This window comes from Spartinivicinus poritis, from assembly GCF_028858535.1.
Classification (GTDB): Bacteria; Pseudomonadota; Gammaproteobacteria; order Pseudomonadales; family Zooshikellaceae; genus Spartinivicinus; species Spartinivicinus poritis.
Map to the genome: position 1 here is coordinate 57672 of NZ_JAPMOU010000015.1, position 57671 is coordinate 115342.

Below are 57671 nucleotides of genomic sequence, written 5' to 3' on the forward strand. Positions count from 1 at the left end.
ACAATAGAATTTAAATCACAACCATCCGCTAAAATTGAGCTGTCCCGGTTGAATAAGTTTGTCTTAACCAATTTGTCACGAAAAATTAGTATTTTTGAGCTGGCTAAAGACCAGTGTATGAGCCCTAGTCATTTTCACGCAATTTTTAAGCAACAAGTAGGCTTAACACCTTTTCAATATGTGATTAAGCAACGAGTTAAAGAAGCTGAGCGGCTGTTGGCAACAACCCAACTCCCTTTAGTGGAGATTGCCAGTTTAACTGGTTTTTGTCATCAGAGTGCTTTAAACAGAGCATTTAAGCAGGTGATGGGGCATACGCCAAAAGCTTTTAGGCTACGCCAGCAAGGCCTATAGCTTTGATAACGTCATGTGTTGGTGACAGATTATACAAACTGCAAATGATTCATAGCTTTTTGCAAATTTAGCCTAGTTTTTTGCAAGATCCTATTTCTACCCCCTGGTTAGACTATCCCGTCAACTCATAATTGCTATAACAATTAATTGCAATAACAAATTCAGGCAATCCTTCAGTCTATACCCCGTCCGTTTTTTATAGCAGGACAGATATGCCTATTGGGTTGGGGCGACTGTTGGTAATAAAAGTTTTTATACTAATTGGGTACCGTACATGTTCAATGCTGCTGATGCATTTAAGCCAGACTTTTATACCTTACCACCCCAGCAGTTAAAGGCTTATATTTCGCCTCATTACCAGGTGGAAGAATCACAATACCTAAGCCAGCTGATAGAAATAGCCCAGCCTTCCACAGAGCAACTTCAACGAACGACAGAACAGGCTCAGCAGTTGATTGAGCAGGTGAGAGCACAAGATGATGCTATTCATATGGTGGATGCTTTGCTGCTGGAATATAGCCTTGATACCAAAGAAGGTATTCTGTTGATGTGTTTAGCAGAGGCCTTAATGCGTATCCCTGATGCCGATACAGCCGATGCATTAATCAAAGACAAATTAAGTGTGGCTGACTGGCAACGGCACCTGAAAAAAAGTGATTCGGTATTAGTCAATGCATCGACCTGGGGGTTGCTGCTTACGGGTAAAGTCACAGCCATGGATAGTAATGAAGATGGAAGCCCCTCTGGAATTATCAATCGTTTAGTCAATCGCCTGGGCGAGCCTGTAATTCGTAAGGTAATGAACCAGGCAATGAAAGTCATGGGTAAGCAGTTTGTACTGGGGCGTTCGATTCAAGAAGCTTTAAAAAATAGCCGAAAAAATCGTGATTTAGGGTATACCTACTCGTACGACATGTTAGGTGAAGCGGCACTCACTAAAAGTGATGCTGATAAATATTTTAATGATTATTTAGCAGCTATAAACGCAGTGGGTGCTGAAACCTATGGTAACGATAAAACACCTCCTCCAACAATTTCAATAAAACTCTCTGCACTACACCCACGTTATGAAAAAAGCCATGAGCAGCGGGTCATGACGGAATTATTTAATACTGTCATTGAGTTGATTAAGGTGGCTCGACAAAAATCCGTAGGCATTACCATTGATGCTGAAGAAGCAGATCGGTTGGAGATTTCGCTACAACTGTTTGAAAAGCTCTATCGGGACCCTGTAACTCAAGGCTGGGGCCAATTTGGCCTGGTAGTGCAGGCTTACTCTAAACGCACATTACCTGTCTTATGCTGGTTAAATGGTTTGGCTGCACAACAAGGCGATGTGATTCCAATACGACTGGTTAAAGGAGCTTATTGGGATAGTGAAATTAAACATTGTCAGCAATTAGGCACAGAAGGTTACCCGGTTTTTACCCGCAAAGAAGCGACGGATGTGTCGTATTTAGCCTGTGCTCAATTTTTATTGAGTGAGGCTACCAAGGGTAAGATCTATCCTCAGTTTGCTAGTCATAATGCCCATACAGTCGCCTCTATTTTAGCCATGGCCAACGGGCGAGAATATGAATTTCAGCGCCTACATGGTATGGGGGATGGCTTATATAAAGCGGTTTTAGACAGTCATCAGGTACCTGTGCGTATTTATGCACCCGTTGGCGCCCATAAAGATTTATTACCTTATTTAGTCCGTCGCTTGCTAGAAAATGGAGCTAACTCTTCCTTTGTTCATCGTTTAGTGGATGCAAAAACACCGGTTGATGAACTGACCAAACATCCGCTTGAGTCATTAAAAGCCTATGCTTGTCTCGCTAATGAACGAATCCCAACTCCTCCCAGAATTTATGGAAATGAGCGGCGAAATTCGAAGGGCATTAACATTTTAATTGAGTCTCAATGGCAGCCTCTAGCTGAACAAATTCGTAGCTATATGAATCGCTCATGGCAAGCAGGACCTATTATCAATGGTGAGATCGTGACAACGACCAACAGTAAGGCGGTTTCTTGCCCTTATCGCACCAGTGAATCAGTGGGAGAGGTATGCTGGGCAACGGAACAGGAAGTCAAGCAGGCACTAGCTATAGCTAAGGAAGCCTTTCCTACCTGGAACAATCAACCGGTTACCAAAAGAGCGCAGTGCTTGCAGCAATTAGCTGACTTACTGGAAGCCAATCTGGCAGAGCTAATTGCCTTGTGTCACCGTGAAGCGGGTAAGACGATTCAAGACTCGATTGACGAAGTGAGAGAGGCAGTTGATTTTTGCCGGTATTATGCTGTGCAAGCAGAGCAGCGCTTTGGTCACCCTCAAGTACTACCTGGTCCAACAGGGGAGTCCAATGAGTTGAGCTTAATGGGGAGAGGGGTATTTGTGTGTATCAGCCCCTGGAATTTCCCACTTGCTATTTTTCTAGGTCAGATTGCTGCTGCATTAGCAGCGGGTAATACAGTAATCGCCAAACCTGCTGAGCAAACCAGCCTGATTGCATTCAAAGCAGTGCAGCTCATGCTGGAAGCAGGTTTTCCTGCTGGTGTGATTCAACTACTGCCTGGTGATGGGGCTCAGGTTGGAGCGCCACTAACTGCAGCAGAAACTATAGCTGGTGTTGCCTTTACAGGTTCAACGGATACAGCGCAGCTGATTAATCGCACCTTGGCTGCTCGTCAAGGCGCTATTGTGCCATTAATTGCAGAAACTGGTGGCCAAAATGCAATGATTGTGGACAGCACAGCATTGCCAGAGCAGGTAGTGAGTGATGTTGTACATTCTGCTTTTGCCAGTGCTGGGCAGCGTTGCTCTGCTTTACGAGTGCTATTTGTTCAAGAGGATGTGTCTGATCGCATCTTGGATTTACTGAAAGGGGCGATGGCTGAACTGGACGTGGGAGACCCTAGTTTACTATCCACTGATCTGGGGCCAGTGATTGATCAGCAAGCTCAGCAACAATTACTACAGCATATCAGCCAGATGAAGCAGCAGGCTAAGCTGATTGCAGAAACCAGCCTGCCTGATATGAATGGTTATTTTGTACCACCCACTGCAATAGAAATTGAAAGTATCAACCAACTCATCAAAGAGAACTTTGGGCCAATACTCCATGTAGTGCGTTATAAAGCGTCACAACTTGATCAAGTAGTCAACAGTATTAATGAAACAGGTTTTGGCTTGACGCTGGGAGTACACTCACGCAACGAGGCATTAACCCATTACATCGCTGATAAAGTGAATGTAGGTAATGTCTATGTTAATCGTAACCAGATAGGGGCAGTGGTAGGTGTTCAGCCGTTTGGCGGGCAAGGGTTATCTGGCACTGGGCCAAAGGCGGGTGGCCCACACTACTTGTACCGATTTGCCACTGAAAAAGTACGTACGATTAACACCACGGCGGTAGGAGGTAATGCAAGCTTGTTGTCGCTAGCAAGTGAAACTGTTTAGGAGTCTCTTTCAATAAAGAGGTTGTTGCAAAAGGGTGCAAAAAGTCAGCTTAGCGCTCGATATGAATTAACAGGCCACTCTTCTTCAATTCTAAAGGGCCATTTCTGGCCTTTAGAATGAAAGCTGTTCCTGACAGCAGCTTCAGAATAGCCTGTTACTCCATATCCATTATTGTGCAGTAGCCTCTAGGGTTTGGTCGTACATTGTGACAGTCTGATATAGCGAAGGTACAATGTGCGACCAGTTAGCTATTAACTTATCTCGTTTAGCAAGGAGCTACTCTGCAATCGAGTCAAGCTGCTTAGGGACGTGCACGAAATAACTTGTTAGCTTTTTGTTCCAAGGCGCCCGTTTGGCAAGGCGCAAAAAAGGAAGGCATAGTGGGCCTATGTCGAGTTTTTGCAACACAGCCAAGCGGGAGGGATTGGAGCCAAAACTGTAAGTTATTTCTTGCACGTTCCTTAATAGCAAGGATGCACCTGGAGAATAACAATAGTGCCGTGAGGCACCACTAGTAATGGGGCATATTTTAATGACAACAGAAAACCTTACGATTTTAGCAACTTTTATCGTGTACCTAGCGGGGATGCTCTGGATAGGCTATTGGGCTTATCAGCGCACATCAAGTTCAACTGATTACTTTCTTGGAGGGCGCTCATTAGGGCCTTGGCCTGCGGCACTAAGTGCAGGCGCCTCGGATATGAGTGGCTGGCTGCTGCTGGGCATGCCTGGTTTTGCCTTGGGGTCAGGTTTAGAGTCAATCTGGTTAGCAGGGGGATTATTACTTGGTACTTGGCTTAACTGGCTAATTGTTGCCAGACGCCTAAGAACTTACAGCATTGTGGCCAATAACTCTCTGACCTTGCCAGAATTTTTCGCTAACCGTTTTCAGGATAAAACTAAGCTGATTCAAACGGTCTCTGCATTCTTTATTTTATTGTTTTTCTTGTTTTACACCAGTTCTGGCTTAGTCGCTGGCGGTAAATTATTTGAAGAGGTATTTGGCTTAAATTACCAGGTTGCGGTGGTGATTGGCACCGTTTGTATTATTTCCTATACCTTATTTGGTGGGTTCTTGGCGGTATCTTGGACTGACTTAGTACAAGGGTTGCTAATGGCAGCTGCTTTAGTTGTTGTGCCATTAGTTGTTATGCAAGATGCAGGTGGTTTTGATGCTTCAATTGAAGCGATTAGAGAGAAAAACCCTGAGTTATTAACCTTATTGAATGACAATAAAGGAGAAGCCCTGAGCTTATTGGCTATTGTTAACCTGGCTGCTTGGGGCTTAGGTTATTTTGGTCAGCCCCATATTTTGGCTCGGTTTAAGGCTGTTCGTTCTAACCAGGACTTGCCAACGGCTCGTCGGATTGCAGTAAGCTGGACTTTCCTTTCTTTAGTGGGAGCAACCTTAGTTGGCCTAGCAGGCATTAACTATTTGGATGCTAGCGGTGCTCAATTAGCTGATAGTGAGAAAATCTTCATGCACTTGGTGGGGGCTGTATTCCACCCTGTGGTCGCAGGTATTCTATTAGCCGCTATTCTTGCTGCCATCATGAGTACAGCCGACTCGCAACTCTTGGTTTCTTCTTCTGCTTTGGCTGAAGACTTCTATAAAGCGCTATTTAATAAAGAGGCTTCTCAGCAACAAGTCGTCACTGTTGGTCGAATTGCTGTGATTGTGATTGCAATTATTGCACTGACGTTAGCCATGGATAAAAACAACAGTGTACTTGATTTGGTTTCTTACGCTTGGGCTGGCTTTGGAGCGGCATTTGGACCAACCTTAATACTGGCACTGTTTTGGAAGCGAATGAACTGGCAAGGCGCTTTAGCTGGTATCGTTGTTGGTGGTGTGACTGTTGTCGTCTGGAAGCAGCTAAGTGGTGAAGTGTTTGAGTTGTTTGGTCTATATGAGATTGTGCCAGGTTTCATTCTAGCAACGATTGCGATTGTGGTGACTTCATTGGCAACAAAAGAGCCTGAAGATGAAGTAACCAAGCAGTTCAATGCAATGGAAAACCAGCTGTATGTTGGTGGACAAGGGGACGTAAAAGGCGGTTTAGCCACAGACTAAATATCGATCTTGCTTGATTGAGTTTTTCGATTGCTAAATAATCATCAGCCCTTGCCGAGACAAGGGCTGAAGTCTACTACAGTAGTAGCAGAATAAGGGACAAACCAATTGCCCCAAAAGTAATTACCCACAGAGCAACATCTCCTATTTGATGCTCAACTCTGTCTAGATACTGATAACGACTTTTTAACACTGCTTCATTCAACTTCTATGCTTCTATTTATTAGCCTAGAACAGCCACTAGCACAGTCAAGCTAATCAGGATGAAGACTCTGTTAATCACTAGTTTGGCATTGGCAGGCTTTCTTACTGGCTAAGCTTTACCATCATCCCATTTAAAAAGGTTTCGGTTGCTGCCTTAATGTAAGAGCCAAGCTCTTCTTGAGAAAGGTTGATGGCTTTGCCTGGGGAGTTAGTTAGTAGCCCATCAATAAGTAGCGAAGCTAGGCCATGCACCATAGACCAGGCAGCAACCGCATGCATTTTGGCGGGTTTAGCTGTAAATTGCTTGGCTGCAATCCCTTGCTCAATAATACTGACAAGTACTTGGTAAGCTTGATTGGCTGCAGTGTCTAACACTTCGGGTGGGTCAGTATTTTCTCCACAAAAGTAGCGACCAAACATCAGCCGGTATTGCTGGGGGTGGGTTAAGGCAAACTCAACATAGGCTTGTCCAGTGGCTAATAGTGACTCTGCGGGGCCATTTGTCTGTTGTTGAGCCACGATGATTGCTTTGGTTAAGCAGTCAAAACCTTCTTTAGCCAAGGTAACCAGTAAGGTATCTTTATCACTAAAATGGCGGTAGAGAGCAGTCGCTGATACTCCAACATCACGGGCTAGCCCACGTAAGCTCAGTTTTTCAGGGCCTTCAGAGGTCAGGCGAGTTAGTGCAGCAGCTAATACTGCTGATCGTAAATTACCGTGATGGTAAGCGTTTTTTTCCATCAAAAGATCAAGTTGTTTGTTGTTGCTGATTCAGGAACTGTGATTGAAGGTGCACCACATCGTGGAATTGACCAGCGATTGTGAAATAAAGGTATTGTGAAATAAAGGTATTGAAAAATAAAGCGCTTATGAAATATCTGGATTTGACAGTCGCCGCTGGTAGCTGAGGGCCCTGCCTGATCTGATAAATCAGAGCAAGGCTTTACATACTGTTAGTTAGAGGCTTTTGCTGTTATCCGGTTGACGAAAGGATTGGAAAAAGGTGAGTCTGCTGCTAGTAAAGTCGCTTCAGGGTGATAACGTTTCATTGCCTGGCGGACTTTTTCTTCCTCAGCTTTCTTCACATCAACCATTACTAAATACTTGCCTTGTGCCAGCTCTGGCTTAAAGCGTTCAATTTTGTAATGATCATGTGCCAGCCCCACCAGGCCTCCAACCCAGGCACCAAACATAGCAAATACGGTTGTCAACAGGAGCATGGTAAAAAGCCCCAGGCTGTCAGCCACCCCAGTTAATAACAGCACCAAATTAGCTACCAGTCCTGCTGTAATACCAATCAGAGCTCCTTGTTCGCCGCGGTGAATAATATCATAGCGATGGAAAGGCGTCGCACCATGCAAGTGGTGATGATATAAGCCTGCTTCGTCCTTTGTCATGATGTGAAAGCGCCAATCACTGACTCCTTCTTTATGTAAATCGGTAGATATGAGATCAGCGCTATCAATATTGCTCGTAAGATAATAGAGACGTTTCATAAGCCCTTCCTTCTGTTGTGTCAGTCAGTCCGTTGAATTCACGAAAAGCCTAATAGTAAGTATAAACACCTATTAAGAAGTTGATGAACATTGTGACTGACAAGAACTTGTTAACAAAGAACCGCTATATTGCAAACTGACCTAGCAGACTTATTCTGACCCTCCTATGTTTAACTTTATATACCCTCTGTGAGTGATTTTTAGGGTTAGTTATGATCACTAATGTATTAACAATTTCACTTTCAGACTCGGTGGGCTGGTTTGGCATTCAGGCTGATGTCAAAACGTTCACTGCACTGGGAGCGTATAGTACCTCTGTAGTCACTGCGATTACCGCTCATGAAACTGAACTTTATACCGCGCTTAGTCACGATATTGTCATTAGCCAGTTAGAAGCTGTGTTGGCAACAACGCCCATCGAGTGCTGTAAGGTAGGCTGGTTAGGAAATGAAGTTCTAGCGCAACAAGTGGCCGAACTGTTATCCAGACAGCCGTTGAAATGGATTTTTGCCCCAGGGTTTGGGCTATTGAATAACAAACATGGGTTGGCGGCTCAGGAAGTAAAAAGTATTGTATTTGATTTAATGAAAAAAGCAGACATTACTTGTTTGAATTGTGAGGAAGCTATTTGGCTGGCTGATCAACAGTATCCTAGTAGCTTCCATGAGATGCAGCAACTAGCAGTGCGGCTAATGAAATATGGTAATGGTCAGTTGCTGATTACTGGTGGCAACTGGTCAGATGAGTTTGTTATTGATTGCTATGCCACTAAAGATAACTGTATAGAGCTAGCTGCCAAGCGAGATGATACTCCTGTCGTTGGGGCTGGTTGTAGTCTGGCAGCAGCACTTGTCGTTTACTTAAGTAAGGCGTCAAACTCGCTGGAAGCAATTCGCTCTGCAAAGTCGTGGGTGACAAAAGCTATACATCACAGTAATGAATTGAAATTTGATACGTCAAAAGGCTCAATTAATCACCTTTTTGGCATTCCTGCATAGTCAATGTAAAGGAGGCCAAGGTAGTATAGGTGGGCTGGTATAGATAAAAGCAGGGTGATTAATGATATCCAAAACGCGTAGCATATTTCGTGGCATTACTGTTACGGTCGGCATTTTATTATTATTGATATGTCTTATTATTCCTTGGGCCTTGAATATCTGGCTACTTCCTTCTGTTGGTGAGCAGCTAGGGGTGAAGTATTCTGCTAATAATATTTGGCTAAACCCAATCACAGGGACTGTTACTATAGAAAAAGGTGTTATTAAGCAGCAACAGTCTCCTTTCCTAAAATGGCATGAATTACACGCTAATCTCGATATGTTGCAGCTGTTCAAAGGACGTATTGTGATAGAGCAGGTCGCTTTGCAGGAGCCAGAGGTATGGCTGCAACAAGATAAACAGAATAAGTGGAATTTTGAATCCCTAAAACTGCCTGAAAATAAAACACCAGAAACCACAGAGCAAAAACCGGTAGAGTTTGCTGTTCAAGAGGCTGTTATAACAACGGGAGCTATTTACTATAGCGCCTATAGAAACAGTAACCCTGTTCATTATCAGCTGAAAGACATTAACTTTTTAATGGAAGAGTTAACCAGTGATTTTTCAGCACCATTTAAAACCAAACTGGATTTCGTAACAGCAAATAAAGGCTTATTTAGCTGGCAAGGTGAAACTATTTTAGCCCCTTTATCTGTCAAAGGAAAAACGCAGATACAACACCTTAATCTTCCAACCATAGTAGAGCTACTTCCACAATCACTCCCCATTAAGCTTAAACAAGGGGAGCTGAGTAAGTTTGAAACTGCCATTCATGTGCAAGATTCGCAACAAAAATTGGCTGTCACCCTGGAAAAAATAGGGGTTGAACTAAGTCAGCTGGATTTAAAGCTTGCTAAAAAAGGTCAAGGTTCACTGACATTTGATCGTTTCACCCTTAATGATGGCCATTTAAAATGGCCTGATAATCAATTGCATTTGGGTGATTGGCAATTGGACAAGCTAACCTGGCAAGGAAAACTTAATCAGCAACGGCAATTGAGCTGGGTAACGGCTTTTCAAACCAAGGATCAAGAAAAAAATACAAGTAAAAATAAAAAGCCTGAAACTAATAGCAGTAATAGTAAGCAAACAGAGGCTAAGCCTTGGCAAATTGGTTGGCAACAAGGGATGGTGAAATCCAGTCGGTTTAATTTAAAAGACTTAAGTATACAACCAGAAGCCGCGCACCAGTTAGATCTTGCTAAATTGTCACTAAAGCCATGGCATAATAACCAAAAACAACCATTGCAAGTTGCGGCAAGTGGTCAACTAGCAGCAGGTGGAAAGTTTACACTAGACAGTAAAGTGGGCTTAACTCCTCTCCAGGTAGAAGGCTCTGTTGAGCTAGAGCAGTTTACACTGGCGCATTACCAGCAGTATTGGCAGCCTTTTATTGCTGCAGAACTGAAAGGAACTATTACGACAAAAATAAAAGCTGAATGGCAGCCTAATAATCAATCAGATCCCTATCAGATTGCTGGAGACTTCCAGTGGGATAACTGGTTATTAAAGCAAACCAATACCAGTAAAGTCATAGGACAAGGTAAGCAACTGCGCTTAACAGGAATATCTTTACTGCCAAACAAATTTAATGTATCTGCGGTGACGCTGGATACCCCAGATTTGTTCCTACAACGAGAACCAGAACAGCGCTGGAACTTTAGTCCTTTGTTTCCTGCACAGCCAAAAACTACACAGACTGTTAACAAACAGCCGGCTACTAAACCATGGGAATGGTTTATTGGTTTGCTGGAGATTAGATCGGGAGAGTTAGATTTTCGTGATGCAACAGTGTCGCCTGTTGCAGAGTTTAACTTGAACCAGATTTCTGGAAATATAAAACAGTTGTCCAGTGAAGAAAAAAAATCTAATTTGCAATTAAGAGCGTTAATAGCAGATTCGGACTTAACTATAGAAGGTGAATTAATACCACTCAACCCTAGAAAACTTGCTTCGGTAAAGTTTGCTGTAAATAATATGTCTTTACCTATGTTTAGTAGTTATGCTTCGAAATATTTAGGTTATCCAGTAAAACGAGGTAAGCTGGGGGCAACGCTTTATTATAATGTTAAAGACTTCAATTTGCAGTCAGATAATAAAGTTACTTTAAATAAACTTAAATTAGGCAAGAAAACAGCAAGTAAGGATGCTGTAGATGCACCAGTTAAACTAGCGTTAGCACTGTTGGAAGATGGTAAAGGAAAAATAGCATTAGATGTGCCTGTTAAAGGAGACTTTAGTAAGCCTGATGTTAAATATGGGAAGCTGTTGAGAGATGCTGTTTTTAAGCTGTTTAAAAGTATTGCTGCATCGCCATTTAACTTGCTGGGTGGTTTAGTCGACTTTTCTGGAGAAGATGTTAATTTAATTAAGTTTCAGCCTGGTAGCCTGGATTTACCTAAAACAGAGCAGGAAAAGCTTATAGCTATCACTAAGTTATTAGAAAAGCGGCCTAATTTAATTTTGGAAGTAGAAGGTCAGTTTGATGTCGAGCAGGATAAGCCAGCTTTAGTACAAAGTGTTATGTTGGATAAGCTTGAAATAAGCTTGGGTAAACTGGAAAGCGTATCAGCTAAGCAGAAAAAACAATGGTTAAGAACACAATTAGAACAAGCAGGCATTATTACGAATGACTCTATGAGTACTGATTTCTTAACACGTTTATATGCTGGGACGATTCAGGTGTCTGACAGAGATTTAACTAATCTAGCTAAGCAACGGGCTAAAACTATTAGTGCATATATAACTCGGCAAGGGAATATTAAAAAAGATAGAATCTACCGGCTTGAAGTCAAAGAAGTTAACGAAAAAGTCAAAGGTGATATTACTTCTATTCTAACAATTAACGCTCCTTAGTCTCGTGTTATAGCCAGTTCTACTGGCTATAATAGTGTTAATACAACTGAGAACTGGCTGGGTTTGTTCTAACACTTTACTGCCATCTTTATCATTCGACAAGTTAAGAATATAGCTCGCATTGAGTTGTAAAAAATAGTAAGAATAATTATCACAAAGAGTATAAGCCAGATGTGCCGCTCTTAATACATCGTACAAAAAAAGATCTACTGTGCTATAAAGATGTATAATACATAGAGTGTAATATGTTGTATCATTTTATTGATAAAAGAGGGCTGCATGGAGGCAAAAGACGGCACCATCACACTGACTGAGTCTGTTGACATAAGACAAGTAGAGCAACTTTATAACGAGCTAAATGAACATATAGAACAAAATGACTCATTAATAGTTGATTGTAGTCAAGTTCAATCGATAGATACGGCTGGTTTGCAGTTGTTAATTGCCTGTCAACAGAAATATGTTAAGCAAAGTAAAACTTTCCAAATTATTAATGCCTCCCCCGTAGTTATTCGTACTATTGAGTCGTTAGGAATTAATTTAAATTTTAAAAAGGAATATATAGCGTCTTGATAAGCCAGCTGATGCTAAATAAGTAATAAGTGCTTTGTTGGCCAATAGCATGTTGGCTTGGATTACTAAATTAGTTTACATAATGACCATTAGGCTTAAGCTACAAAGGCATTACTATGGTAAAAATATTAACCGCAGATGACTCTGTGTCGATGCGACAAATGGTAACACTTACTTTAAAAGAAGCTGGTTATGATGTGAAAGCATGTTGTGATGGACAGGAAGCTTTGATTGCAGCGAAACTAAAAGCTTATGATGTTGTGTTATCAGATGTTAATATGCCTGAAATGAATGGTATACAACTAGTGATGGAGTTGCGTAAATTACCTAACTATAAGTTTACCCCTATTTTAATGTTAACCACAGAGTCGGGGGCAGCTAAGAAAAATGAAGGTAAAAAAGCGGGTGCCACTGGGTGGATAGTAAAACCTTTTGAACCGACGACATTAATAAATACCATCAAGAAAGTATTAAACTAATGCTATGAAACAGTAAAAACTAGATTGTCAATAACTTTAAATATAAATTAAGTGTAAAGTGGGTGATTCATGACAATCGATGTTGAACAATTTCACCAGGTTTTTTTTGAAGAATGTATTGAAAATCTGGATATCCTTGAGCAAGGCTTATTGACATTTGGTAATGCCGCTGTAGATGACGAAATTGTTAATCACATTTTTAGAGCTGCTCATTCAATCAAAGGTGGTGCTGCAACGTTTAATTTTATTGATATTGCTGAAATAACCCATGAGCTGGAGTTTATACTTGATCAGGTTAGGGAGGGAAGTAGGAGGCTTTTATCGAAAGATCTTACACATATGTTAACGGCAGTTGATGCTGTGCATAAAATAGTTGAAATGAGAAAAGGAGGTAATAAAACTCCTTTAGCAAATCAACAGGTTGTTATTACACTCTTGAGATGTATTGCTAACAGTGAAAGTCAAGATATAACTGAAAAGCAAACTGATATCCAGAAAATAAATAATCCAAGCGAGCTACTTGATCCTACTTCTCACCATGATGAAGTGAAACAAACACTTCAAATAAACCGTAATAATGCAGAGCAACCAGTGGTTAACGAATGGGAAGTTATTTTTATTCCCAGTCGACATATATTTTTAACAGGCAATGATCCTATTCGTTTTATTAGAGAGTTAACTGAACTGGCTGAGCTAACAGTACAAACTAACATTAAACAGTTACCTGATTGGGAATTTATTGAGCCAGAAGACTGTTTTTTATCATGGTATATTAAATTAACGGGAGCCATAACAAAGTCAACTATTCTTGAAGTATTTGAGTGGATAGCCGATGAATGTCAATTAACCATTACCCCATTGAAAAAAGAAGAGGCCATTCAACAAGAGGAAGTGATTCAGCAAGAAGAGCCAGACACATCGTCCCAGTCTTTTGTAGAGATATCCCCAGCAGAGCTAAATAAAAAAAGTAGCCAAACTCAAGAGTTAGCCTCTGTTAAGCAAGAACAGGCCCCTGCGATTAACATAGGTAACCAGTCAATCAGGGTGAATGTAGAGAAAATCGATCATTTATTTGACTTGGTGGGTGAGCTGGTTATTACCCAGTCAATGTTGTCTGACTTGGGTAGTAGGCTTTCTCTAGATAATCTTGATAGTATCGAGCGACTACAGTCTGGGCTTGCCCAATTATTGCAGAATACCAAAGAGCTGCAAGAGAGTGTAATGCAGATAAGAATGGTGCCCATTAGTTTCATTTTTAACCGCTTTCCTAGAATTGTTCATGACTTAGCAAACCAGCTTGGTAAAAAAGTTGACTTAAAAATCGAAGGAGAAGGAACTGAGCTGGATAAAAATGTTATGGAGCAATTGGTAGATCCATTAGTTCACTTGGTTCGAAACGCCTTAGATCATGGTATTGAAGAGACTGAGAGTCGATTACAAGCTAAAAAGCCTGTAACGGGTGTTATTAAGCTATCTGCCTATCATCGTGGTGGAATTATTGTAATAGAAATTTTTGATGATGGGGTAGGCTTAAACCGTCAGGCTATTCTTAGTAAAGCACAAACAAAAGGATTGATTAAATCATCTGAGCACTTATCTGATGCTCAAATTTTCGATTTAGTTTTTGAACCAGGCTTTTCTACAGCAAAGACTGTTACCGGTGTTTCTGGTCGAGGCGTGGGTATGGATGTTGTGAGAAAAAATATCTATAGCCTAGGAGGACATATAACTGTTGAGTCGGAGCAGGGCAATTTCAGTCGATTTCAAATCATTCTACCACTGACTTTGGCTATTTTAGATGGGCAGTTGGTGAAAGTAGGTAGTGAGACTTATGTCATTCCTTTAAATACAATTGTTGAGTCGCTTCAAATGGTACCCGATGCTATTCAACAAATATCTGGTGCGCTTGAGGTATACCGGTTACGTCGAGAAAATATTCCGATCATTCGCTTATATGAACTATTAAATATAACTCCTGTTAATACTAGTTTAACAAGTGCTTTGTTGGTTGTAGTTGAAGCAGATGGAAATAAATTTGGTTTACTTGTAGATGATTTATTAGCTCAGCAACAGGTTGTTATTAAAAGCCTTGAAGCTAACTATGACAAAGTGCCTGGTATTTCTGGCGGTACGATTTTAGGTGATGGCACAGTAGCTTTAATTTTAGATATATCAGGGTTGGTCAGATTAATAACAGATGAACTATTTGTTAAGCCATGTGCAGCTTAAAACTACGAACATTAACTGCAGGTATAATTCATGAATGAAGCTGTAATGGAATATGATGAGCCATTAACAACAGATTATCACACACAATACTTAACTTTTACTTTAGCTAATGAACTTTATGCGGTTGATATATTAAGAGTGAAAGAAATCAGGGGTTGGAAACAGCCAACTTTAATACCAAATGCACCTGACTATATTAAAGGACTAATTAATATAAGAGGAATGATCATTCCAGTGATGGATCTTCGCGTACACTTTAATATAGGGAGTAAAGAATATACTCCTACTACAGTTGTTATCGTACTCAGTGTTAAACAAGGAACAACGAGTCGCACTATGGGCATTGTGGTTGATACAGTCGCTGATGTTGTGAAGGTAGCTGAAAGTGCTTTAGCTAGTGCTTTGCCGGTTAAAGGAACTATATCAGCTGAGACAATCAGTGGGATGATTAATATTAAAAAACAAACGGCAACTGTGCTGGCAGTTGAGAAGCTATTTGAATTAAGAAAATCAAATGACCGGAAACTAAAGAGTAATGAGTGATTCAACTCACTATAATTTACCGGAAGACATTCAAGGCTCATCAGATTCAAATGGCTTTGATGGTGAGCAGTTAGAGCAAGAGTTTTTGTCTTTTATTCTTGATGGAAACGAGTTTGGTATTGATATACTAAAAGTGCAGGAAATTAGGGGATGGTCGCCACTACGAGAGTTACCCAGCTTACCAACTTTTATTCAGGGGGTGATTGATTTAAGGGGAAAAGTGATCCCAGTGATTGATATGAGAGCCCGAATGGGGTTAAAGAAAACTGGCTATAGTAATACAACGGTTGTCATTATTATTAAGCAACAAATGACTGGTTTTACCGGTAGTATTTATAGTGGTCTGATTGTTGATGCAGTAGCAGATGTCCATCGTGTGACAAAGGATAACTATCGCTCTGTAGATAACCTTTCTTGTTATCAGCAAAATGACTTTATTTCAGGAATGGTATCGGTTGACAAGAAAATGATAGCACTAATAGATTTTGCAAAAACTTTATCCAATTAGGTGTAATACTATGGTAGTTGAACGATCAACACCAAACCCATTAAAGAACATGGATTGTCAGGAGGCCTCTGAAGTCAAAATTATTAAGTTATTACCTGGTGAAGTGTATGGCAGTAGTGAGCATGAAGAGATTGTAACAATAATTGGCTCATGTGTTGCCACCTGTTTGTGGGATCCCATTGCTAAGGTGGGTGGCATGAACCACTTCATGTTACCAGAGGCAAAAAAACAAATTAAACTGTCATCGGCTAATGTTAATCAATCTTCTGTGCGAGTGCTAATGGGGCGGTATGGTAATTTTGCCATGTTTTATTTGATTGAAACACTACTGAAAAAGGGAGCACATTTGCATAATTTGCAAGCTAAGCTATTTGGTGGTGCAAAAATGATAGAGCATATGTCAGATATTGGTAAAATTAATGCTGAGTTTGCGATTAGTTATTTGAAGGAAGCTGAAATTCCTATAATTGCTTCTCACTTGTTTGGAAGCAATGCTCGAAAAATTGCTTTTGAGTCAAGAACCGGGGTGGTTAAAGTAAGGGAGTTGTCCTCTGTATATCAAATGTAGGGCATCAACTGAATAGCGTTTAGGCATTGTTACTATGGCGCTTCACCTCCATCATTTAGTTTAAAATAGCTGTAGAACCGTCGCTGTAAAACTTATATAGCTAGTTAAAAGTGCTTCTGAGACTTATCGCTCAATAGCTTCGCCTTTGCACTTCTGGGGTATAAATAATCCTTCATTTTGAGTATATACCGTTTTGTTTTTACATCTAAAAATAGTTTGTGAAGGGTATATCAGGGTAATTTTTTAGAAAAAATAACATCACTTTGGAAAAAGTTATGAGCCCTATAAAGGTAATTTGCGTGGATGACTCAGTATCCATGCGTAACTTCTTAAAGGTCGCGTTGGAGCAAGATAAGAAAATTCAGGTAGTAGACTTAGCTGCAGACCCTTATGAGGCACGAGAGAAAATAAGACGTCATAATCCCGATGTGATTACATTAGATGTAAGAATGCCAAAAATGGATGGCCTTACATTTTTAGAAAAATTAATGCAATTACGGCCTATGCCTGTGGTTATGGTGTCATCTCAAACGGTGAAAGGGGCTGAAGATACGTTTAAAGCATTAGAAAAAGGTGCTTGTGATTATTTAGCAAAACCTTTTGATCCTCAAGTATTTGATGCGTTTGTAGACCAGCTTATTTATAAAGTGAAAGCAGCATCTTTAGTTAATTTAAGTGCTCTCAATAAGAAGCAGGATAATAAGAGTATTATTCAAAAAAGGCATGCAGTGAGTCATCTATCTAAGCTGAAGGTGCAAAAGCAAATAAAGCTAATAGCCATTGGTGCCTCAACAGGGGGAACTGAAGCAACTAAAGAGATTGTTATGTCTTCATCATTGCATGGTCCACCTATTGTTGTTACACAGCACATGCCGCCAGTTTTCAGTAGCTCTTATGCAAAGCGTTTAGATAAGCTGTTGCCAGTGCCTGTCCAAGAAGTGACAGGCACAACTAAACTGGAACCAGGCCATATTTATATTGCTCCTGGTGACAAGCACTTGCTTGTCAAAAGAAATCGCTTGTCGCTTCAGGCAGTGCTGGATGATTCCCTGCCAGTTAATCGTCATAAGCCTTCTGTTGATAGTTTATTTTTTTCTGTTGCTGAGAGTGTGGGGGCAAATGCTTTAGGTATTTTATTGACAGGTATGGGAGGGGATGGAGCAAAAGGGTTACTGGCAATCAGGCAGATGGGTGGAATGACTATTGTGCAAGATAAAGCTACCAGTGTTGTATGGGGAATGCCTGGAGCCGCAGTGAGCATGGATGCTGCCATTATGACATTGGGGCTTGATGATATTGCAAAAGAAGTAGCTTCACTATACCAGCCATCATTGGCTATCAATCAGTAGCGCGCGCTTGGTAATAGCTAAACTGGCCAATAATAAGCAACTTATGTTGCTCATATTATAGTGGCGAATATTGTGAGTAAGGATATTTGATCCATTACTTTTGTTGTTTAAGCAGTTGTTTAAACTGTTGCTGCTTTTCTTCCTGGGTTAACTGTGGAATAGCATCAGCAGATGGGTCACCTAAAGGAGAGGTATCCCAGTTGATAGTTGGCTGAGGCGTAACGGGTAAGCTTGCTAGGTAGTCTTCCACTACTGCTAACGCTTCTATCAAACCTTGCTGTTGAGGGTTTTCATCATCCATTTTAGCGAGCTTGCTAAGCATATTCTGAGCTATTTGCTCAATACGTTCGCGAGGTTCGTTGATACCTTGGGTTTCAAGCCATTGTTTGGCAGATGCTGCGCTGGTTGTCATAGGCTAATAGGGTGCTCTTCGTTACTTTTGTGATATGCCTTTCACTATGTGTATATTCTGTAATTAAGGGTACACCACTGAATGAGGGCATATGAAAACTGCTAACCAGCCGAAGCTTACCACAGATGCGCTTGGCACACAGCCTCTACGTGCCTTTATTGGTATTCCAATTGAACGTAGTTTAGCGGAAGCGATTTACCACTATTATCAAGCGGCTTTACCGTCAACAATCTGCCCTAACAATTTTCGTTGGACGAAGCTGGATCACTTTCACATCACATTAAAATTTATTGCAGCATTAGATTCAGCATTGGTTGAGACGCTAGTTGACCAATTAGGCGAGTTAGTTGCAGAACAAGCCTGCTTTAGTTGCCAGGTAAAAGAGCCTCATTGGTTTCCCAATAAACATAAAATACGCCTGTTGGCTTTATCAGTTAGTTCTGGGGGGGTACTGCCAGCGTTGGCATTAAGAATTAATCAGTTATGCTTACAGTGGCAGATACCAAAAGAAGCTAAACTGTTTCGCCCCCATCTAACCTTGGCTCGATTAAAACAGCCCATACATGGGGATAAATCGTTACCTGCTGCTTGCATTCAATCGTTTGATGTTAATGCAATCAAGCTTTATCAAAGCACCCTGGATAAAACTGGCTCTCATTATAAGGTACTGGCTACCATTCCATTATCACAAGCCTAACTATCAGTCCTAGATTAGTATGCTACGGCACCAGCAGTATACTCATCATCCAAGTCTATACGATAGCGTACTTGGTAATGCTCAAACTCAGGAATTAATTCGTCATAGGAGTATTTTACATATTTAGCAATTAGTATGGCGCGGTAGATCATGGCTAGCTGGTCGTCTGATAGTTGAGCAGCTTGCTCAGTATTGTAAATACAACTTTCAATCAGCTGGTGGCGCCATTGAGCCGGGTTATCTTCAGTAGCAAGAATGTGATCAACTAAGGTATAAACAAGTTTGATATGGTTGGTTTTGCTGTCGGCAAATAGTGACTTCATAATACTCAGCCTTTCCATAGTACAGGCTTTACCTGTATTGGTTATACTTTAAGCATAATGTGAGTCTCACTATCTTGCCACAGCTTGCAACCGAACGATAATAGATAGAGGTTATACCTTAAACTGTTTCATTAGGTCTTCCAGCTCAGAGGTTAGGCTGAACATGGCTTCACAAGCGTGGGTCGATTCTTGTGCCATTTTTGTTGTATCTTCAGCCACATGATTGATAGCGACGACATTGCGATTAATTTCTTCTGAGACGGCGCTTTGTTCTTCAGCTGCACTGGCGATTTGTTCGTTCATTTTGGTCAAGGTCTCAATGGATTCTGCAATAGATTCCAGTGATTTATTGGCTTCACAAGCTAAATTAACCGTTTCTTTAGCTTGGTTGCAGCCTTGGCTCATGGCGTTGACAGAATCATGAGAGCCGGTTTGTAAGCGCTCAATCATGGAGTGAATTTCTTCTGTAGATTGCTGAGTACGATTAGCAAGGTTACGTACTTCATCAGCCACTACGGCAAACCCTCGTCCTTGCTCACCAGCTCTGGCTGCTTCAATTGCAGCGTTAAGTGCTAATAGGTTGGTTTGCTCTGCAATACCTCTAATGACATCAAGTACACTGCCTATTGCATCGCTTTCTTGCTCAAGCTTAACAATGACTGATGTTGACTCTTCAATTTCCTGGGCCAGCTGATTGATACTGGTTTGGGTTTTATGAATCAGACTGGTGCCTTCCTCTGTTTCATGTTCGACATCAGTAGTGGCTTTAGCAGCTTGGTTGGCGTTTTGGGCTACATCTTGAATGGTGGCTGACATTTGATTAATTGCAGTGGCTATCTGATTGATATCCCCTTGTTGGAGGTTTACTCCGGTACAAGTGTTTTTAGCAATGTCTAACACGGTATGGCAACTGGAAGCTAATTTTTCCACGGTTGTCGAGACTTGCTGCACTAACTCATGGATGCGACTGATAAACAAATTAAATTGTTGCGATACAGCTGACAGTTCATCGTGACCTTGCTCTGGCATTCGTTTGGTTAAGTCACCTTCACCGCTGGCAAGATCTTCCATGATATCTTTTAGACGGGTTATCCGTCCATTAATGGCTACATAGATAAATGCCAGTGCAGTCATACAAAGTAACAGGGCACAAACAGCACTGATTACCATCACTAGGGTGGCTTTATTTAAATGATCGTCAAGTTGCTGGCTGGTTTCTCCAGAATACTGGCTGATGGTTTGGTTTAACTCTGATATGGCTGATAAGGCAGGTTGATCATTAATTTTTACCGTTTTATCCAGCTCACTAATGGAGTAATTATTAAGAATAAACTCTTTAATTTTTTTAGAATTGTTAAAGTATTGATCAGCTGTGTCAGCAATTGTTCTTAATGCAGTTTGTTCTGCTGGACTTAGATTAGGCAGCTGTTGATATTGTTGTACTGTATTGGAAATATTTTGGTAGTTTTGGTCAATTCTTCCATAATATTTATCAGTTTTGCGTAAAACATAATTTTTAAAATTATGAATGAGGCCCCCATAACCCAGATTTTCCTGAATGGTTTCCAGTAATTCACTTCTTTTTGCTGCTTCATGTTGATACTTAGTCCAACTTAGTTTTATTGGAGTAAGTGCTTGATAAGAGAAAAAGGATGAGCCAATAAATATGATGGAAAGGGCAACAAGTAAACAGATAAACTTTTGTCGAACAGACAAATGCGATAATAAGCTCATAGCTTCATCCTTGAAGATAGGTTAGTTAAAAACCCTTATTATTATAGCTGGCAGAGTAGCAACTTACATTTGGCTTACTTATAGTTAATCATAACGATTAGAAATTAAATTAGGTGATTATTTGTTCATGATCATATGGCTGGAGCATAGACTATAACCAAAAGACATAACTCGTTTATCCTTACGGATACTACGCATTGCTATTAAAGCCCAGTCTGGTTAGTATTCCACGGCTATTCTGTTGATAGTATCTTATTGAGTTTTTCATACATCTGAAGAAACTTGACACATATGTATTGTGGATGGTTGGGTTGAAATTGGTTAGGTTAAAATAAAGTGACCAGAGTTATCATCAAAAGCTGCCAACTGCAATTCTTCTGCTCTCCAGAGAATACCGATCTCTATGGATTTTCCTCTTTTCATTAAGACTTAACGTTTTTTTGCTAGTCAATCCCTGCTGCGAATAGCTCAGCCCTTTAACTGCGGCGCCACTTGTATTGATTTATTGTGAGTGCTTGTTAGTTAGCTTGCTATGGGTTTAAAGAGGCTGTTACTAATGACTTGTGCGCGCTTCGCAATAGGATTGTGTTTCTTTCAGTGAACCTCATGGTTAAAAAATAGTTGTTAGAGGTTAGGATGCGATATTTGCTTTCTAAGCGTTCTTTGGCAGATACTTTTGCTTTCATTTCTTTTGCATTTGTTACAGGGTTGTTTTTTGAGATTGTAGTAACAGGGCTTTCCGTTGAGCAGTCGCTTCAGTCTCGGCTGGTGAATATTCCTGTTAATCTACTTATAGCAACACCTTATGGGTTGTTTCGTGACTGGATTTTCAAGCTGTTTAATGCAGCAGATGCTTCTCAGATAAAACGCTCGATGGTGGACACGTTAGCTTTTATTTTATTTCATCCAACTATTTATGGGTTAACGTTAGTACTGGTTGGTGCAAATCCTGAACAAATTGTTACCGCTTGTAGTGTGTTAATTGTTGCCTCTATTTTTATGGCGAGGCCCTATGGCATTTACTTACAGTTCTGTCGAGGCCTGTTCAAAATTGAAGCAGTACCAAGTGGTGTATCCTGAAATAAGGAGGAGCATTAAGCTTGTGTATATAAGGTAATCAGGGTAGATATGTAACTGATCTCATCCTGCCCCTTGTGAAGCATCGCAAGGGGGAGAGAATACACAGAGTCTTCTTCCCTATTAGCCGCGTTGCAGTGTCTTCAAATTAATCAGTCTGTAAATCATCTCAAAGCTTCTATTCCCCCTTCCTGCGTTGGTCTTTATTGGTCAACCCTTTACAGACTATGACTATTTAGTCTAGTTTTGTGCACCCTTGCTCAGATGTTTGATTTAGGTTGACTATAAGATACCATTAGAAACAAAATGATAATATATGTAACTGAAAGTAAGTTATTGTTATTGTATATATTTCTAATGATTATAAAAAGTGTGATTTTAGGGGTTGATTATTTTAAAAAGTTATAAATAATAGAAAGCTGTTGGTTATTTGATCAAAGATACTTAGTTAATAACTTGCAAATTAAGCTGAGTGCTTGCAAAAGGTTGAACAGTCAAGCAAGGCAAATAAAGTCAGTGTAGTCAGTTGAGCTGGTGGAAAAGCCGGCTGCAAAAAGCTGACTAAAAATGAGTTGAACCGTTAGGAGTCAATAAGCTTTTGAAAACAAAAAACAGACAAAAGCCTAAAACTAGCATACTAACAATAAAAAATGGTTATCTTTTTATCGCTTCTTAAAACACTTTATAACGTTTAAATATTAAACATTAATGAATAGTAGATAATGATTTTTTGAATAACATTGTCGCTATACTTCGTTGCTTTGCCAATTGTGTAGGGGATATAAATGGCATTACTAGAAGTAAAAAACCTAAAAATAGAATTTCCTTCTCGCTTTGGTATTGCTACTGCAGTTCATGATGCCAGCTTTTTAGTAGAGCCTGGTGAAATTGTTGGTTTAGTAGGAGAAAGTGGCGCGGGTAAATCAACAATTGGTAATGCCATTATTGACTTACTGAGCCCGCCAGGTCGAGTGGCTGGAGGAGAAGTATTTTTACAGGGAAAGAAAATATCACAGCTATCAGCAGATAAAATTCGAGAGATTCGAGGCCAACAAATTGGCTTTATTTTTCAAGATCCTATGACATCTCTTAATCCATTGCTGACGATTGAACAGCAGCTGGTTGAGACCGTTTTAGCCAATAGTAAAGTATCCACTCAGCAAGCACGACAAAAAGCTTTAGACATGCTACAGCAGGTGGGTATACCAGAGCCTGAAGTTCGAATTAAGCAGTATCCTCACCAGTTTTCTGGTGGAATGCGTCAGCGGGTTGTTATTGCCATTGCTTTATCCTCAGAACCTAAGTTAATTATTGCTGATGAACCTACTACAGCCCTTGATGTATCAATTCAGGATCAGATTCTGGAATTAATCAAAGCACTCTGTAAAGAGCGACAGGTAGGGTGTATTTTGGTTACCCACGATATGGGGGTGATAGCGAATGTCACAGATCGTGTTGCAGTGATGTACCGAGGCAAAATTGTTGAGATGGGAACCACCGAACAAATTTTGAGTAGTCCTGAACATCCTTATACAAAGAGCTTAATCAGTGCTGTCCCTCGTTCAGATGTGAAGTTAGCGCGATTTCCACTGGTTGATTATATTGAAACAGCCGAAGTTGCATTTGAAAAAATAGATATCAGTAACCATTGGCTTGGCCAAGGTAATCATTTTGCTGCAACAGAAGAAGACTACTTGTTAAAAGTAGACAAAGTTTGTTTAAAGTTTAAAACGCAATCTGCACTATTGAAGAAAAACTGCAAGTATGTGCAAGCAGCTGATAATGTTTCTTTTACTGTAAAAGCGGGGGAAACCTTTGGCTTGGTAGGGGAGAGTGGTAGTGGGAAATCAACCATCGCACGAATTATTGCTGGGCTTTATGCGCCTGATTCTGGTGTAATTCAGTTTGCTGGAAAGGAGTTGACAGGATTAACAGAAGCGCAGCGCAGACCATTTCGTCGAGAGTTACAAATGGTTTTCCAAAACCCCTATTCTTCAATGAACCCAAGGATGTGTATAGCAGACATTATTGCTGAACCTATTCGGTTCCATAAGTTAGCCTCTTCTAATCAAGAGATACAACAGATTGTAGGTGATTTATTGGAGCATGTAGGCTTAGGCCGTAAAGCAGGTGTTAAATATCCTCATGAGTTTTCAGGTGGGCAACGCCAGCGAATTTCCATTGCAAGAGCGCTTGCTACAAGGCCTCGGTTTTTAATTTGTGATGAGCCTACTTCTGCGTTAGATGTCTCTGTACAGGCACAAATTCTAAATTTATTAAAAGACTTACAAGACGAATTGTCACTTACTATGTTGTTTATTAGCCATGATTTGCCGGTTATACGCCAGGTGTGTGACCGTATTGGGGTAATGCGCTATGGCAAATTGATTGAAGTGGCAGAGACAGAGCAGTTATTTACTAGTCCACAACATGAATATACACAACAGCTACTAGATTTAATGCCAAAGCTAACCCAGTTGTCCCGAGAAGGTTTGGAGATTGTGGAATAATAAGCTTAATGGTAAAAGTGGTTGGAGTGGTAATTAAATTACCACGTTACCCAACAAAAGTTTTCAAAGGGCTTTTAGTAAAGGGTAAAATTCGATCATTTTGCTGTTAATCAAAGAGTAGTGAATAACTTGTTGTTTGTTACTCTTTAAATGCCTGAAGTGGCGAAAGCCGGGCTTGAGGGCAGCAATAATAATCAAATAGGAGATATTAGGGGTATAATATGAAACGTGGAGTAACCTTAATGGCGAGTGTTGCCCTAGCTGCAACGATGAGCTTTGGTGCAGTCGCTAAAACACTTAAAATGGCCTATGACGCAGACCCTGTCTCGCTTGACCCTCATGAGCAGCTTTCAGGCGGTACACTTCAGTTGTCGCATATGGTGTTTGATCCATTGGTCCGCTGGGATAGAAACTTAAAAGTTGAAGGGCGCCTGGCTGAACGTTGGGAGCGGATAGACAACAAAACAGTTCGTTTTTTTCTACATAAAGGCGTTAAATTTCACTCAGGAAATGAACTAACAGCACTGGATGTTAAGTGGACCTTTAACCGTTTAAGAACCAGCCCAGATTTTAAAGCCATCTTTGCGCCTTTTGATGAGGTCAAGGTGGTTGATAAATATACCATTGACTTGGTGACAGCAGAGCCTTATCCATTGACACTGAATGCAGCTACGTACATTTTTCCAATGGATAGTAAGTTTTATACCGGCTTCGATAATAATAATAAATCCAAAGATGCTTTGGTAAAACATGGTAATTCTTATGCTTCCACCAATGCATCTGGTACCGGTGCGTTTATGGTTACTAAGCGTGAGCAAGGGGTTCGGGTTGATTTCAAACGCTTTGATCAATACTGGGATAAAAAATCACCTGGCAATGTTAAAGAGATTGTACTAACCCCGATTAAAGAAGCACCAACTCGGGTTGCCGCGTTATTGTCAGGGGACGTAGATTTTATCGCTCCTGTGCCGCCTACTGACTTAGATCGGATCAAGAAAGACCCTAAAGTTGATTTGGTTACCATATCAGGCACTCGCATCATTACTTTTCAATTAAATCAGCAACGAGTGGAAGCGTTTAAAAACCCGAAAGTACGTCAAGCCATTGTTTATGCTATTAATAACGAGGGGATTGCAAAGAAAATTATGCGAGGGTTTGCTACCCCTGCTGCTCAACAAAGCCCAAAAGGCTATTCAGGATTTAATCCAAACCTCAAGCCTCGCTACGACTTAAATAAAGCTAAGCAATTAATGAAAGAAGCGGGTTATGAAAAGGGTTTTAGTGTGACCATGATGGCGCCTAATAACCGCTATGTGAATGATGCTAAAATCGCTCAGGCAACTGCCAGTATGTTGGCCAAAATCAATATTAAAGTTGATTTAAAAACTATGCCAAAAGCACAATATTGGGCAGAGTTTGATAAGCGTGCAGCAGATATCATGATGATTGGCTGGCATTCTGATACAGAAGACTCAGCTAACTTTACTGAATTTTTATTAATGTGTCCTGATAAGGAAACGGGGTTTGGTCAGTATAATAGTGGCAACTATTGCAACCCAGCAGTTGATAAATTAGTCATTCAAAGTGGTAAGGAAACTGATCCTGCTAAACGGGCTGCGATGCTGCAAAAAGTAGAACAAATGCTTTATGATGATGCGGCATTCGTTCCTTTACACTGGCAGGATTTAGCTTGGGCGTCTAAGAAAAATGTTAAAATTGACCCAATCGTGAATGTAATGAACTTCCCTTATCTGGGTGATCTGGTCATTGAATAATGGTGTCTCTCTAGTGCTGTTTCCTTAACAGGAAGCAGTACTCACCAGTAACGTCCTGCTATGAAGGAAGGTTGACGTAGAAGTCATGAGTTGTGTTTTTGCGGCAGCCTTCCTGGCTACTGCACGTAAATAATGGTTTAAAGCATGATTGCATTTTTGGGTAAACGGCTACTGCAAGCAGTAGTGGTAATGCTTATATTAAGTTTAATCGGGTTTGCTATCCAGGATAACTTAGGTGATCCGTTAAGAGAGATGGTGGGCCAGTCAGTTTCAGAGCAAGAGCGGGAAGCGCTAAAAGATAAATTAGGCTTAAATGACCCCTTTTTAGAACAATATTGGCGGTTTCTGAAAAAAGCGGTGAAAGGTGATTTAGGCACTTCTTATTTTTTTAAGGAACCTGCGCTTGATGTGATTTTAAAGAAACTCCCAGCTACATTAGAACTGGTGTTTGGTGCCACGTTAGTCATTATTTTCCTGTCAGTTCCCTTGGGTGTTTATTCAGCTATTAAGCCTAATAGCTGGTTTTCCAAAGCAATCATGGGGTTTAGTACCATTGGTATTTCAATACCTGTGTTTTTAACAGCAATTATGCTGGTTTATGTCTTTGCGATTGAATTAAATTGGATGCCTTCCTTTGGTCGAGGAGAGCTTGTTCATATAGTAGGGTATTGGGAAACAGGTTTTTTAACGGGTGATGGTTTATTACATTTAGTGCTGCCCAGTATTGCTTTAGCCAGCATCATGCTGCCTTTATTTATTCGATTAATTCGTTCAGAAATGCTGGAAGTATTGCATGCAGAATATGTACGATTTGCTTGGGCTAAAGGGTTAGCTAAATACCGTGTTTGGTTTATTCATGCACTAAAAAATACACTACTACCTGTTGTCACCGTTGGTGGAGTTCAGATAGGTACCATGGTGGCATATACTATTTTGACCGAAACTGTATTTCAGTGGCCAGGTATGGGCTTTATGTTTTTGGAAGCGATTAATCGTGCTGATATTCCTTTAATTCAGGCTTATTTGATTGTGGTAGGGTTAATTTTTGTGATTACCAATACCATAGTTGACCTTATCTATGGGCTGATTGATCCTACAGTGAATGTGACAGGGGGTAGTAAATGAGTACATCAACATCAGCCTGGCAGCGTTTTAAAAACTCTGATCTACTCTTTTATTTTAAAAAGGATAAAGTAGCAATTGGTGCAGCTATCATATTTTTAGTGATGGTTATTGCTGCTGTAACCGCTCCATTAACAGCCCCTTTTAACCCTTATGATCTGGCCAGTATCGATGTGATGGATTCCACTTTGCCTCCTGTTTGGCAGGGAGGTGAGGCTGATGAGCGATTTTTACTGGGGACTGATAATCAAGGGCGGGATATGTTGAGTACCATTCTGTATGGCACTCGAACTTCATTAATTATCGGTTTGTTTGCAGTATTATTACAATCAGTATTAGGTATCGCTATAGGTCTAGCAGCCGGTTACTACGGTGGAAGGGTAGAAAGCTTTTTAATGCGTTTAGCTGATGTACAGCTGTCCTTTTCGACTTTGATGGTAGCAATCGTCGTATCTACTTTTTTTCAGGCAAAACTTGGTACAGAAGTTTTTCATGAAGTAGCTATTTATTTACTCGTCATTATCATTGGTTTTTCTGAGTGGCCTCAGTTTGCTCGTACTATTCGTGCATCGGTATTAGCAGAGAAAGAAAAAGAATATGTTCAAGCGGCACAAGTAATGGGCTTTGGTGGGCTACGTATTATGATACGGCATATTCTACCTAATTGTTTACCACCAATCTTTGTTATTGCTACTGTTCAAGTAGCCAATGCCATTATGAGTGAAGCAGCGCTTTCCTTCTTAGGACTAGGCATGCCAGAAACAACTCCTTCTTTAGGTTCACTCATCCGCAGTGGGTTTGAATACTTATTAAGTGGTAGCTGGTGGATTACGGTTATCCCAGGTCTTGTGTTAGTGGTTTTAGTACTGGCTATTAATTTACTGGGTGACTGGCTTAGGGATGTGCTGAACCCTAAGTTGTATAAAGAAATCTAGCGTTAAGGATACTATTAACAATAGTAGTTGCTAGTTGTAGTGTACTACATTAAGCCCTCTAATCATTAGATTAGAGGGCTTTTTTATGTCTGTTTTTTAGCCTTTCGGTTGCTGTTTTTTTAAAAGGTCAACTTTAGTAAATATGCCAAACAGATTGGTTTTGCATGTGCCACTAAATGTTTTACTTGTTTGAGAATAATGGGAGTGAAGAGTATATTTTATATAGGGTGTCTCTAATAATTGTTTATACACTCAGCGGAACCTGAGGGGCGCTTGCACAAGACGGCTTGCGAAGTGTAAGGCTATAGCAATGAATCTCATAGGGAGACTAAATGCAAAACTCAATATGGCTAGTGGCATTGGCTAACTTTGCATTGTTGATGATGGTGTTGGTAATAGTACTTAGTTGGCAGTTAGCTAAATTAAAAAAAATAGCGAAAATCCGGACTAGGTCTTCTGAAAATAGTCAATTAAGTTTTATTGAAACCTGTATTAACGATGCTCAACGTAGCTTAGATAGAGTGGGCGAAGTTAGCCTTAGTGACATTTTGCTGCAACAAATTACGAAACGACATATTCTTGCCTTTCGTAAACAAGTTTTATTGGCAGAAAAAAAGAGTTTTACTGATACTGACGATGACCAGTCTAACCCAAGCAAAACGGAAGACTTAGTGTTTCATGCCTATAATGAGCTTTTATGTCAGTTGCAACAAAGTTTTAAAACGATAGTCGACAAGCAGCAATACAGCTTTTGTGATCACTTAACTAAGCAGGTTGAGATTACGACTCAGCAAGAGCGTTTTTATGGGCAGGTTAATCTTGATGAGGTTGCTATTGCTCACTTATCTCGTCAAGCGGTGCTAGCGTTGAGAAAAGCACTGTTTTCATTAGAAGCTGAACTGCTAAGAAAAGATTTTACAACAAGCCAGTTTTATGAAGCGCTTTTTAATCAATATTGCGCTTTATTCCAGAAAGTAGCATCGCCCGAAAAGCTATTAGTAGTTGGTGAAAATGAGTATGGAAATAACTATACAAAGCTGGTGGTAGAGCAATATAAAAAAGAATTGCAGTGTTGTAATAAAAGGTTAAAACAGCAGGAACAACTGCTTGCGCTTAACAAAGCTGAAATTAATAACTGTTTGCACAATAAAGGTCTTGCTAGTGATAGTGCTAAACGTATGGAAAGAGTTGCTGAATATAATGAACTATTAGAAGTTGCTCGATTCCAGGTAACGCAGCTAAAAAAAGAAATAAAAGAGAAAGATACAACAATTGTTCATTTGAAAATGAAAAGCAATCGGCTACAACAAAATACTGATAGTATATTAAAGGATGTACTACAGGATGATGTATCCATGAGAAAAATGCGACAAGACTTTTGTGATGAAATAACAAAACTAAAACAGGAAATAGGTGCTCTTAAAACAGAAAAACAAAGTATAGAAGTCAAATTGAAGGATAAAAAACCACTAGCTGCTCGTTCTACTCCATAAATTAGACAATTAAACGCTAATTTATGGAGCAATAATTAATATTAAGCACAATGCTAACAGTTAATTTTTCATTATTTTATAGCAGGGCTCGTAGTGACTACCTGGGAGCTTCATTCGGTGTTGATCGACAAAGGATTGTAGTAATTGATCGATATCTGCCATTAGTTCTGGATCACCTGTTAACTTAAATGGGCCATGTTGCTCGATTGCTTGAATACCGACTTCTTTGACATTGCCTGCAACAATACCGGACATTGCTCGCCTTAGATTGGCGGCTAAAAGGTAGGTAGGTTGATCTTTAGTCAGCTTTAATGCTGCCATCTCTTCATGGGTAGGCTCAAATGGCAGTTGAAATTCGTGGTCAATGGTGAGCAACCAATTAAAATGATAAGCATCGCCTGTTTTTTTACGGAATTTAGAAACCTCTTCAAGTCCTTGTTTCATCTCTTTAGCAACGGCAGGTGGATTTTCGATAATTATTTTATAACGTCGTTGTGCTTCTGTTCCTAAGGTTTTGCCAATAAATTTATCTATTTGCTGAAAGTACTCTTTAGCTTTAACTGGGCCAGTAAAGATGAGAGGAAAAGGAATGTGTTGATTTTTAGGGTGAAGTAAAATACCTAATATATAAAGAATTTCTTCACAGGTACCGGGTCCACCAGGAAACACAACAATTCCATGGCCAAGACGTACAAACGCTTCCAAGCGCTTTTCAATGTCAGGCATGATAATAAGTTCATTGACTATTGGGTTAGGTGATTCTGCAGCAATGATACCTGGCTCAGTTAAACCAATAAAACGGCTTCCACTTGTGCGCTGTTTAGCATGTCCAATAGTAGCCCCTTTCATAGGCCCTTTCATTGCACCTGGGCCGCACCCAGTACAGATATGATAGCCTCGTAAGCCAAGCTGATAGCCAACACGTTTAGTATATTTATATTCATAGTCAGAAATTGAGTGGCCTCCCCAGCAAACCACTAGGTTTGGCAGAATTTTGGGCACAAAGGCTTTGGCATGACGCAGCATATGAAAAACCATATTGCTGATATCATCTGATTTATTGGTGTCAAACTGCTTGTCGGTGGACACTTCATTGGCAACGTAAAGAATATCCCTAACAACAGAGAATAGGTTTTGACGTATACCTTTGATCAGCTTTCCATCAACAAAAGCATCACTTGGTGCATTAATTAGTTCTAGTTTGAGGCCACGATGTTCTTGAATGATACGTATATCAAAATCTTTATGCTGTTCTAAAATTTTATAAGGGTTATCAGAGTGTTCATCACAGTTAAGCGCAGCTAAGGCACACTGGCGAAACAGTTTATATAGCCCTCCTTGAGAGGTGTCTTGTAACTTGCTGACTTCGCTGCTGGATAGCACATTCATGGCACCTATTGGGCTAACAACAGTAGAAATTGACTCTTCCTGCTTCATGTTAAAACGTTACCTTTTGTTTACTTTGCTTCTCTTGGTATAGCATAACAAGGACAAGTTAAGATGTTTTATAAATTCGTAGCGTTAGTGTACTTCCTTGAAAGAGGTCTATTAATTCTTTCATTGCATAGGTGTGTTGCCATCAACGTAACAGTTTGCTAAATACGACATTATTTTCAGAGGAGTTGTCTTATGTTCACAGGAATAGTCGCTTGTACACTACCTGTTGCAGATATTGATAAAAAACAACACTTATATCGCTTTTCGTTTCACTTGCCTGGTGAGCTATTAACTGGTCTCACTTTAGGAGCAAGTGTTGCTATCAATGGTGCTTGCCTAACAGTCGCTGCAATAGAGGGTGATCAGGTTAGCTTTGATGTCATGATGGAAACTTTGCGGATTACCAATTTAGCTGACGTAAGTGTAGGTGATCAGGTAAATATTGAGCGAGCGGCTCGGTTTGGTGATGAGATAGGTGGGCATTTATTATCAGGGCATATCCATGCAGTGGCTGAAGTTATCGCTATCGAAACCCCTGCAAATAATAAAAAAGTAACCTTCAAGGTTTCAGCTGAAGTGCAAGACTACTTGTTTGAAAAAGGTTATGTCGCATTAAATGGCGTAAGTCTGACATTATCTGAGTTAAAGCAGGATTGTTTTAGTGTTTACTTTATTCCTGAAACCTTGCGAGTGACCACGTTTGGTCAGGTTATAGTTGGTGAAAAAATCAATCTGGAAGTAGACAGCCAAACTCAGGCAGTAGTGGATACGGTCAAGCGGATGAAAGATAAAGCTGCCCTGTAGCCTTGAAGTGAACTATCAGCCCGCATGAATGATGCGGGAGCTGAAGGTGAGTGTGGACAGGCTATTTGCTCATCAGAGTGAGCAAGCGATTGGGATAATCAGTGATAATCCCATCAGCACCGTTAGCAATTAATGACATCATCGTATCGGTGTCATTAATTGTCCAAACCTGCACTTGTAGTTGGCGGTCGTGGGCAGCTTTGATAAATGTAGAGGTAGCTACTTCGATTTTGCCATTTTGTTTAGGGATTTGCAGGGCGCTGGCTGCAGGACTAAGCAGTTCTGATAGTCCTAGTCGCTCAGCTGCGAATAACAGTTTTACCTCATTCGGGCTGGCAGAGGTGGCAATATCAGGGCAGATTTGCCTAAAACGTTTTAACACTTCTGGATAGAAAGAGCCGATGATGACATGGTTTTCTTTTTTGGTAGTGCGGATAGCCTGACATACAGATTGCTCAATAGCTGGATGAGCCTGTTTTATTTCTACAATCATTTTTTGTTCTGGAAAGTGTTTAAGCACTTCCTGAAAGGTGGGTATGGAAATTCCTTTGCCCCGGTAAGGAAAGTTTTGATTATCTTCTGTCCAGTTAAAGCCTGCATCTAATTTTTTTACCTCGGCTAGCGTTAACTGACTAATGGAGCCTTTGCCATTAGTCGTGCGATCAACATACTCATCATGAAGTACGACTAGCTGACCATCTTTCGTTTGGCGAACATCCAGTTCTAGCATATCGACACCTAGACTCACTGCTTCTTGGAATGCATGTAAGGTGTTTTCAGGCCATAATCCTTTACCACCACGATGGGCAATAACTGCTGGGGTTGGTAAGTTATCATAAACAGGGTAATGAGGTGCCGTCTTTGCTGTTGCTTTTAATACAAAATAACTACCAATAGCAAGAACGGAAGTGCTAACTACACCCAGTAAAATTGCTTTTTTGATCATTTAAAACATTCTCATTTTATTATTAGGCTATTTATGCTGTTATCCTATTGAATTTAAATCTTTGATATCAGTTTCATAGTACATAACCCTCACCTGGTTACTTTCCTGAATAACCATAAAAAAACCTTTGGACTTGCTTGTATCCAAGGTTGAAGTGAGAGGCTACGGTTTATAGCTCGCTGATACTTTTTACTTGATCCTTATTGATAGTGCGGTCTTTGCCGTTCACTCCTTCATATTCATAAAAACCTGTTGTTTTATTATATTCTGGTTGGTCAAGAGTTTCGATCTCAGCCCCATCTATTAACACAATCCGGTGAGGAGTGCTACAGCCTGTTAGTAAAACACAGGCAATGACTAGGAACCATTTGCTCATAGGGAAGCCCTCTCTATCATTCCACTTAGCTTTATTGAATTAGACAACAAGAGTTTGCCAGAGTATGCAAATGGTTGAGTGGTAATGCTAACTGTGGCGGTTGAGGCATATGAGAGTGCGTCTGTTGAAGCTATTTTGTTGGTGAATAATGATAATTCTCTAACTAAATAGGTCCATGCTTTCTTTATTTCTCAAGTCGACTTTATCCCTTATATCATAGCCTTTTTTAGATAAAAGGGGCAGACTAGGCAAAACTTGTCGGTCTTAATTAAGTGGTAATAAATTAAGCCTGTTAATGTAATGAAGTAGAAAAAACTCAAATTAGCCGGGTACTGCTGTCAGTATTGCCATAGTAGGGTTTGCCTCTCTCTAGGAATCAAGGTACATTATCGGCATTTGCCTGGATTTAAACGATATAGCGATCGGTATATTTAGCCACGGCTATGTTTAGCCACGGCTATGTTTAGTCACGGCTATGGCTATACCCAAGATAAGGGGTGTATCGAGTAAATTATACGGCGATACTGGTATAGAGCATATTCTACAGTATAGTGTGCTGAAAAAGTCCGTGAAAAAAGAAGACTTGCCGACAAGAAAAGTGCTCAAAGAAAAAATAGCAGTGCTCAAAGTACTAGCTTGCCAATAAAAAATTGATAACCAATAAGGAAACGCATAATGTCCGAGTTGCTTAACGAAGGTCTGAATTTAATGCTGTTTGGCATGGGCTTTGTGTTTTTATTTTTGACATTACTGGTTTTTGCTACAGGGATGATGTCGCGTCTGATAACAAAATACAGTCATGACGAAATCCCCCCTGTTTCTCAACCAACTGCTAGTGCGACAGTGGTCGCTAAACAACAAGATGAACAGCTTGTAGCGGTGATTAGTGCGGCCATAAAACAATATCGTAGTCGTCATCGTTAGTATTTAAGGATTTTTAATTAGCAAGCGAGAAGGCCAAATAGCCATGACCAAGAACAAAAAACCATTAGGTATCACCGATGTTGTATTACGAGATGCGCATCAGTCTTTATTTGCCACCCGGTTGCGGTTGGAAGATATGTTGCCCATTGCTGGAAAGCTAGACAAAGTGGGCTTTTGGTCTGTTGAATCATGGGGAGGGGCCACCTTTGATGCCTGTATCCGGTATTTAGGCGAAGATCCTTGGGAGCGAATTAGACAGCTAAAAAAAGCGATGCCAAATACGCAACAACAAATGCTGTTGCGAGGGCAAAATCTACTGGGATATCGTCATTATGCCGATGACGTTGTAGAACGTTTTGTTGAGCGAGCTGCATATAATGGAGTTGATGTATTTCGGGTCTTTGATGCTATGAATGACCCCCGTAACTTATCAACCGCCCTTAAAGCAGTTAAAAAGCAGGGGAAACATGCACAAGGGACGATTTCTTATACGACAAGTCCAGTGCATACCATAGACATGTGGGTAGATCTGGCAAAACAGATAGAAGATATGGGAGCTGAGTCCGTTGCTATTAAAGATATGGCCGGTATTTTAACTCCCTACGATGCCTATGATTTGGTAAGCCGGTTAAAGAAAAGCCTGAAGATTCCTATACATTTGCACTGTCATGCAACAGCTGGCTTGTCACCCATGACTGCATTGAAAGCGATAGAAGCAGGCGTTGATAATGTTGATACGGCTATTTCTTCAATGAGTATGACCTATGGTCATTCACCAACTGAGTCGATTGTTGCAGCCTTGCAAGGGACTGAACGGGATACTGGATTAGATCTAAGCCTGCTTGAAGAAATTGCTGCTTACTTCCGGGTTGTCAGAAAAAAATATGCCAAATTTGAAGGGGCGCTTCGTGGTGTTGATTCTCGCATTTTAATTGCACAGGTACCTGGCGGCATGTTGACCAATATGGAAAGTCAATTAAAGGAGCAAGGGGCTCAGGATAAATTTGATGAAGTATTAAAAGAAATTCCTGCAGTGAGAAAAGACTTAGGTCATATCCCCTTAGTGACGCCTACTTCGCAAATCGTGGGGACACAAGCAGTACTCAATGTCTTAACGGGTGAGCGTTATAAATCGATTTCTAAAGAAACCGCTGCCATTTTAAAAGGAGAGTATGGAGCTGCTCCTGCTGAATTTAACAAAGAGCTGCAACAAAAAGTATTGGAAGGTGCTGATCCCATCACTTGTCGTCCAGCTGATTTACTCAAGCCTGAAGTGGATAAATTAACCGAAGCACTAGATCAGCAAGCTAAAGAAAAAGGCTTTTCATTAGCAAAAGAGAGCATTGATGATGTATTAACTTATGCCTTGTTTCCACAAGTGGGGCTGAAGTTTTTACAAAATCGCGGTAACCCAGATGCTTTTGAACCAGTACCAACAGGGGAGGCGGCTCCAGCACCAACGGCCAAAGCAGCAGCTGCACCAGCCGGCCCAGAAGTGTATACCGTTAAAGTGAATGGCCAGGCTTATGTGGTTGAAGTGGCTGAAGGAGGTGAGGTGGCTGGTATTGCTCCCACACCAGCAGCTCCTGCTGCACCAGCAAGCCCTGTGGCGACAACCAGTGCAGGTGATGGTGAGCCACTACTAGCGCCATTAGCAGGCAATATTTGGAAAGTGCATGTAACGCCTGGTCAATCCGTACAAGAAGGCGATGTGCTGATTATTTTAGAAGCCATGAAAATGGAAACTGAAATTCGGGCGCCAAAAACAGGAAAGATCACTGCTGTCATGGTTAAAGATGGTGACTCTGTGGCTGTGGGTGATGCACTGCTCAAGCTGATGTAAGGTGTAGCTGAATGGATAAACTTCTTCTCTTATGGCAGGGCTCGGGGTTAGCAAACCTTGGGCTTGGTCAGTTTGCCATGATCGTCATTGGGTTCTTATTGCTGTTTTTAGCAATACGGAAAAACTTTGAACCGCTTTTGCTTGTGCCAATCGGGTTTGGTGGCATTCTGGCTAATATTCCAGAAGCAGGCTTGGCTTACTCTGCTGTGGAGCAGGCATTGCACCAGGCCAGTAATATGATGGCAAATGGGGCAAAACAAGTTGAAGCACTTATTATTGTCAATAAAATTGCGGCGGCATTGGAGCAGTCTGGCCTAACCGACCCCGAAGCGGTTTTAAAAGCGTACTATAGTGCGGCACCTACCTTGCAGTCTGCTGCAGCGGGGATAGCCAGTAATTTAGGGTATAATAATGGGGTTTTATACCAGTTTTATAATGTAGGTATAGCCAGTGGCGTCTTTCCCTTAGTTATCTTTATGGGGGTAGGAGCCATGACCGATTTTGGACCATTGCTTGCCAACCCTAAAACCTTATTTTTAGGGGCAGCGGCGCAGTTTGGTATTTTTGCCACGATAATGGGTGCTTTAGGTTTAACCTATTTAGGCTGGATGGACTTCTCTCTGGCTGATGCTGCAGCGATAGGTATTATTGGGGGGGCCGATGGACCAACAGCTATTTATGTATCCAGTGTTTTAGCACCACACTTGCTAGGGGCCATTGCTGTGGCTGCATACTCCTACATGGCATTAGTGCCGCTGATTCAGCCTCCAATCATGCGTGCTTTAACCACCCCGCAAGAGCGTAAAATAAAAATGGTGCAATTGCGCCATGTCTCTAAGCGTGAAAAAATTGTTTTCCCATTAGTATTACTAGTGTTAGTTGCACTGCTATTGCCAGATGCAGCACCATTACTGGGGATGTTTTGTTTTGGTAACTTAATGCGTGAGTGTGGTGTTGTCGATCGCTTAAGTGATACGGCACAAAATGCATTGATTAATATAGTTACTATCTTTTTAGGGCTATCAGTTGGTTCTAAGTTGGTTGCTGATAAGTTTTTGCAAGCAGAGACATTGGGTATTTTAGGGTTAGGTATTGTTGCTTTTTGTATTGGTACGGCTACTGGTGTGTTGATGGCTAAGTTAATGAATAAGTTATCCAAAACACCAATCAACCCATTAATTGGTTCTGCAGGGGTGTCGGCAGTGCCAATGGCGGCACGGGTTTCGAATAAACTTGGCTTGGAAGCAAACCCGCAAAACTTTTTGTTAATGCATGCAATGGGGCCTAATGTTGCTGGTGTTATTGGCTCAGCAGTGGCTGCAGGGGTGATGATTAAATACGTATCAGGCTAATACGACTAATTATACCCATCACGCTGATGAAAGGTTGCTTAAGTGGTTCATTTAGGCAGCCTTTTTTATTTGGGATCTAGAAGTCAATGGTTCTACTAAAGGTATTATGTACCTGAAAATAAATATTTTAATTTTATATTGTTAGAAGAATGATAATGAAAGTGAACACTATTAAGAATTAGTCTTGAATTAAGAAGCCGTCTTTTACAAAAGAGCTATTCTTTTTAGTTTTATTGGTTCGCTGCAGATTAAAGGAGGTACTCAGTATATTTGAATACCTCTAATCTGTGTAATGGCTTGGCAGTAGCTTTTATTTAGGCATCATACTGTTGCTGAGAGTCTTGAGGGCTTCGAAACTGTCTGCGTTTTTTATAGACAACCTTGGGTGCAGCCTGGTTTTGCCTAGAGCGAGGCTCTCCAGCCTCATAAGTAGATTGCTGTGGCTGCTGGTTATTATAATAGCCAGCTTGCTGTCTAGCTCGGTTTTGTCTGAAAGGGTGGCCAGTTCCTTTATTGTTGTGGCCAGCATTGTTGTGGCTAGATCTAGTATTGTTATAGCCATTGCCAGAGTGTTGTTGGCTTTCTTGTTGGTAAGAAGGTGGCTGAAGATCCCCTTCCTGTTGATCCCGTTGGTTTTGCATATTATGGCGCATACGGTAAGGGTGGCCATGGGTCTTGCGTTGACGGTGCTCAGGCTTTGGTTCTGGCTCAGGTGGCTTTTGCCCAGTGAACTGCTCGTAAACGGTAGTATAGAGATACTTGGCCATTACATACTCCTCAATGACTAAATTCTGTATTTATTTTTAATTGCTAAATGATAAAAACTGAGTTGACAGGGTAAATAGGTATGATTACGTAGTAGGTGCTTTTTCCACTTAAAAACAACTTTAACATTCTGAATAAACTGCAATAAGGCTGAACTTAGTTGATTACTACAGAATAAAGCTTGCTCAATAAACTAAATCTACTTAGGAACTTATCCCTATTAGGCTTCATTGTTGCCAGATAAAAAAATAGTCTGATAAATAGGCAACTGCCCAAAGATGGGCGATTCTAATGCAAAAGTGAAACCGTAGCAAGAAGAATGTGAACCAGTTTGTTATTTGTAGCAGTGATGTTATAAAAACTAATAGTGATGCATAGATCGCTAAGGTAGAAAACTATTGGAGCCATCATCTAGCTGACTCCCTTAATAATTATTCATATTAACTGTAACTGTTGTTTTTATTGGTTGATTTCTGAGCTATCCAATGAAGAGTGGTCTGCACTATTATTGAACTTTAAATTGCCAGATACTGATTGAATCCCAGTGATTAGCCATTGGCTGTCCTGCTGTAAGTTTTCCAAATGCCAAATTTCGCAATAGGCTTCTACCTCTTTATTCACCTTTGCTTTTGACCAGCCATGAAATTTTACGCTAATCATTGCAAGTTCACCTAAGTTACTGGCGCTGGTAATGTCAGCAAAGACAGTAAGTAGCTCTATAGCAGCTTGCTCTCTAGTCGGAAGTGACAAACTTAAGCGCTCAAACAGCTCGGGTGTCGTATAGTGCTTTAACGTTTGTTGATCCTTAGCTAACCATGCTTGATGAATGCGTTTAAATAGAACTTTTGCCTGCTCTAAAAACAACTCTGGCTGTAAATCTTTTGGTAGGTCAAATTGTGCATAGTGAGCGGCCAAGCCTGATTCTTTTTGGTTTTTTTGGGTGTCGACTATTTTTGTTAAATCATCTGTGGCGAGAGTTTCATCACTTGGGGGATGATCAGTTGGCTTCGTTTTGAGGCCGATGTGAAAAGGAATAGTTTTATCTTGATTAGCATGAGGGGCTGGTGACTCTGCTGTAACCAGGTCTTGTTGAATAGTCGTTGATAGTGAAACTAGGCTTTCATCATCAATAGTCGGTTCTGGCCTGGGGCTTAGGTAGCGCTTGAGTCGGTCTGCTCGGTACTTTAGTAAAAAGACTAAACCTGCAGTAAGTAAAAGCAATAGCAAAACATCAGCAACGCGCAGCCCATGGAATGGCTCTTTAAATAGCAGGCTGGCTAAAAAACCACCATCCAGTGGCTGAAAATCTGAAGATTGATCAGGGCTAGCAATACTAGCTTCTGGAGAAGGGGTTGCATAGCTATAATATGCTGGGGTGCATAACAGGGTGAAAAGTATCAGAAGCTTAGTAATACAGTGTTTCAATTTGAACTTCCTGGTAGTGGCTGTTTTATTAACGACTTACTTTATCAATTACTGGTTGCCTTAATTTGGAAGCAATGCAGTTAGAAGTACCATGCAACTTGTGTTGTTTTGATGTTTTTGCAGGGGTATTTTAAAAGGAGTGTGTAGTTTAAACAGTGAATTATGCCTAATTACTTGTGTTGACTGAATCAGATATTTCGTCATACAGAAAAAATTAGTGATCATTTAAAAATAGAGTGATTCATTTCTGGTTGCTATTGGGGCGATTAGCTTTCTTGTCAGTTCGTTAACCGGTTGGCAGATATGCTCAGATAAGCCCTTTATATTTTTGTTAAACCAAGATCATAATATAGTTGGTTGGTTTTTTATTAACTTTGAAAACCTCTATTAAAAAATTGATACTGAAGCATTCATTAAATAGTTTATGATTACCATCAGCTGGTAATGGTGATTTTTTATAGTTGTTATCATTATAAATTAAGCCGACTTAATTTGAATTTTTTTGAGGCTTTTGAAGTATACTTTTTGAGAGATAGTTTTTGAAATATAGTTTTTGAAATATAGTTAAAGCTGTTTTACTCAAACCGCTTTACATAAATTAGTTGTTTGGCAAGTTCAACTGATTGTAATGACTGAAGCTGTAGTAACGAAGAAGTATGCAATAGCCAAATAGTTTTTATAACGGAAAAACAAGACAAACAACTGATCGATCCCAGTAGCTGGTCTAAAAAATGATAGCCCGCATCTTTTAGCTAACCGCTAGCTGGTGAATAACTAAAAACCAACAAAGCCATAGTCTCAATTCCTACGCCCTTACTTTTATAGTAAGGGTTTTTTGTTTTAAGGCTCTTGAAAGCATATTGTCCTCCATATATACATGTTGAATGGCAAAAAATTGTTTACATTTTGCTATGCCATTTGAGTTAACTATTTATTTTCTGAAAAATGATTATGTTTAGATTAAATGTGGGTTGATGGGCAGTCTGTTTTTTGTTCAGCCTAGACTAGTTACTTTCAAGAAAATGGTATGCGGTAGGTTATCTGTTAGGGAGAGCTTTTTAATCATAAAAATCAGTGATATTGCCCCTTTTAAACTATGCTTGATCAGTATAAGGTTGCCTTGGGAATTTAACGGCTTTTTCTAAGTTGAAGGCTATACTTAAATGATTAACTATTGTCAGACAAGACTGGGGCGAGGGTAGTAATGAAGTCTGTAGATCAAATCACTGCCTTTTATGTAGAAGCATTAGTGGAAGGCAAAGGCGACTTTTCAGCAAGGGCAAAATCGCTTGGTCAGGAGTTTTATCATAGTATTCAAAAAGGGCTGCTCTATTGGCTAGCAGCTATTATTGCCTCTGCATTATTACTGGATAGTAGTAATGCTATTCTAGTTACCATTTTGTTATCAGCTATCGTGATTGGCTGGTATCTACGTAAAGATTATTTACAGCTGAAACAAGCTTTTAATACAGAGTGCTATTCAGCCATTTTACCCAAGGTGGTGCAGTTTGCTGATGACTCTTTGCAATATGAAGCTAATCAAGGGATCACTCGCCATGTCTTTCAGGATAGTAAGCTAGTACCAGGTGCTTTTGTTCGCTACCAAGGCCAGGATTACATCACTGGTCAGTGGGAAGGTGTCCACTTTGAAATGTCAGATGTTTATGCTGCAGTAGAGAGGAAAGGAATATTCCACTTCTTACAAACCGCTTTTCATGGTGTCTGTGTCATTATTGATAATGACAAAAGCTTTCCAGGACACTTGGTGATACGGCCCAAGCCTACCTTTATGGATGAAGAAGATCGCCAGGAGTATGAAGCCTTTTATAAACCGTTTAATAACATTAATGTGGGGTATGCCGCCTTTGATCGGTATTTTGAAGTCTACTCTGATTGCACTGAAGATGTTCATCAGTTATTGAGCTCTCGTATGATAATGCAGATGATGTCTTTACGGGCAAAATATGGTGATAATGTTTATTTAGTATTTAATAGCAATAAGATAGTTATTGGTATTAATGGTTTACATGTATTTGACCGATCTAAGAATGTTTATTTTGACAGTTTTTATTCAGATGATGTGGTGGTTTGGTACACTGAACTGATGCGAGCTTGTTCATTAATCTATGATGTCCGGTTAGCAATTAAAAGCTAGCCATAGAGAGCAAAAGGCCCATTTTAGGGCCTTTTTATTAATATGAATATCTACTAGTTGTTGTACCAAAGTAGTCTTTTCCTTAATAAGTCTCTATCTTCTCTTTCAATGTAACGTCTACCTTTTCTGCCATCCTGGCTAGTCACATAAGCAGTTAGCCTGACCTTATTTGAGGGAAACCGAAACCGGTGAAAGCCTTCATCATTTAAAGACTTGTTGATTATAAGGCGATTGAAGTCATCAAAAACTTCAAGTTGGGCGCCACCGGCGGGTTCTCCTTCGGGTAAGTATGCCCGTAAATTAACAAAGTCACCTTGTGTGTAATAGTAAACACTTAAAGGGTATTGGGCTTGCTGCTTGGCGATATGAGAACAGCCACTAATGAGTAGTGCGCTGATCAGAAAGCAGGAATAAGCAACTCGTTTAAGCATTTAACAACCTCCATGCTTTAATGGTTGATGTGCTGGTTTGACAGTAAGCAAGCAACAAGTGTACCTGTCTTAACCCGGAGAAATACGCTAATTGTAATGTTTGACCCTGATTTGATTAGTTTGTCACCAGTGATGTGAGTAAATATTTGGGAGGGAGCAAATTATCTCCAGCACCCAGACTGATAGTTCAAAGGTGCTGCAGATAGCTAGAAACTGCTTAGATGTTTAGAGCTTTTGGTGGAGCTTTGGATTAGTGTTTTTCAATCAGTGAGCGAATTTTGGTTTTAATTAAATCAATCGCAATCCGGTTTCGTCCGCCATGGGGAATGATCAAGTCAGCATTCTGGCGTGAAGGCTCAATAAACTGCATAAACATGGGACGAACCGTTTCTTGATACTGCTTTATGACAGAGTCCATGTCTCGGCCGCGACTAACGATGTCTCTTTGCAAACGGCGAAGCAAACAAATGTCTAATGGAGTATCCATATAAAACTTTAAGTCAAATTCGTTTCTGACTGCTGGGCTTGCAAGGAGTAGAATACCTTCGATAAGTACCACACGTGTTGGCTTTACAGCGCGGGTTTCTGAGCGACGATTATGAATAGAGTAATCGTACACTGGCACCTGAACGGTTGTACCTAACTTAAGCGCCTGCATATGTTTGATCATTAACTCGTGGTCAAGTGAATCGGGATGGTCATAGTTGGTTTTAGTGCGTTCTTCCATGGTCAGATGGCTTTGATCCTTGTAGTATGAGTCCTCTGAAATCACGCAAACCTGCTCAGACTGAAGCTCCTTGATTAAGGTTTGAGCAAGTAAACTTTTGCCAGAGGCTGACGCGCCTGCAATGCCAACAAGAATGGTATTCTGTGCCATGTGTTTGCTACTTTCTCTATGCTCTAAAAGAGACTACTAATACAAAAATGTAAAGTTTCAAAATACGATTCTGGCCGAAAAACAGCCAAAAAATTTCCCTATTGTAACATATATACATTAAGGTTCTAGATCGTGTGAGAGCTTCTGTTTCAGTCAGTAATATTTAGTGTACTTATATAACCAAACGTTATTTTTATGTTATTTTTTAGTATTTTGTAGCTAACCTATTCTTCAGTATGGTGTCCTCCTGGCTAAGTCTATAAATGTTGGTAAGGCTGTTAATGTAACTGATGATTATTTGCTGTATTTAGCTAACTGATCTGGCTGTTCAAACCAGTTAACTCAAAGTTTGTTCGGCATAGATTAATAAAAACACCATTGATCTCACCATGATAACGTTGTTAGGAATTGCTTCTCTTCTAACATCATTGGCCAAACCATTCTATAACAATGCATGGGTACCAATTACGTGCAATTCGAGTAATTCAGTCTTAAGTACGGCACAAGCTGTGTTACTTTTGAGCTTTCTAGTTAATTTTTGAGGAAAGATTAGTGAAACAATTTATAGGTTGGTTGCTATCAATAACTGTTACCTTAACAGGGTTGGTTGGCTGCTCATCATCAGAAAACGAACAAGCTGAGATTAATAAAACACAAGCAATTAAGGTGGGTAGTTCAGGTAGTTACTATCCCTTTACTTTTGTTGAAAAAGGTGAGTTACAGGGCTTTGAAATTGACCTGTGGAATGAAATTGGTAAGCGAGTTAACCAACCCATCAAGTTTGTGACTGCTAATTTTTCTGGCTTATTTGGCATGTTAGAGGCTGGTAAAATTGACACAATTTCAAATCAAATTACGATTACTGAAGAGCGTAATAAAAAGTACCAGTTTTCTGCTCCTTATGTTTACGATGGTGCCCAAGTAGTAGTCCATGAAAATAATACAACCATTAAGTCACTTGCTGACTTGGCTGGGAAAAAAGTAGCAGTTAATTTAGGGTCTAATTTTGAAGCAATTTTGCGCAATCATGATAAGCAACAACAGATTGAAATTATCTCATTTGATACTGGTGTAGAGCAGAATGTAGTTAAAGGCAGCTCAGATGCTTTTGTTATGGATAGAGTATCGGTACTGGCTTTAATTCAGAAATCTAAACTACCTTTAAAACTGGTAGGAAACCCTATTGAAATTATTCGTAATGCATTGCCATTTCCACGCAATGAACGGGGTAATGCTTTGCGTCAGCAAGTAGATGAAGCCTTGGTTGCCATGCAGCAAGATGGTACGTTGGCAAAAATTTCTAATAAATGGTTTGGCATGGATATTACCAAGCAGTCATGAATTTCGACTTTCATTATCTCTACGACCGACTTCCAGTTATCCTAAATGCATTGGACATCACTTTAGGGATGTCCATTATTGCGGTTTTGTTATCACTGGGGGTTGGTATCGTTCTCGCTTTGATAAAAGTATTTCAGCTTAAAGGGTTAACCCAGCTGGCTGACTTTTATATTTCTTTTTTTCGGGGTACACCATTATTAGTTCAGCTGTTTTTGTTGTATTACGGATTGCCACAGCTAGTACCAGCAGCCGATATGTCAGGCTTTGCTGCAGCTGTAATTGGGCTGGGGTTACACTTTGCGGCTTATATGGCAGAGAGTATTCGTGCCGCTATTTTAAGTGTTGAGAATGCACAACGTGAGGCGGCATTAAGTATCGGTATGACAGAGTTGCAAGCAATGTGTCGAATAATACTGCCACAAGCTACTCGAATAGCGACGCCACCACTGATGAATAACTTTATCGACTTACTCAAAAGTACCTCGCTGGCATTTACTTTAGGGGTGGCAGATATAATGGCAAAAGCCAAGCTAGAGGCAGCTAGCAGCTTTAAATATTTTGAAAGCTTTGTTCTGGTGGCGTTGGTTTATTGGTTGATTGTGGTGTTGTTAACTCGTTGCCAGCAGGCGTTGGAAAATCATTTAAATAAAGCCTATTGAGTTTAGTATTTATGCTTGAAGTAAAAGGTTTAACTAAGGCATTTGCAGATAAAGCCGTGTTGTCTGACATTGATCTCTCAGTCAGGGCTGGTGAGACGGTGGCTATTATTGGTCCTTCAGGCACGGGTAAATCCACCTTGTTACGCTGCTTGAACTGGCTGGAAAAGCCATCAGCAGGAACAGTGACAATTGATGGTGTAACAGTCAGCAGTCTTAGTTATACCACTAATGATGTGTTGGCTTTACGGCGTAAGACTGCTTTTGTATTTCAACAATATGCTTTGTTTAAAAATAAAACAGCACTGGCCAACATTATGGAGCCACTGGTAGCTGTGCAAAAAAGACCCAAACCAGAGGCAAAAAAAACGGCTATAAAAATATTAGCGAAGGTGGGGCTGGAAGATAAGGCAAATGCCTATCCAGCGCAGCTATCTGGTGGTCAACAACAACGGATAGGTATTGGTCGAGCCCTGGCGACCCAAAGCCCAGTGATATTATTTGATGAACCTACCTCAGCACTAGACCCTGAAAAAGTAGGTGAGGTGCTGGATTTAATGAAAGCCTTAGCTGAGCAACAGCAAACCATGCTGGTTGTTACCCATGAAATGCAGTTTGCTCGTCAGGTGGCCGATCGGGTGTTATTTATGGCTGATGGGGGCATTGTTGAGCAGGGAGCACCTGAGCATTTATTTACTAACCCTCAGGATCCCCGTACTAAAGATTTTTTAGCCAGAGTAAGTTGATTACTCACTTACTCTGGTCTTGTGATTAAAACGATATTCCCTGCTGCGCCTTTTTCTAATACCTGCTGATGAGCTTTACCTGCTTGTTCTAGCGAGAAGCTATGATGAACGACAGGGTTAATTTTGCCATCTTTGGCCAACTCAACAATATTGTTGTACATTGCTTGTCGTTCATCCAGACTGGCATTGGCTAATGCTAAACCTCTGATATCTGCATTGCGTGCCATTAGATCCCTTGGATTAATACAGACTTCACCACGACTGCCAATAATAATCACTCGCCCTTTTTTGCTGAGCAAGGGGAGGTCTTGGCCTAAGTTAACATTAGCCAACATTTCTAAAATAATATCCACACCCTGATTATCAGTGTATTCCTTAATAGCCTGCCAGTGGCTTTGAGCATAATGATTGAATACTTGGTCAGCCCCTTGTTGATAAGCGGCTTGTGTACCAGGCTCAGTGCTGGCTGTACCTATTACCGTTAAACTGTGGGCGTTGCCTAATTCAATTGCGGCTAAGCCAACACCACCACTTGCACCATGGACTAGCATGGTTTCACCAGCTATTGCTCCTGCTCGCTGGTGGATGGCTAGCCAGGCAGTGCCATAAGGAATACCCAGACAAGCCCCTTGAGCAAAGCTAAGGTTGTCGGGTAAAGGGTAAACATGATCTTGTGAGCAAATTGTTGTGTCGGCATAACAGCCCATACCTGCATTGGTACAAAATACTCGGTCCCCTGGTTTAAACCAGGAAACGGCTTCGCCCACTGAGGCTACTATGCCTGCACCATCTTTGCCGGGTGTATAAGGAAAACTAGCAGTGTAGTTATTAATACCTGCCCTGATATAAGTATCGACAGGATTGACGCCAGCTGCATACAATTTAATGACTAACTCTTCTGGGCCTGGTGTCGGTAATTCTTTTGCTACCAGTTGCAATACATCAATATCACCGTGCTGTGAAACTTGGATCGCTTTCATTATTAACAGGCTCCATATAATTGACATAAAAGTCGTCAGGTGTTGCATGCCATCTTATATTAACATCCCATAGTTGAATACCGTATTCACGCTCATAACTATTTTGTAAATAGGCTGGCCTGGGGTCTTGGCTAAGTACCTGGCTGGTTAATAACGACAGATTACGCCTTGTGGCTTGTTGGTATTGATCGCAAAATGATTGCGCCTGCTGGCTGAAGGTCACTGGTTTATTAATCAAAGGCGGTGGGGCAAAGCCATCACTGGCATCAGTAATATAGTCACTATACGGCAGATAGGGCTTTATATCGATAACGGGTGTGCCATCCAGTAAGTCTATTTCGCTTAACTGTAGACTTAACTTGTCGTTTTCTTGAGAAATACTTTCTAGCTTTACAACAGATAAGCCAATAGGGTTGGGGCGATGCGTTGAGCGTGAAGCAAAAACCCCCACTCTTTTTTTACCCCCCAAGCGTGGTGGACGGATGGTAGGACGCCAGCCTTCACTTAAGGTTTCATGAAATATAAATGAAACCCATAGGTGAGAGAATACTTCCAAGCCGGTGAAGCATTCTCGGCGGTTAAAGGGGGGGAATAACGCCAGCTCGGCAGTGGCAGCAGTAACTAAACCGGGTTGGCGTGGGATACCAAATTTTTGGGTAAAACAAGAATGAATAATCCCGATTGGTTTAAACGTAAACTCGGTTAAATTGTCCACACTTTCTCCTCAAAATACATAAAACCCTACATTCAAATAATAAAAGTAAAAAATAATAAAAATAAGAGGCTTTCCTTATGTCTTTGTTTAAACACTGGCTCTTGCTAGGGCTATGTCTTTCTTTATTTACTCAAGTTTGTCAGTCCAAACAGACTCAGCTACAAGTGATGGCTTATAACATCATGCAGCTCGGCAAAATTGCAGGGGATTGGGATCAGTCAAATCGATTAAATCAGCTCAATAAGGCCATTCGGCAACTCAAATCATTGCCAGATGTTATTGTGTTTAATGAGGTGTTTACTGATAGTGCGGCAGCTGTTTTACATCAGTTAGCAGACTTATACCCTTATCAAACGCCTAACGTAGGGCAAGATTGTTCCGGTAGCGGATGGCACAGTTTAAGCGGAGACTGCTCTAATAGTTTGCTTGTGATTCGAGGAGGCGTGATGATGATAAGCCGCTATCCTATCCTAGAACAGCATGCATTGGTATTTACTGCGAGTCAGTTTGGCTCCTGGGATTATCAATCCAATAAAGGCGCTGCTTATATAAAAATTGAGCGAAATGGCCAATATTTTCATGTGCTGGGAACTCATTTACAAGCAGCTCATGATGACAGTGAAAATTCTCATCCAGTGCGAATGCAACAGTTAACAGAATTACGCCAATGGACTGATGGGTTTAATATTAGTCGTTCTGAGCCAGTGATCGTGGCGGGGGATATGAATGTTGAGTTTGGGCGTAATGGCCATGTAGAGGATATGCTAAACAGCTGCCAGTGTAACTTAGCCTATCAGCCTGGGCTGGTAAAGTCTTATTCAGCAACAACTAACTGGCATACCCGAGCTAATGCATATCATTTTAAGTTTTCACTTGAATATAACGATACTCTGGATTATGTCATGACCCGAGCTGACTATCGGCAACCTCGTCAAGCAGCCATGATGGAAGTGGTGCCATTAAAATCCAGCCAACCCTGGTATTGGTCCTATTTACGTGGCTGGTGGCCTTTAGCTGCAGGCAAACAGTGGCATGATGGCTACTATCAAGATATTTCAGATCATTATCCTGTAGTTGCCACCTTTTATTATTAACTGACCCTAGGTAATACTGTGTAGATGAGGGTGATGAGCCTGGTCAAAATAGGCGTCAATTGAAGCCTGAAGAACTTGGGTAAATAATGGAATTTCTTCAAACGGCATATTACTGGCCAGGCAGTCAGCGAGAATAGCAAACTCATGCCACTCAGGCCCACGCTTTTGCTGCTTGTGCTTACTCACAATAGCTAAGAGTACGAAGCGGTGTAGCCATTTTTCTCGATAACTTTCCAACATAAATGTGGGTAGTTGATCCTGTTGCTCTTTAGTCAGCTGCTCATTTTCCCACTGTACGATTTTTTTATGGAGCTGATTATCACTCTCAAACCAACTAAATTGAGTCATCTCACTATTAGGCCAGTTGTTGCTTTTTGAGAGTACTTCAGCGACTTGGTTAAACTCAAATTGTGTGGGATTTGCTTGCTTCCATTCTGCCAGAATTGTTTTACTGTCTATAAAAGCTGGTTGCCACTGGGTAATATTAAGCATTTCAAACAGCATCATTACTTCAGCTGTCACCGCTTGCTGGTTGGCCCGGTTGTAAGCCAGGAAGTGAGGTAACACATAATTCAGGCACTGCTTGTCAACGGCAAAGTTAAAGACCTGTTGGCGAAATTGTTTAAAAGCTTCATCGCAGTCCTTACGAAATGACAGTGGCGTAAACCAGCTGTCGATAATGCCAAACTGCTCTTTTAACACCATGCCAATTAAGCGAAATTTTTTATGCTCTTTAACCAGGGCCAATAATGAGCAAGCTCCGGAACCATCTACCATGGAAACCCGAAGGTCTTTTAACTCAAAATGAGGTTGATCCAGGTACTCTTCGCAATCAATGCCAAGCCGACGAATTTGTCGAATAATAGTATCCAGCTGTTGCTGTTCTTCGGTTGCCAGCCAGTTTCTCATCATAATAAGCCGGCGTAGAATTTTACTGGAAACCTGTTCTAGGCAGTGTGGATGCTGTAAGAGAGAAAGTAAGGTTTGTCGTACTTCAGGGCGTTTATGTAATAAAAATAAAAAGCAGCCCTCATTAATGATTGCGCTGGAGGAGCGTAACATATCAGCCAATAAAGGGATGAGCGTATCTTCTGGTACGAAGGTTAGATTGTCAGCAAAGTGAAGGTAGAAGTCATATTCATTGCTAATGTTACAGTCACTAATTAATGTTTCCAGCTCTGCCATTAGGGTTTCTGGGGTAGCTTCTGCTTTATGCTCCTGCTGGTGGTAGGCTTGTTGTTGATGCCAGTTTTGACAGGCTGTTACCAGCTGCTGGTTAAGTGGCAAGTCAAACTCAGTTAAGTGACCTAAAAATAGTAAAATACTTGATCTGGGTAGCTGTTCTGAATTGAGCTTGTCAACAAATGTTGATTGAAACTGCTCCCATTTTTTGCGGATGCCAGGGATTTGATTACGTAACTGGATCATCAGCTCTAATAAGCCTACATAAGCCGTACGGTCAATGGCATCCAGAATATGTTCATCAATATCGGTAGAAAGTGTTTCAATATAGCTCAATAAATCCATTAAAAAGTGAGCAGGGCTGCGCCAACCACAATCCTCAATATCTTGCCAACTAAGGACTAGCTCAGTATTGTCACTGAGTACTTGGGCGTACTGGTTGATAACGTTAGTAATAGTGTCAGAGTTAGCGTTCATTAAAAACCTGGTTGTGTAATTTCTAAAGTAAAGCTCAAATTTGCGCTGTTATTCTGAATGTAGGTGCTGGATGAATGTAACGGAATGTATATAGGCTCGCTTTTTTATAAAACTCTGGTTCCTTAAATTAAGAAAGGAGATGTATTCATCATTTTATTGCTACAGCATGTAGTATAAATGCAGCTTAAGACAGTGGTGTGCAAAAGGTTAGTTTGGTTGCTAAGTAGGCAACACTTGTTTACTTACCTGCTGCTCACTGGACTAACAGCAAAAAACTCGACTCAAGGACTTTGTTAGTGCCAGGAAGGCTGTCACAAAATGCTTGTACATGCAACTTAAGCACTACCACTTGGTTTTAAAAAGCTTTGTTGAGCAAGGTTTTTCAGCACGGTTGGCTAGTTGACTGTAGCAGGGTTTTGTCATGCTTACAGGTGTTAGCCTTTACCTAGTGCTGCATCCTTATTTATAGGGTACAAGCACTAGTCTTGACTTTATCGCAAAAAACAGCGGCTTTAAAGCAAAGTGAGATTGAGTACCGAGTCAATATATGACAAGCAGGAGAATTGGCTGATGATTATGGCATTCTTATTAGGCCTGTTAACTTTTGGGCTAATAGCAGGTGTTATTGTTTTAACCCTGGTAACAGTGCCTCAGATATATCAACGGTTATCGATTGAGCATGAGCAGTTATTAATTAAAGAAGTAATGCCAATGGCCTATCCCGTAATTGGTGTTGTTGCTTTATTGTCTGTATTCTTAAGTTTTCTACAAACTCAGCCAATGTTTTGGGGTGCAGTGTTGCTAGTAGCAGTAGTTGGTACTAGTTTGTTTGCCTGGGGCTATATGGCACCACAAATTAACCAAAGCTATGAGCTTTTACAGCAACAAAAATTTGGCGCAGATAAGGATTTTAGCCAATGGCGTAACTTATGTCTGGGGCTAAATGCAGCGTTACTGGTTGTATTGTTAATTGTGTTTGTAATGATTTGACTAATAGTTTTATCTAAAATCCAGATTAGCCGTTACATTGGCTAATCTGCGGTATTTAATACCCTTCTTTTGATTCCATTAACGCAATAAAGTCACTAAGTCGTTTGCCTGGTTCATCTAAAAAGTAGTTATTTTGCAACGTAAGTTGCTGAACTCGGTCAAGTCGAAAGTGTCTAAAATCATTACGTAGTTCACACCAAGCGGTGAGTGTCCAGACCTTTCCCCAAAAATAAAGCTGTAGTGGTCTAATAGTTCGAGTGCTGGCTTGTTGCTTCTCATCAAGGTAATCAAGGGTTACCTTTTGCTTCTCAACGGTTGCTTTCCTCAGTGGCTCAATCCGCTCACTGACTTGCTTGTCGTGTAATGGAAAAGGGACTCCTAATGGACTGTGCTGAATTTGGGCTAACAGTTTAGCTGGGATATTTTCTTTTACTTTGTGTAACACTGACTCAGCAGCATGTTGTAGTTGCTGATCTGTACATTGGATAGTGAGTTGTAAGCCAAGGACTAGTGCGGTTAATTCTTCTTCAGTAAATTGTAGGGGGGGGAAGTTGAAACTCTGGTCCAGTTGGTAACCATATCCAGCTTCACTAATGACAGGTACACCACTTAATTGTAAATCCTGCATATCCCGATAGATAGTACGCTCAGATACCTCTAGCCGTTCAGCTAGGTAGGCAGCAGTAGTCCATTGGCGGTGGCGAATAATTTGAACAATTTGGAACAGTCTATCAGAGCGGCGCATGGATACGACCTATACAATCAGAAAGTGGTAATAACCATTATTATACTGACCTTCTCCTGCCACCTGTATGTCAGGGGGAGTTGTATTCAGTCTGGAACTTGAACTTTGTTGGGACAAGGGCGGGTTTTTATGCATAATATGTCGTATTTAATTATCTGAAAACGTTTTAGAGCAACAACTCAAAATATCTTCTATGGCTTCAATACGCGCTTGTTTAATTTTACCCTGGTGGGCTTTTTTACTGCTGGCCCCAATCTTTTACAGTTTGATGGCTTATTATTTACCCGATCAAAACTTCTCGATTGGAGTTATCGAAAGATTGGTTACTTCTATAGAACCCTATGCAAAAAATACCGCTTTAGTCATGTTGGCATTGGCGGTGTTTGAATTAATTATTTACCTATTTCGAGGACGTGCTAACCGAACTAGAGTGAGGGTGAAAGGTAAGGATATTTGCAAAATCAGCTGGCGTGAGTTTGAGCTGCTGGTAGCAGAAGCCTATCGACGTAAAGGGTATCGGGTGCAAGTCACAGAAGGATCAGCCGATGATGGTATTGATGTTGTACTAAAGAAAGGAGCGCAAATTACTTTGGTGCAATGTAAGCACTGGAAGAATAGTAAAGTTGGTGTTAAACCCGTGAGGGAATTATTAGGGGTAATAACCGCTAAAAGAGCCCATAAAGGTATTTTTGTGACATCAGGTACTTATACCCGACCTGCAACTGAGTTTGCTCAAGCGAATAACTTAACCCTTCTTGATGGTGAGGAATTACAATTACTGCTTGCAGAGGTAAGCTAAATAGAGTTGGTCAGCAAAAGTGGCCTGCTTTTAGCCACTTTTTGGTCTTTGTATTGAGTTGTGTTTTATACTCAGGCTATTCCTTTAAAGCATTAATTTTCTTTAAAGCACTATATAGTTGTTGCCAACGTTGTTCAGCAGAACCCGTATAACCAATGGCTAGCCGAATTAAACCTGGACTAATGCCTGCTTGTTGTTTGTCATTATCACTTAGTTCGCTGGAAGTAGAGCTGCCAGAACAAGACATTAAGGTATCAAAGTAGCCTAAGCTAACAGCCATATACCCGAATTGATGTTCGTTTTGTAGGCAGTTCATTAGCTCGTTGGCTTTGTTTTCAGTACCCAAGTCCAGGGTTAATATACCCCCAAAGCCGTATTCAGGGTTAGCGATTTCTTTGAAAAGCTGGTGGTCAGGATGGGTAGGTAAGCCTGGATAATTCACCTTAATACCATTTTCCGTTAGTTTGTTAGCGATGAAGCGCGCTCGTTGGCTGTGCTCTTTAATACGTAGTGGCAAATGGGGCAGGCGCATACTGATTCGAAAGGCAACTTCGGGGTCCATGGTTGGGCCTAGTAGCATCAAGGTGCCTTGGTGTAAATCCATCATATCCAGAATAAAGTTTTGGCTAGCACAGATAGCGCCTGCAATGATGTCTGAAGCCCCATTAATAAATTTGGTTAAACTATGCAGAACAATATCGGCACCCAAGCTAACAGGGTTGATAATCAATGGGCTAAAAGTGTTGTCTATGACTAAGGTGAGCTTATGTTGTTGGGCAAGCTTGGCGAGTAAGGGGATAGGTGCCACTCGTAATGTGGGGTTAGAGAGGGTTTCTGCGTAAATGACTTTAGTTTTAGGGGTGATAGCAGCTTTGACTGATTTAATATCAGTGATATCAACAAAGTGAGTTTTAATATGATTTTTGACCGGTAACAAGTCATTTAGCAGAGCAAAAGTGCCTCCATAAATGGAGTGCGCTGCAATGATTTCATCGCCAGGCTGGCATAGCTGTATGAGGGTGGAGCTGATTGCACTCATGCCACTTGCAGTACAATAGCCTGCGTCAGTACCTTCTAAAGCAGCTAATTGCTGGCCTAAATTATAAACAGTGGGGTTAAAGTGTCGTCCATATAAATAGCAGCCACCTTGGTTTGGGCCTTTTTCCCCTTGGAAAAGAGCTGGTAGTGTATCTGCTTCCATTACAGTGAAGGTGGTACTTGCTTCGATGGACATGTTAACGCCACCGTGCTCGCCGAACTCATGGCGAGCAGTTGCCATCCGCTCAACGGGGTCTTGATTATCGGTCATTGGTTAATTCCGTTTATTGTGCTTATTTTATTTTGTACATACAGCTCAGTGTAACGTCAGTTGTTGTCTAAAGAAATACTTTCCTAAGTGCTAACGCTACCTTGGGCTTGCTCACCCAGAAATAGCAGTGGTGATGCATAATTTTGCTACCCTATTTACCACTGGGCAGCATTTTGTACAGGGTGTCATCCCGTTTAATCCAGTGGTGGTAAAAAGCCGCTAATATATGTACAACAATTAACATCCAGACTAAGTATTGGCCGCCAATTTGTTTGTGAAAAAAATCGATAGGTTTTTCAAATTCTTTAAATGTCATGCCAAGCTGCTCAACTACCCACCAATCAAATAGTGGAGTATGGGCAAATTGAGGGATATTAAATAAAAAGAAAAACTGAGTATCATCATGGGTGCCCAAATATCCCGTTAATGGCATAGCAATCATAAAGAAGTACAGTGCGAAGTGGCCAGCCTTAGCCGCTAAGTGTTCCCACCAGCTGCCTGGAGCAGGTTGGGGCGAAGGATTAGTAAAGCGCCAGATCAGCCGGACTATTACAAAAACACCTATTGAAACACCAAAGGAAAGATGTAGGTGAAGTGCAGTTAAGTTAGCTTCAGTTTTAGGTGTGGTAAACCAGTGACGATAATAAACACTGGCATAAACGGCCAAAAAACCAAGCGCTGTTAACCAGTGTAACCATTTGGCAAAACTGCCATAGTGTTGAGTTGTGTTTTTTAACATGATTACCCCTCCATTGGGAATTGAGTGAATAATGCTCCCTCAACCAATATGTATTATTTTGATATTGGCTATAAATAAGCTTCATTGAGTTATAAAGTGGAAGTAATTTAACTGAAATTAAGCCATATCCCAAGCAAGACAAACATAACAATAAATTGTTAGTGGTTACTATGTGGTCTGAGCAAGTGGATGAGCTAAAAAAAGTTGTTTTAGGCTTGGCTTTATCGGTATGATGGCGCGCCTGGTAGGCTTGGCTTGTTGTTAAGAAGCTGAAGTAGCGCTAAGTGTTTATGAGGTAAAAACGTATATGCCCATCATGCAAAGTACGCTCGATGACATTATCGCCGAAGTAAAACCGTTAATTGGTCAGGGTAAAGTGGCCGATTATATTCCAGCATTAGCGGAAGTACCGGCTAATCGGCTGGGTATTGCAGTTTGTACAGTTGACGGCAAAGTGTTTAAAGCAGGCGATGCAGATGAGTTATTTTCGATTCAAAGTATTTCCAAAGTACTTAGCCTGACATTAGCAATTAACCGGGTAGGAGATGAGCTTTGGGAGCGAGTAGGTAAAGAGCCTTCAGGCTTGTCATTTAACTCACTAGTTCAGCTGGAATATGAAAAAGGCATACCTCGAAATCCTTTTATCAATGCTGGGGCCTTGGTTGTTAGTGATGTTTTGCAAAGCCGTCTCTCAGCACCTAAACATCGCATGTTGGAGTTAGTAAGAGGCTTGGCAGATGACCCAGCTGTTATTTCTGATAAGCGAGTAGCCCGTTCAGAATATCAGCACAGTGATCGCAATGCGGCAATTGCTTATTTAATGAAGTCATTCGGTAATTTTTCTAACCGGGTAGAAGATGTGTTGCGCTCCTATTTTAGCTATTGTGCGCTAAAAATGAGCTGTGTCGATTTAGCGAAAACATTTATATATCTCGCTAACCAAGGCCGCCCATTAGGTTGGAATAAACCTTTGATCACTCCTAAGCAAACCAAGCAAATCAATGCTTTGCTAGTTACCTGTGGGTTATATGATGAAGCAGGTGACTTTGCCTATCGGGTTGGTATTCCCGGTAAAAGTGGTGTCGGTGGTGGTATTATTGGAGTTGTGCCTGGAGAACTGACGGTTTGTGTCTGGTCGCCAGAGTTGAATAAGTCTGGAAACTCGCTGGCAGGTACTGCTGCATTAGAACTGTTTACTTCGAGACTGGGGCGTTCAATTTTTTAACTAACAATCAATATAGTCACTGCTAAGCTAGTGTGTAAGAGCAGTGGCTTTTCCATAGAATCATCAGTCGGTGGTGGTTTTCTCACAAGCATTTATACTTCTCTTAGCTGCTTATCCTTCAATTGAATTCAATATTGGCGATGGCATGAGGTTTAGGCTTGCTATTCAGCGGCAAAGTTTAAGAAATATACTTGTTGTAGTCATGCTGATGGTGCTGGCATGGTCTCCTGTTGTTACTCAGGGGGCTGAGCGAAGCTTAGCCAATGTTACTGCTGCGTTTATCTATAAGATCAGTAAATTTGTTATCTGGCCTGCCGCTTCCTTTAAGTCAAAGCAGTCAACGGTGAATTTATGTCTATATGGCCCTGATAAACTGGGTTTGGCTGGTGTGCTGGGGCAATTGAAGGGTAAAAAGACTCAGCAGCGATACATGAAAATTTTCTCGTTGCCAACAGAGCAGGCACTTAGCCAATTGATTAGCCGTGGTCATCAATGCCATATACTTTATTTTACCAATGGCAACCTTAATCATATTTTAGCGCGCAACCCAAATATACTCGCGAGTACACTTTTAATCGGTGCCAGTAAGGGGTTTTTGAGTGATGGTGGAATGGTTGCCCTGATTTTGATTGATAATAAACTGAATATTTATATTAACCGCAAGGCATTAGATAAAAGTGAGGTGAAGTTGCAAGCACGTTTGTTGATGATAACCAAGACTTATTGAAAACAGGCATTAGATGTATAAAGGCAGGGGTAGTTGAGCGTCGATGTTGAGTGGATTTCGCACGATAAAAGAAAAGATTATTTTGCTGGCGATGGGAGCGTCATGTGTTGCCTTGTTATTGTCTACGGCAATATTGACCTATTTAGAGGTTAAGCGGATTAAGTCTGATACGATTAAAACCGTAGAAACACAGGCTAAGCTCATTTCAGTTAATATTATTCCTGCACTGACCTTTGGTGAAGTCACAACAGCAAACTTGATTTTGCAAACGTTAGAGTCTGAGTCGGGTATTCTAGCAGTAATTATCTATCGCACTGATCCACTAACCAGTCAAACCGATATATTTTCCCACTATGTTAGGCCAGGTGATAGTTTGCCAGTTATCAATAATCATATGAACTACCTGACACTTAAAGAAGAAACGCAAGGTATTCGTTTTACCAGACCCATTGAGTTTGAAGGGGAAACGCTAGGCTATTTATTTATTCAGGCAGAAATTCGCCAGCTCTCTGATATTTTAATCGCCAGTAGCCAAGCAAGCTTTGTGATAGCACTGATAGCGTTGATAATTGCTTTTTTAATTGCAATACGCTTTCAACGTTTAATTACCGAACCAATCCAATCATTGATGGAAGTAACGCGTAATGTAACCCAGCGAAAGGACTATACATTGAGAGTGCCGGTAGTTTCTGAGGATGAATTAGCTCAGCTTGCAGAGACATTTAACTCCATGATGGCAGATATACAAGTATATTTGGCTGAAAAAAAACAAGCTGAACAAGAAATGAAACAGCTGAATGAAGAGTTGGAGCAAAAAGTG

At 40.7% G+C, this 57671-nt stretch carries 51 protein-coding genes (2 of these 51 cut by a window edge); 33 read left to right on the plus strand and 18 right to left on the minus strand.

Annotated features, from left to right (window positions below; translation table 11 throughout):
- The 3 genes from ORQ98_RS13120 to putP all read left to right on the plus strand — a co-directional run.
- Positions 1-354: the end of an AraC family transcriptional regulator gene (locus tag ORQ98_RS13120; RefSeq protein WP_274689267.1), read on the plus strand. Its footprint begins 414 nt before the window's first position; the window shows 354 of its 768 coding nt (coding positions 415-768); its start codon lies off the left edge, out of view; its stop codon occupies positions 352-354.
- A 274-nt stretch (positions 355-628) separates the two neighbouring features.
- Positions 629-3796, plus strand: a complete 3168-nt coding sequence (gene putA / locus ORQ98_RS13125) for a bifunctional proline dehydrogenase/L-glutamate gamma-semialdehyde dehydrogenase PutA (RefSeq protein WP_274689268.1) — start codon at positions 629-631, stop codon at positions 3794-3796.
- A gap of 532 nt (positions 3797-4328) precedes the next feature.
- Positions 4329-5870, plus strand: coding sequence for a sodium/proline symporter PutP (gene putP, locus ORQ98_RS13130; protein WP_274689269.1), 1542 nt, complete (start codon positions 4329-4331; stop codon positions 5868-5870).
- A 306-nt stretch (positions 5871-6176) separates the two neighbouring features.
- Here putP and ORQ98_RS13135 read toward each other — a convergent pair whose 3' ends face one another.
- On the minus strand, positions 6177-6815 hold the full coding sequence (locus tag ORQ98_RS13135; RefSeq protein WP_274689270.1) for a TetR/AcrR family transcriptional regulator: 639 nt from the start codon (positions 6813-6815) through the stop codon (positions 6177-6179).
- Between the two features lie 212 nt (positions 6816-7027).
- Positions 7028-7570, minus strand: a complete 543-nt coding sequence (locus ORQ98_RS13140; protein ID WP_274689271.1) for a hypothetical protein — start codon at positions 7568-7570, stop codon at positions 7028-7030.
- Between the two features lie 212 nt (positions 7571-7782).
- On the opposite strand from ORQ98_RS13140, the gene thiD reads away from it, so the two are divergent.
- The 9 genes from thiD (at position 7783) to ORQ98_RS13185 (ending at position 17713) form a co-directional block, all read left to right on the plus strand.
- Positions 7783-8568, plus strand: a complete 786-nt coding sequence (gene thiD, locus ORQ98_RS13145) for a bifunctional hydroxymethylpyrimidine kinase/phosphomethylpyrimidine kinase (RefSeq protein ID WP_274689272.1) — start codon at positions 7783-7785, stop codon at positions 8566-8568.
- 61 nt (positions 8569-8629) lie between these two features.
- Positions 8630-11464 (plus strand): DUF748 domain-containing protein, encoded by a 2835-nt coding sequence (locus ORQ98_RS13150; RefSeq protein WP_274689273.1) that lies wholly within the window; start codon positions 8630-8632, stop codon positions 11462-11464.
- A gap of 279 nt (positions 11465-11743) precedes the next feature.
- Positions 11744-12037, plus strand: a complete 294-nt coding sequence (locus ORQ98_RS13155; RefSeq protein WP_274689274.1) for an STAS domain-containing protein — start codon at positions 11744-11746, stop codon at positions 12035-12037.
- A 116-nt stretch (positions 12038-12153) separates the two neighbouring features.
- Complete coding sequence (locus ORQ98_RS13160) at positions 12154-12516, plus strand: response regulator (RefSeq protein ID WP_274689275.1); 363 nt, start codon at positions 12154-12156, stop codon at positions 12514-12516.
- A 69-nt stretch (positions 12517-12585) separates the two neighbouring features.
- Positions 12586-14745 (plus strand): chemotaxis protein CheA, encoded by a 2160-nt coding sequence (locus ORQ98_RS13165; protein ID WP_274689276.1) that lies wholly within the window; start codon positions 12586-12588, stop codon positions 14743-14745.
- A 30-nt stretch (positions 14746-14775) separates the two neighbouring features.
- A complete protein-coding gene (locus tag ORQ98_RS13170; protein WP_274689277.1) occupies positions 14776-15288 on the plus strand; it encodes a chemotaxis protein CheW in 513 nt (170 codons plus the stop codon).
- Complete coding sequence (locus ORQ98_RS13175; RefSeq protein WP_274689278.1) at positions 15281-15796, plus strand: chemotaxis protein CheW; 516 nt, start codon at positions 15281-15283, stop codon at positions 15794-15796. Before ORQ98_RS13170 ends, ORQ98_RS13175 begins: the two co-directional genes overlap by 8 nt.
- A gap of 10 nt (positions 15797-15806) precedes the next feature.
- Positions 15807-16364 (plus strand): chemotaxis protein CheD, encoded by a 558-nt coding sequence (locus ORQ98_RS13180; protein WP_274689279.1) that lies wholly within the window; start codon positions 15807-15809, stop codon positions 16362-16364.
- A gap of 275 nt (positions 16365-16639) precedes the next feature.
- Entirely contained in the window at positions 16640-17713 is a 1074-nt protein-coding gene (locus ORQ98_RS13185; protein WP_274689280.1) for a protein-glutamate methylesterase/protein-glutamine glutaminase, read from the plus strand.
- A gap of 94 nt (positions 17714-17807) precedes the next feature.
- On the opposite strand, the gene ORQ98_RS13190 is transcribed toward ORQ98_RS13185, so the two are convergent.
- The gene (locus ORQ98_RS13190; RefSeq protein WP_274689281.1) at positions 17808-18125 is read right to left on the minus strand and encodes a hypothetical protein; all 318 of its coding nucleotides are present in this window, start codon (positions 18123-18125) and stop codon (positions 17808-17810) included.
- 91 nt (positions 18126-18216) lie between these two features.
- On the opposite strand from ORQ98_RS13190, the gene thpR reads away from it, so the two are divergent.
- A complete protein-coding gene (gene thpR / locus ORQ98_RS13195) occupies positions 18217-18822 on the plus strand; it encodes an RNA 2',3'-cyclic phosphodiesterase (protein WP_274689282.1) in 606 nt (201 codons plus the stop codon).
- Positions 18823-18836: 14 nt separating this feature from the next.
- Here thpR and ORQ98_RS13200 read toward each other — a convergent pair whose 3' ends face one another.
- Both ORQ98_RS13200 and ORQ98_RS13205 read right to left on the minus strand, forming a co-directional pair.
- Complete coding sequence (locus ORQ98_RS13200; RefSeq protein ID WP_274689283.1) at positions 18837-19145, minus strand: hypothetical protein; 309 nt, start codon at positions 19143-19145, stop codon at positions 18837-18839.
- Positions 19146-19256: 111 nt separating this feature from the next.
- A complete protein-coding gene (locus ORQ98_RS13205; protein ID WP_274689284.1) occupies positions 19257-20879 on the minus strand; it encodes a methyl-accepting chemotaxis protein in 1623 nt (540 codons plus the stop codon).
- A gap of 636 nt (positions 20880-21515) precedes the next feature.
- Here ORQ98_RS13205 and alaE point away from each other — a divergent pair.
- From alaE to ORQ98_RS13235, 6 genes are all read left to right on the plus strand, one after another.
- Positions 21516-21959 (plus strand): L-alanine exporter AlaE, encoded by a 444-nt coding sequence (gene alaE, locus ORQ98_RS13210; RefSeq protein ID WP_274689285.1) that lies wholly within the window; start codon positions 21516-21518, stop codon positions 21957-21959.
- 782 nt (positions 21960-22741) lie between these two features.
- Positions 22742-24466, plus strand: coding sequence for an ABC transporter ATP-binding protein (locus ORQ98_RS13215; protein WP_274689286.1), 1725 nt, complete (start codon positions 22742-22744; stop codon positions 24464-24466).
- A 221-nt stretch (positions 24467-24687) separates the two neighbouring features.
- Complete coding sequence (locus ORQ98_RS13220; protein WP_274689287.1) at positions 24688-26241, plus strand: ABC transporter substrate-binding protein; 1554 nt, start codon at positions 24688-24690, stop codon at positions 26239-26241.
- Positions 26242-26385: 144 nt separating this feature from the next.
- Entirely contained in the window at positions 26386-27366 is a 981-nt protein-coding gene (locus tag ORQ98_RS13225) for an ABC transporter permease (RefSeq protein ID WP_274689288.1), read from the plus strand.
- On the plus strand, positions 27363-28298 hold the full coding sequence (locus ORQ98_RS13230; RefSeq protein ID WP_274689289.1) for an ABC transporter permease: 936 nt from the start codon (positions 27363-27365) through the stop codon (positions 28296-28298). Before ORQ98_RS13225 ends, ORQ98_RS13230 begins: the two co-directional genes overlap by 4 nt.
- A 332-nt stretch (positions 28299-28630) precedes the next feature.
- Positions 28631-29791: a hypothetical protein gene (locus ORQ98_RS13235; protein WP_274689290.1), complete on the plus strand. Its 1161-nt coding sequence runs from the start codon at positions 28631-28633 to the stop codon at positions 29789-29791.
- Positions 29792-29851: 60 nt separating this feature from the next.
- Here the strand turns inward: ORQ98_RS13235 and ppnN are convergent, their stop codons facing one another.
- Positions 29852-31228 carry a nucleotide 5'-monophosphate nucleosidase PpnN gene (gene ppnN / locus ORQ98_RS13240; RefSeq protein ID WP_274689291.1) on the minus strand — a complete coding sequence of 459 codons (1377 nt, stop codon included), beginning with the start codon at positions 31226-31228 and terminating at the stop codon, positions 29852-29854.
- Positions 31229-31420: 192 nt separating this feature from the next.
- On the opposite strand from ppnN, the gene ORQ98_RS13245 reads away from it, so the two are divergent.
- Positions 31421-32032, plus strand: coding sequence for a riboflavin synthase subunit alpha (locus tag ORQ98_RS13245; RefSeq protein ID WP_274689292.1), 612 nt, complete (start codon positions 31421-31423; stop codon positions 32030-32032).
- A 61-nt stretch (positions 32033-32093) separates the two neighbouring features.
- Here ORQ98_RS13245 and ORQ98_RS13250 read toward each other — a convergent pair whose 3' ends face one another.
- Positions 32094-32978, minus strand: coding sequence for a glycerophosphodiester phosphodiesterase family protein (locus tag ORQ98_RS13250; protein WP_274689293.1), 885 nt, complete (start codon positions 32976-32978; stop codon positions 32094-32096).
- A gap of 169 nt (positions 32979-33147) precedes the next feature.
- Positions 33148-33354 carry a YgdI/YgdR family lipoprotein gene (locus ORQ98_RS13255; protein ID WP_274689294.1) on the minus strand — a complete coding sequence of 69 codons (207 nt, stop codon included), beginning with the start codon at positions 33352-33354 and terminating at the stop codon, positions 33148-33150.
- Between the two features lie 675 nt (positions 33355-34029).
- On the opposite strand from ORQ98_RS13255, the gene ORQ98_RS13260 reads away from it, so the two are divergent.
- The 3 genes from ORQ98_RS13260 to ORQ98_RS13270 are packed head-to-tail and all read left to right on the plus strand — an operon-like array spanning position 34030 to position 37473.
- The gene (locus ORQ98_RS13260; protein ID WP_274689295.1) at positions 34030-34278 is read left to right on the plus strand and encodes an OadG family protein; all 249 of its coding nucleotides are present in this window, start codon (positions 34030-34032) and stop codon (positions 34276-34278) included.
- A 43-nt stretch (positions 34279-34321) separates the two neighbouring features.
- Positions 34322-36121 (plus strand): sodium-extruding oxaloacetate decarboxylase subunit alpha, encoded by a 1800-nt coding sequence (gene oadA, locus ORQ98_RS13265; protein ID WP_274689296.1) that lies wholly within the window; start codon positions 34322-34324, stop codon positions 36119-36121.
- 11 nt (positions 36122-36132) lie between these two features.
- Positions 36133-37473, plus strand: a complete 1341-nt coding sequence (locus ORQ98_RS13270) for a sodium ion-translocating decarboxylase subunit beta (RefSeq protein ID WP_274689297.1) — start codon at positions 36133-36135, stop codon at positions 37471-37473.
- Positions 37474-37787: 314 nt separating this feature from the next.
- Here ORQ98_RS13270 and ORQ98_RS13275 read toward each other — a convergent pair whose 3' ends face one another.
- Positions 37788-38240, minus strand: coding sequence for a hypothetical protein (locus ORQ98_RS13275; protein ID WP_274689298.1), 453 nt, complete (start codon positions 38238-38240; stop codon positions 37788-37790).
- 457 nt (positions 38241-38697) lie between these two features.
- Positions 38698-39663, minus strand: coding sequence for a Tim44 domain-containing protein (locus ORQ98_RS13280; RefSeq protein WP_274689299.1), 966 nt, complete (start codon positions 39661-39663; stop codon positions 38698-38700).
- Positions 39664-40867: 1204 nt separating this feature from the next.
- Between ORQ98_RS13280 and ORQ98_RS13285 the strand changes: the two genes are divergently transcribed.
- On the plus strand, positions 40868-41818 hold the full coding sequence (locus ORQ98_RS13285; protein ID WP_274689300.1) for a DUF3137 domain-containing protein: 951 nt from the start codon (positions 40868-40870) through the stop codon (positions 41816-41818).
- 53 nt (positions 41819-41871) lie between these two features.
- Here ORQ98_RS13285 and ORQ98_RS13290 read toward each other — a convergent pair whose 3' ends face one another.
- Together ORQ98_RS13290 and udk are read right to left on the minus strand one after the other, a co-directional pair.
- A complete protein-coding gene (locus ORQ98_RS13290; RefSeq protein WP_274689301.1) occupies positions 41872-42249 on the minus strand; it encodes a hypothetical protein in 378 nt (125 codons plus the stop codon).
- 250 nt (positions 42250-42499) lie between these two features.
- Positions 42500-43126: a uridine kinase gene (gene udk / locus ORQ98_RS13295; RefSeq protein ID WP_274689302.1), complete on the minus strand. Its 627-nt coding sequence runs from the start codon at positions 43124-43126 to the stop codon at positions 42500-42502.
- A gap of 552 nt (positions 43127-43678) precedes the next feature.
- Here udk and ORQ98_RS13300 point away from each other — a divergent pair.
- Genes ORQ98_RS13300 through ORQ98_RS13310 form a run of 3 tightly spaced genes read left to right on the plus strand, consistent with a single transcriptional unit; the run spans position 43679 to position 45869 of the window.
- Positions 43679-44467, plus strand: coding sequence for an amino acid ABC transporter substrate-binding protein (locus tag ORQ98_RS13300; protein ID WP_274689303.1), 789 nt, complete (start codon positions 43679-43681; stop codon positions 44465-44467).
- Complete coding sequence (locus ORQ98_RS13305; protein ID WP_274689304.1) at positions 44464-45126, plus strand: amino acid ABC transporter permease; 663 nt, start codon at positions 44464-44466, stop codon at positions 45124-45126. The genes ORQ98_RS13300 and ORQ98_RS13305 overlap by 4 nt, the downstream gene beginning before the upstream one ends.
- Before the next feature lie 11 nt (positions 45127-45137).
- The gene (locus ORQ98_RS13310) at positions 45138-45869 is read left to right on the plus strand and encodes an amino acid ABC transporter ATP-binding protein (protein WP_274689305.1); all 732 of its coding nucleotides are present in this window, start codon (positions 45138-45140) and stop codon (positions 45867-45869) included.
- Positions 45870-45877: 8 nt separating this feature from the next.
- On the opposite strand, the gene ORQ98_RS13315 is transcribed toward ORQ98_RS13310, so the two are convergent.
- Positions 45878-46849 (minus strand): NADPH:quinone reductase, encoded by a 972-nt coding sequence (locus ORQ98_RS13315; RefSeq protein ID WP_274689306.1) that lies wholly within the window; start codon positions 46847-46849, stop codon positions 45878-45880.
- Positions 46818-47564 (minus strand): tRNA (N6-threonylcarbamoyladenosine(37)-N6)-methyltransferase TrmO, encoded by a 747-nt coding sequence (gene tsaA / locus ORQ98_RS13320; RefSeq protein ID WP_274689307.1) that lies wholly within the window; start codon positions 47562-47564, stop codon positions 46818-46820. The genes ORQ98_RS13315 and tsaA overlap by 32 nt, the downstream gene beginning before the upstream one ends.
- 77 nt (positions 47565-47641) lie before the next feature.
- Here tsaA and ORQ98_RS13325 point away from each other — a divergent pair, with 77 nt between their 5' ends.
- Positions 47642-48658, plus strand: a complete 1017-nt coding sequence (locus ORQ98_RS13325) for a sphingomyelin phosphodiesterase (protein WP_274689308.1) — start codon at positions 47642-47644, stop codon at positions 48656-48658.
- A gap of 6 nt (positions 48659-48664) precedes the next feature.
- Here ORQ98_RS13325 and ORQ98_RS13330 read toward each other — a convergent pair whose 3' ends face one another.
- The gene (locus ORQ98_RS13330) at positions 48665-50317 is read right to left on the minus strand and encodes a hypothetical protein (protein WP_274689309.1); all 1653 of its coding nucleotides are present in this window, start codon (positions 50315-50317) and stop codon (positions 48665-48667) included.
- 570 nt (positions 50318-50887) lie between these two features.
- Here ORQ98_RS13330 and ORQ98_RS13335 point away from each other — a divergent pair.
- Positions 50888-51307, plus strand: a complete 420-nt coding sequence (locus ORQ98_RS13335; protein ID WP_274689310.1) for a hypothetical protein — start codon at positions 50888-50890, stop codon at positions 51305-51307.
- Positions 51308-51362: 55 nt separating this feature from the next.
- Here ORQ98_RS13335 and ORQ98_RS13340 read toward each other — a convergent pair whose 3' ends face one another.
- Entirely contained in the window at positions 51363-52052 is a 690-nt protein-coding gene (locus ORQ98_RS13340; protein ID WP_274689311.1) for a helix-turn-helix transcriptional regulator, read from the minus strand.
- 193 nt (positions 52053-52245) lie between these two features.
- On the opposite strand from ORQ98_RS13340, the gene ORQ98_RS13345 reads away from it, so the two are divergent.
- Complete coding sequence (locus ORQ98_RS13345) at positions 52246-52851, plus strand: restriction endonuclease (protein WP_274689312.1); 606 nt, start codon at positions 52246-52248, stop codon at positions 52849-52851.
- Between the two features lie 76 nt (positions 52852-52927).
- On the opposite strand, the gene ORQ98_RS13350 is transcribed toward ORQ98_RS13345, so the two are convergent.
- Both ORQ98_RS13350 and ORQ98_RS13355 read right to left on the minus strand, forming a co-directional pair.
- Positions 52928-54160 carry an aminotransferase class I/II-fold pyridoxal phosphate-dependent enzyme gene (locus ORQ98_RS13350; RefSeq protein ID WP_274689313.1) on the minus strand — a complete coding sequence of 411 codons (1233 nt, stop codon included), beginning with the start codon at positions 54158-54160 and terminating at the stop codon, positions 52928-52930.
- A 151-nt stretch (positions 54161-54311) separates the two neighbouring features.
- Entirely contained in the window at positions 54312-54899 is a 588-nt protein-coding gene (locus tag ORQ98_RS13355; RefSeq protein WP_274689314.1) for a cytochrome b, read from the minus strand.
- Positions 54900-55206: 307 nt separating this feature from the next.
- Here ORQ98_RS13355 and glsB point away from each other — a divergent pair, with 307 nt between their 5' ends.
- The 3 genes from glsB to ORQ98_RS13370 all read left to right on the plus strand — a co-directional run.
- Positions 55207-56124, plus strand: a complete 918-nt coding sequence (gene glsB, locus ORQ98_RS13360) for a glutaminase B (RefSeq protein ID WP_342455201.1) — start codon at positions 55207-55209, stop codon at positions 56122-56124.
- Positions 56125-56269: 145 nt separating this feature from the next.
- Positions 56270-56851, plus strand: coding sequence for a YfiR family protein (locus ORQ98_RS13365; protein WP_274689315.1), 582 nt, complete (start codon positions 56270-56272; stop codon positions 56849-56851).
- Between the two features lie 43 nt (positions 56852-56894).
- Positions 56895-57671, plus strand: partial view of an ATP-binding protein gene (locus ORQ98_RS13370; protein ID WP_274689316.1) — the 5' portion only. It continues 822 nt past the right edge of the window; 777 of the gene's 1599 nt are visible here — the first part of the coding sequence; the start codon lies at positions 56895-56897; its stop codon lies beyond the right edge, outside the window.

What these genes read in the sequence shown, in the direction of transcription:
- putA (WP_274689268.1), top strand. Translation starts at nt 629, where the DNA reads ATGTTCAATGCTGCTGATGCATTTAAGCCAGACTTTTATACCTTACCA.
- putP (WP_274689269.1), top strand. Translation starts at nt 4,329, where the DNA reads ATGACAACAGAAAACCTTACGATTTTAGCAACTTTTATCGTGTACCTA.
- ORQ98_RS13135 (WP_274689270.1), bottom strand. Translation starts at nt 6,815, where the DNA reads ATGGAAAAAAACGCTTACCATCACGGTAATTTACGATCAGCAGTATTA.
- ORQ98_RS13140 (WP_274689271.1), bottom strand. Translation starts at nt 7,570, where the DNA reads ATGAAACGTCTCTATTATCTTACGAGCAATATTGATAGCGCTGATCTC.
- thiD (WP_274689272.1), top strand. Translation starts at nt 7,783, where the DNA reads ATGATCACTAATGTATTAACAATTTCACTTTCAGACTCGGTGGGCTGG.
- ORQ98_RS13150 (WP_274689273.1), top strand. Translation starts at nt 8,630, where the DNA reads ATGATATCCAAAACGCGTAGCATATTTCGTGGCATTACTGTTACGGTC.
- ORQ98_RS13155 (WP_274689274.1), top strand. Translation starts at nt 11,744, where the DNA reads ATGGAGGCAAAAGACGGCACCATCACACTGACTGAGTCTGTTGACATA.
- ORQ98_RS13160 (WP_274689275.1), top strand. Translation starts at nt 12,154, where the DNA reads ATGGTAAAAATATTAACCGCAGATGACTCTGTGTCGATGCGACAAATG.
- ORQ98_RS13165 (WP_274689276.1), top strand. Translation starts at nt 12,586, where the DNA reads ATGACAATCGATGTTGAACAATTTCACCAGGTTTTTTTTGAAGAATGT.
- ORQ98_RS13170 (WP_274689277.1), top strand. Translation starts at nt 14,776, where the DNA reads ATGAATGAAGCTGTAATGGAATATGATGAGCCATTAACAACAGATTAT.
- ORQ98_RS13175 (WP_274689278.1), top strand. Translation starts at nt 15,281, where the DNA reads ATGAGTGATTCAACTCACTATAATTTACCGGAAGACATTCAAGGCTCA.
- ORQ98_RS13180 (WP_274689279.1), top strand. Translation starts at nt 15,807, where the DNA reads ATGGTAGTTGAACGATCAACACCAAACCCATTAAAGAACATGGATTGT.
- ORQ98_RS13185 (WP_274689280.1), top strand. Translation starts at nt 16,640, where the DNA reads ATGAGCCCTATAAAGGTAATTTGCGTGGATGACTCAGTATCCATGCGT.
- ORQ98_RS13190 (WP_274689281.1), bottom strand. Translation starts at nt 18,125, where the DNA reads ATGACAACCAGCGCAGCATCTGCCAAACAATGGCTTGAAACCCAAGGT.
- thpR (WP_274689282.1), top strand. Translation starts at nt 18,217, where the DNA reads ATGAAAACTGCTAACCAGCCGAAGCTTACCACAGATGCGCTTGGCACA.
- ORQ98_RS13200 (WP_274689283.1), bottom strand. Translation starts at nt 19,145, where the DNA reads ATGAAGTCACTATTTGCCGACAGCAAAACCAACCATATCAAACTTGTT.
- ORQ98_RS13205 (WP_274689284.1), bottom strand. Translation starts at nt 20,879, where the DNA reads ATGAGCTTATTATCGCATTTGTCTGTTCGACAAAAGTTTATCTGTTTA.
- alaE (WP_274689285.1), top strand. Translation starts at nt 21,516, where the DNA reads ATGCGATATTTGCTTTCTAAGCGTTCTTTGGCAGATACTTTTGCTTTC.
- ORQ98_RS13215 (WP_274689286.1), top strand. Translation starts at nt 22,742, where the DNA reads ATGGCATTACTAGAAGTAAAAAACCTAAAAATAGAATTTCCTTCTCGC.
- ORQ98_RS13220 (WP_274689287.1), top strand. Translation starts at nt 24,688, where the DNA reads ATGAAACGTGGAGTAACCTTAATGGCGAGTGTTGCCCTAGCTGCAACG.
- ORQ98_RS13225 (WP_274689288.1), top strand. Translation starts at nt 26,386, where the DNA reads ATGATTGCATTTTTGGGTAAACGGCTACTGCAAGCAGTAGTGGTAATG.
- ORQ98_RS13230 (WP_274689289.1), top strand. Translation starts at nt 27,363, where the DNA reads ATGAGTACATCAACATCAGCCTGGCAGCGTTTTAAAAACTCTGATCTA.
- ORQ98_RS13235 (WP_274689290.1), top strand. Translation starts at nt 28,631, where the DNA reads ATGCAAAACTCAATATGGCTAGTGGCATTGGCTAACTTTGCATTGTTG.
- ppnN (WP_274689291.1), bottom strand. Translation starts at nt 31,228, where the DNA reads ATGAAGCAGGAAGAGTCAATTTCTACTGTTGTTAGCCCAATAGGTGCC.
- ORQ98_RS13245 (WP_274689292.1), top strand. Translation starts at nt 31,421, where the DNA reads ATGTTCACAGGAATAGTCGCTTGTACACTACCTGTTGCAGATATTGAT.
- ORQ98_RS13250 (WP_274689293.1), bottom strand. Translation starts at nt 32,978, where the DNA reads ATGATCAAAAAAGCAATTTTACTGGGTGTAGTTAGCACTTCCGTTCTT.
- ORQ98_RS13255 (WP_274689294.1), bottom strand. Translation starts at nt 33,354, where the DNA reads ATGAGCAAATGGTTCCTAGTCATTGCCTGTGTTTTACTAACAGGCTGT.
- ORQ98_RS13260 (WP_274689295.1), top strand. Translation starts at nt 34,030, where the DNA reads ATGTCCGAGTTGCTTAACGAAGGTCTGAATTTAATGCTGTTTGGCATG.
- oadA (WP_274689296.1), top strand. Translation starts at nt 34,322, where the DNA reads ATGACCAAGAACAAAAAACCATTAGGTATCACCGATGTTGTATTACGA.
- ORQ98_RS13270 (WP_274689297.1), top strand. Translation starts at nt 36,133, where the DNA reads ATGGATAAACTTCTTCTCTTATGGCAGGGCTCGGGGTTAGCAAACCTT.
- ORQ98_RS13275 (WP_274689298.1), bottom strand. Translation starts at nt 38,240, where the DNA reads ATGGCCAAGTATCTCTATACTACCGTTTACGAGCAGTTCACTGGGCAA.
- ORQ98_RS13285 (WP_274689300.1), top strand. Translation starts at nt 40,868, where the DNA reads ATGAAGTCTGTAGATCAAATCACTGCCTTTTATGTAGAAGCATTAGTG.
- ORQ98_RS13290 (WP_274689301.1), bottom strand. Translation starts at nt 42,249, where the DNA reads ATGCTTAAACGAGTTGCTTATTCCTGCTTTCTGATCAGCGCACTACTC.
- udk (WP_274689302.1), bottom strand. Translation starts at nt 43,126, where the DNA reads ATGGCACAGAATACCATTCTTGTTGGCATTGCAGGCGCGTCAGCCTCT.
- ORQ98_RS13305 (WP_274689304.1), top strand. Translation starts at nt 44,464, where the DNA reads ATGAATTTCGACTTTCATTATCTCTACGACCGACTTCCAGTTATCCTA.
- ORQ98_RS13310 (WP_274689305.1), top strand. Translation starts at nt 45,138, where the DNA reads ATGCTTGAAGTAAAAGGTTTAACTAAGGCATTTGCAGATAAAGCCGTG.
- ORQ98_RS13315 (WP_274689306.1), bottom strand. Translation starts at nt 46,849, where the DNA reads ATGAAAGCGATCCAAGTTTCACAGCACGGTGATATTGATGTATTGCAA.
- ORQ98_RS13325 (WP_274689308.1), top strand. Translation starts at nt 47,642, where the DNA reads ATGTCTTTGTTTAAACACTGGCTCTTGCTAGGGCTATGTCTTTCTTTA.
- ORQ98_RS13330 (WP_274689309.1), bottom strand. Translation starts at nt 50,317, where the DNA reads ATGAACGCTAACTCTGACACTATTACTAACGTTATCAACCAGTACGCC.
- ORQ98_RS13335 (WP_274689310.1), top strand. Translation starts at nt 50,888, where the DNA reads ATGATTATGGCATTCTTATTAGGCCTGTTAACTTTTGGGCTAATAGCA.
- ORQ98_RS13340 (WP_274689311.1), bottom strand. Translation starts at nt 52,052, where the DNA reads ATGCGCCGCTCTGATAGACTGTTCCAAATTGTTCAAATTATTCGCCAC.
- ORQ98_RS13345 (WP_274689312.1), top strand. Translation starts at nt 52,246, where the DNA reads ATGGCTTCAATACGCGCTTGTTTAATTTTACCCTGGTGGGCTTTTTTA.
- ORQ98_RS13350 (WP_274689313.1), bottom strand. Translation starts at nt 54,160, where the DNA reads ATGACCGATAATCAAGACCCCGTTGAGCGGATGGCAACTGCTCGCCAT.
- ORQ98_RS13355 (WP_274689314.1), bottom strand. Translation starts at nt 54,899, where the DNA reads ATGTTAAAAAACACAACTCAACACTATGGCAGTTTTGCCAAATGGTTA.
- glsB (WP_342455201.1), top strand. Translation starts at nt 55,207, where the DNA reads ATGCCCATCATGCAAAGTACGCTCGATGACATTATCGCCGAAGTAAAA.
- ORQ98_RS13365 (WP_274689315.1), top strand. Translation starts at nt 56,270, where the DNA reads ATGAGGTTTAGGCTTGCTATTCAGCGGCAAAGTTTAAGAAATATACTT.